The organism is Brevundimonas sp., assembly GCF_032017145.1.
Lineage (GTDB): Bacteria > Pseudomonadota > Alphaproteobacteria > Caulobacterales > Caulobacteraceae > Brevundimonas.
Window position 1 is genome coordinate 1 of sequence record NZ_DALZQC010000001.1, and the last position, 54377, is coordinate 54377.

General features: G+C 66.2%; 62 protein-coding genes and 4 tRNA genes (1 of these 66 running past the window's edge). 43 read left to right on the plus strand and 23 right to left on the minus strand.

Features of this window, described 5'->3' with window-relative positions:
- Positions 1–297 (minus strand): GNAT family N-acetyltransferase (locus RTU05_RS00005; RefSeq protein WP_312594629.1); only part of this gene is annotated, 297 nt, incomplete at its 3' end.
- Positions 297–1295 carry a porphobilinogen synthase gene (gene hemB, locus RTU05_RS00010; RefSeq protein WP_312594630.1) on the minus strand — a complete coding sequence of 333 codons (999 nt, stop codon included), beginning with the start codon at positions 1293–1295 and terminating at the stop codon, positions 297–299. The genes hemB and RTU05_RS00005, both read right to left, overlap by 1 nt.
- Before the next feature lie 147 nt (positions 1296–1442).
- Between hemB and RTU05_RS00015 the strand changes: the two genes are divergently transcribed.
- The 13 genes from RTU05_RS00015 (at position 1443) to RTU05_RS00075 (ending at position 11104) form a co-directional block, all read left to right on the plus strand.
- Positions 1443–2276 carry a hypothetical protein gene (locus RTU05_RS00015; protein WP_312594631.1) on the plus strand — a complete coding sequence of 278 codons (834 nt, stop codon included), beginning with the start codon at positions 1443–1445 and terminating at the stop codon, positions 2274–2276.
- A 131-nt stretch (positions 2277–2407) separates the two neighbouring features.
- Complete coding sequence (gene hemA / locus RTU05_RS00020) at positions 2408–3634, plus strand: 5-aminolevulinate synthase (protein ID WP_312594632.1); 1227 nt, start codon at positions 2408–2410, stop codon at positions 3632–3634.
- Positions 3631–3813, plus strand: a complete 183-nt coding sequence (locus RTU05_RS00025) for a DUF6898 family protein (protein WP_312594633.1) — start codon at positions 3631–3633, stop codon at positions 3811–3813. Before hemA ends, RTU05_RS00025 begins: the two co-directional genes overlap by 4 nt.
- A gap of 32 nt (positions 3814–3845) precedes the next feature.
- Entirely contained in the window at positions 3846–4391 is a 546-nt protein-coding gene (locus RTU05_RS00030) for a GNAT family protein (RefSeq protein WP_312594634.1), read from the plus strand.
- A 98-nt stretch (positions 4392–4489) separates the two neighbouring features.
- Positions 4490–5773, plus strand: a complete 1284-nt coding sequence (glyA, locus tag RTU05_RS00035; RefSeq protein ID WP_312594635.1) for a serine hydroxymethyltransferase — start codon at positions 4490–4492, stop codon at positions 5771–5773.
- Between the two features lie 7 nt (positions 5774–5780).
- Entirely contained in the window at positions 5781–6251 is a 471-nt protein-coding gene (gene nrdR / locus RTU05_RS00040) for a transcriptional regulator NrdR (RefSeq protein WP_248116548.1), read from the plus strand.
- Positions 6251–6871 carry a RibD family protein gene (locus RTU05_RS00045; protein ID WP_312594636.1) on the plus strand — a complete coding sequence of 207 codons (621 nt, stop codon included), beginning with the start codon at positions 6251–6253 and terminating at the stop codon, positions 6869–6871. Before nrdR ends, RTU05_RS00045 begins: the two co-directional genes overlap by 1 nt.
- A gap of 67 nt (positions 6872–6938) precedes the next feature.
- Positions 6939–7529: a riboflavin synthase gene (locus RTU05_RS00050; RefSeq protein ID WP_312594637.1), complete on the plus strand. Its 591-nt coding sequence runs from the start codon at positions 6939–6941 to the stop codon at positions 7527–7529.
- Positions 7526–8665: a 3,4-dihydroxy-2-butanone-4-phosphate synthase gene (gene ribB, locus RTU05_RS00055; RefSeq protein ID WP_312594639.1), complete on the plus strand. Its 1140-nt coding sequence runs from the start codon at positions 7526–7528 to the stop codon at positions 8663–8665. The genes RTU05_RS00050 and ribB overlap by 4 nt, the downstream gene beginning before the upstream one ends.
- Positions 8662–9123 (plus strand): 6,7-dimethyl-8-ribityllumazine synthase, encoded by a 462-nt coding sequence (gene ribH / locus RTU05_RS00060; RefSeq protein WP_312594641.1) that lies wholly within the window; start codon positions 8662–8664, stop codon positions 9121–9123. The genes ribB and ribH overlap by 4 nt, the downstream gene beginning before the upstream one ends.
- A complete protein-coding gene (gene nusB / locus RTU05_RS00065) occupies positions 9120–9644 on the plus strand; it encodes a transcription antitermination factor NusB (protein WP_292021298.1) in 525 nt (174 codons plus the stop codon). The genes ribH and nusB overlap by 4 nt, the downstream gene beginning before the upstream one ends.
- Positions 9644–10633, plus strand: a complete 990-nt coding sequence (gene thiL / locus RTU05_RS00070) for a thiamine-phosphate kinase (RefSeq protein WP_312594643.1) — start codon at positions 9644–9646, stop codon at positions 10631–10633. Before nusB ends, thiL begins: the two co-directional genes overlap by 1 nt.
- Before the next feature lie 42 nt (positions 10634–10675).
- Positions 10676–11104, plus strand: coding sequence for a hypothetical protein (locus RTU05_RS00075; protein ID WP_312594645.1), 429 nt, complete (start codon positions 10676–10678; stop codon positions 11102–11104).
- Here RTU05_RS00075 and RTU05_RS00080 read toward each other — a convergent pair.
- Complete coding sequence (locus RTU05_RS00080; protein ID WP_312594647.1) at positions 11101–11388, minus strand: hypothetical protein; 288 nt, start codon at positions 11386–11388, stop codon at positions 11101–11103. The genes RTU05_RS00075 and RTU05_RS00080 overlap by 4 nt on opposite strands.
- 261 nt (positions 11389–11649) lie before the next feature.
- Here RTU05_RS00080 and RTU05_RS00085 point away from each other — a divergent pair, with 261 nt between their 5' ends.
- Positions 11650–13797: a sodium-translocating pyrophosphatase gene (locus RTU05_RS00085; protein WP_312594649.1), complete on the plus strand. Its 2148-nt coding sequence runs from the start codon at positions 11650–11652 to the stop codon at positions 13795–13797.
- A 70-nt stretch (positions 13798–13867) separates the two neighbouring features.
- Here RTU05_RS00085 and RTU05_RS00090 read toward each other — a convergent pair whose 3' ends face one another.
- Positions 13868–14347, minus strand: coding sequence for an outer membrane protein assembly factor BamE (locus RTU05_RS00090; RefSeq protein WP_312594651.1), 480 nt, complete (start codon positions 14345–14347; stop codon positions 13868–13870).
- Between the two features lie 91 nt (positions 14348–14438).
- Between RTU05_RS00090 and RTU05_RS00095 the strand changes: the two genes are divergently transcribed.
- From RTU05_RS00095 to RTU05_RS00125, 7 genes are all read left to right on the plus strand, one after another.
- Positions 14439–14963, plus strand: coding sequence for a ubiquinol-cytochrome C chaperone family protein (locus RTU05_RS00095; RefSeq protein WP_312594653.1), 525 nt, complete (start codon positions 14439–14441; stop codon positions 14961–14963).
- Between the two features lie 11 nt (positions 14964–14974).
- Entirely contained in the window at positions 14975–15487 is a 513-nt protein-coding gene (locus RTU05_RS00100) for a DUF177 domain-containing protein (RefSeq protein ID WP_312594655.1), read from the plus strand.
- Between the two features lie 117 nt (positions 15488–15604).
- Positions 15605–16678: a phosphate acyltransferase PlsX gene (plsX, locus tag RTU05_RS00105; protein WP_312594657.1), complete on the plus strand. Its 1074-nt coding sequence runs from the start codon at positions 15605–15607 to the stop codon at positions 16676–16678.
- Positions 16675–17652, plus strand: coding sequence for a beta-ketoacyl-ACP synthase III (locus tag RTU05_RS00110; protein ID WP_312594658.1), 978 nt, complete (start codon positions 16675–16677; stop codon positions 17650–17652). Before plsX ends, RTU05_RS00110 begins: the two co-directional genes overlap by 4 nt.
- Before the next feature lie 77 nt (positions 17653–17729).
- Positions 17730–18038, plus strand: a complete 309-nt coding sequence (locus RTU05_RS00115; RefSeq protein ID WP_312594753.1) for an integration host factor subunit alpha — start codon at positions 17730–17732, stop codon at positions 18036–18038.
- 5 nt (positions 18039–18043) lie between these two features.
- Positions 18044–18445 (plus strand): MerR family transcriptional regulator, encoded by a 402-nt coding sequence (locus tag RTU05_RS00120; protein WP_312594660.1) that lies wholly within the window; start codon positions 18044–18046, stop codon positions 18443–18445.
- Between the two features lie 59 nt (positions 18446–18504).
- Positions 18505–18581: transfer RNA gene (locus RTU05_RS00125), tRNA-Pro, on the plus strand.
- Between the two features lie 66 nt (positions 18582–18647).
- On the opposite strand, the gene RTU05_RS00130 is transcribed toward RTU05_RS00125, so the two are convergent.
- Together RTU05_RS00130 and RTU05_RS00135 are read right to left on the minus strand one after the other, a co-directional pair.
- Entirely contained in the window at positions 18648–18842 is a 195-nt protein-coding gene (locus RTU05_RS00130) for a DUF2842 domain-containing protein (protein WP_248116517.1), read from the minus strand.
- Entirely contained in the window at positions 18842–19093 is a 252-nt protein-coding gene (locus RTU05_RS00135) for a transglycosylase (protein WP_248116515.1), read from the minus strand. The genes RTU05_RS00130 and RTU05_RS00135 overlap by 1 nt, the downstream gene beginning before the upstream one ends.
- Before the next feature lie 135 nt (positions 19094–19228).
- On the opposite strand from RTU05_RS00135, the gene RTU05_RS00140 reads away from it, so the two are divergent.
- Positions 19229–20329: a COX15/CtaA family protein gene (locus RTU05_RS00140; RefSeq protein WP_312594662.1), complete on the plus strand. Its 1101-nt coding sequence runs from the start codon at positions 19229–19231 to the stop codon at positions 20327–20329.
- On the opposite strand, the gene RTU05_RS00145 is transcribed toward RTU05_RS00140, so the two are convergent.
- Positions 20298–21695 (minus strand): alkaline phosphatase PhoX, encoded by a 1398-nt coding sequence (locus tag RTU05_RS00145; protein WP_312594664.1) that lies wholly within the window; start codon positions 21693–21695, stop codon positions 20298–20300. The genes RTU05_RS00140 and RTU05_RS00145 overlap by 32 nt on opposite strands.
- A 262-nt stretch (positions 21696–21957) precedes the next feature.
- Here RTU05_RS00145 and rplM point away from each other — a divergent pair, with 262 nt between their 5' ends.
- From rplM to msrB, 4 genes are all read left to right on the plus strand, one after another.
- Positions 21958–22434 (plus strand): 50S ribosomal protein L13, encoded by a 477-nt coding sequence (gene rplM, locus RTU05_RS00150; protein ID WP_054765955.1) that lies wholly within the window; start codon positions 21958–21960, stop codon positions 22432–22434.
- A gap of 2 nt (positions 22435–22436) precedes the next feature.
- Positions 22437–22931 carry a 30S ribosomal protein S9 gene (gene rpsI / locus RTU05_RS00155; protein ID WP_292021270.1) on the plus strand — a complete coding sequence of 165 codons (495 nt, stop codon included), beginning with the start codon at positions 22437–22439 and terminating at the stop codon, positions 22929–22931.
- Between the two features lie 101 nt (positions 22932–23032).
- A complete protein-coding gene (gene argC, locus RTU05_RS00160; RefSeq protein ID WP_312594666.1) occupies positions 23033–23968 on the plus strand; it encodes an N-acetyl-gamma-glutamyl-phosphate reductase in 936 nt (311 codons plus the stop codon).
- Between the two features lie 40 nt (positions 23969–24008).
- The gene (msrB, locus tag RTU05_RS00165) at positions 24009–24512 is read left to right on the plus strand and encodes a peptide-methionine (R)-S-oxide reductase MsrB (RefSeq protein WP_312594668.1); all 504 of its coding nucleotides are present in this window, start codon (positions 24009–24011) and stop codon (positions 24510–24512) included.
- Here the strand turns inward: msrB and RTU05_RS00170 are convergent.
- Together RTU05_RS00170 and phaC are read right to left on the minus strand one after the other, a co-directional pair.
- The gene (locus tag RTU05_RS00170) at positions 24509–24886 is read right to left on the minus strand and encodes a hypothetical protein (RefSeq protein ID WP_312594670.1); all 378 of its coding nucleotides are present in this window, start codon (positions 24884–24886) and stop codon (positions 24509–24511) included. The two genes, msrB and RTU05_RS00170, sit on opposite strands and share 4 nt — an antisense overlap.
- Complete coding sequence (phaC, locus tag RTU05_RS00175) at positions 24883–26826, minus strand: class I poly(R)-hydroxyalkanoic acid synthase (RefSeq protein WP_312594672.1); 1944 nt, start codon at positions 26824–26826, stop codon at positions 24883–24885. The genes RTU05_RS00170 and phaC overlap by 4 nt, the downstream gene beginning before the upstream one ends.
- A gap of 107 nt (positions 26827–26933) precedes the next feature.
- Here phaC and RTU05_RS00180 point away from each other — a divergent pair, with 107 nt between their 5' ends.
- From RTU05_RS00180 to RTU05_RS00220, 9 genes are all read left to right on the plus strand, one after another.
- Entirely contained in the window at positions 26934–27359 is a 426-nt protein-coding gene (locus RTU05_RS00180) for a hypothetical protein (protein ID WP_312594674.1), read from the plus strand.
- Between the two features lie 50 nt (positions 27360–27409).
- Positions 27410–29221: a single-stranded-DNA-specific exonuclease RecJ gene (gene recJ, locus RTU05_RS00185; RefSeq protein WP_312594676.1), complete on the plus strand. Its 1812-nt coding sequence runs from the start codon at positions 27410–27412 to the stop codon at positions 29219–29221.
- A 76-nt stretch (positions 29222–29297) separates the two neighbouring features.
- Positions 29298–29372 (plus strand) — tRNA-Glu (locus RTU05_RS00190).
- 249 nt (positions 29373–29621) lie between these two features.
- Positions 29622–30137 (plus strand): cold-shock protein, encoded by a 516-nt coding sequence (locus tag RTU05_RS00195; RefSeq protein ID WP_312594755.1) that lies wholly within the window; start codon positions 29622–29624, stop codon positions 30135–30137.
- A 23-nt stretch (positions 30138–30160) separates the two neighbouring features.
- Positions 30161–30640: a DUF192 domain-containing protein gene (locus tag RTU05_RS00200; protein ID WP_312594677.1), complete on the plus strand. Its 480-nt coding sequence runs from the start codon at positions 30161–30163 to the stop codon at positions 30638–30640.
- Positions 30641–30685: 45 nt separating this feature from the next.
- Positions 30686–30762, plus strand: a tRNA-Pro gene (locus RTU05_RS00205).
- A 76-nt stretch (positions 30763–30838) separates the two neighbouring features.
- Complete coding sequence (locus RTU05_RS00210; RefSeq protein WP_312594678.1) at positions 30839–31144, plus strand: ETC complex I subunit; 306 nt, start codon at positions 30839–30841, stop codon at positions 31142–31144.
- A gap of 19 nt (positions 31145–31163) precedes the next feature.
- Positions 31164–31240: transfer RNA gene (locus RTU05_RS00215), tRNA-Arg, on the plus strand.
- Positions 31241–31270: 30 nt separating this feature from the next.
- Complete coding sequence (locus tag RTU05_RS00220; protein WP_312594679.1) at positions 31271–32227, plus strand: rhodanese-related sulfurtransferase; 957 nt, start codon at positions 31271–31273, stop codon at positions 32225–32227.
- Here the strand turns inward: RTU05_RS00220 and RTU05_RS00225 are convergent.
- Genes RTU05_RS00225 through RTU05_RS00235 form a run of 3 tightly spaced genes read right to left on the minus strand, consistent with a single transcriptional unit; the run spans position 32224 to position 34195 of the window.
- Positions 32224–33027, minus strand: a complete 804-nt coding sequence (locus RTU05_RS00225; RefSeq protein ID WP_312594680.1) for a DUF1295 domain-containing protein — start codon at positions 33025–33027, stop codon at positions 32224–32226. The genes RTU05_RS00220 and RTU05_RS00225 overlap by 4 nt on opposite strands.
- Complete coding sequence (locus RTU05_RS00230) at positions 33027–33665, minus strand: ChrR family anti-sigma-E factor (protein WP_312594683.1); 639 nt, start codon at positions 33663–33665, stop codon at positions 33027–33029. The genes RTU05_RS00225 and RTU05_RS00230 overlap by 1 nt, the downstream gene beginning before the upstream one ends.
- Positions 33662–34195, minus strand: a complete 534-nt coding sequence (locus RTU05_RS00235) for a sigma-70 family RNA polymerase sigma factor (RefSeq protein WP_312594685.1) — start codon at positions 34193–34195, stop codon at positions 33662–33664. Before RTU05_RS00235 ends, RTU05_RS00230 begins: the two co-directional genes overlap by 4 nt.
- Before the next feature lie 240 nt (positions 34196–34435).
- On the opposite strand from RTU05_RS00235, the gene RTU05_RS00240 reads away from it, so the two are divergent.
- The 5 genes from RTU05_RS00240 to RTU05_RS00260 all read left to right on the plus strand — a co-directional run bounded on the left by RTU05_RS00240 (position 34436) and on the right by RTU05_RS00260 (position 42357).
- The gene (locus RTU05_RS00240) at positions 34436–35773 is read left to right on the plus strand and encodes an FAD-dependent oxidoreductase (RefSeq protein ID WP_312594687.1); all 1338 of its coding nucleotides are present in this window, start codon (positions 34436–34438) and stop codon (positions 35771–35773) included.
- Positions 35770–36570: a DUF1365 domain-containing protein gene (locus RTU05_RS00245; RefSeq protein ID WP_312594688.1), complete on the plus strand. Its 801-nt coding sequence runs from the start codon at positions 35770–35772 to the stop codon at positions 36568–36570. The genes RTU05_RS00240 and RTU05_RS00245 overlap by 4 nt, the downstream gene beginning before the upstream one ends.
- A 387-nt stretch (positions 36571–36957) precedes the next feature.
- Positions 36958–37539 carry a hypothetical protein gene (locus RTU05_RS00250; RefSeq protein WP_312594690.1) on the plus strand — a complete coding sequence of 194 codons (582 nt, stop codon included), beginning with the start codon at positions 36958–36960 and terminating at the stop codon, positions 37537–37539.
- A 13-nt stretch (positions 37540–37552) separates the two neighbouring features.
- Positions 37553–38986, plus strand: coding sequence for a DNA polymerase Y family protein (locus RTU05_RS00255; RefSeq protein WP_312594692.1), 1434 nt, complete (start codon positions 37553–37555; stop codon positions 38984–38986).
- Complete coding sequence (locus RTU05_RS00260) at positions 38983–42357, plus strand: error-prone DNA polymerase (protein ID WP_312594693.1); 3375 nt, start codon at positions 38983–38985, stop codon at positions 42355–42357. Before RTU05_RS00255 ends, RTU05_RS00260 begins: the two co-directional genes overlap by 4 nt.
- A gap of 15 nt (positions 42358–42372) precedes the next feature.
- Here RTU05_RS00260 and RTU05_RS00265 read toward each other — a convergent pair whose 3' ends face one another.
- The 9 genes from RTU05_RS00265 to RTU05_RS00305 form a co-directional block, all read right to left on the minus strand.
- Entirely contained in the window at positions 42373–43050 is a 678-nt protein-coding gene (locus RTU05_RS00265; RefSeq protein ID WP_312594694.1) for a sugar phosphate nucleotidyltransferase, read from the minus strand.
- Entirely contained in the window at positions 43047–44105 is a 1059-nt protein-coding gene (locus tag RTU05_RS00270) for a dehydrogenase (protein ID WP_312594696.1), read from the minus strand. Before RTU05_RS00270 ends, RTU05_RS00265 begins: the two co-directional genes overlap by 4 nt.
- Positions 44105–45112: a hypothetical protein gene (locus tag RTU05_RS00275; RefSeq protein ID WP_312594698.1), complete on the minus strand. Its 1008-nt coding sequence runs from the start codon at positions 45110–45112 to the stop codon at positions 44105–44107. Before RTU05_RS00275 ends, RTU05_RS00270 begins: the two co-directional genes overlap by 1 nt.
- Before the next feature lie 11 nt (positions 45113–45123).
- Positions 45124–45738, minus strand: coding sequence for an SIS domain-containing protein (locus RTU05_RS00280; RefSeq protein WP_312594699.1), 615 nt, complete (start codon positions 45736–45738; stop codon positions 45124–45126).
- Positions 45739–45744: 6 nt separating this feature from the next.
- Positions 45745–46302 (minus strand): HAD-IIIA family hydrolase, encoded by a 558-nt coding sequence (locus RTU05_RS00285; RefSeq protein ID WP_312594701.1) that lies wholly within the window; start codon positions 46300–46302, stop codon positions 45745–45747.
- Between the two features lie 2 nt (positions 46303–46304).
- The gene (locus RTU05_RS00290) at positions 46305–47060 is read right to left on the minus strand and encodes a transaldolase (protein WP_312594703.1); all 756 of its coding nucleotides are present in this window, start codon (positions 47058–47060) and stop codon (positions 46305–46307) included.
- Between the two features lie 119 nt (positions 47061–47179).
- Positions 47180–48142: a glycosyltransferase family 2 protein gene (locus RTU05_RS00295; protein ID WP_312594705.1), complete on the minus strand. Its 963-nt coding sequence runs from the start codon at positions 48140–48142 to the stop codon at positions 47180–47182.
- Positions 48139–49089, minus strand: a complete 951-nt coding sequence (locus RTU05_RS00300; protein ID WP_312594707.1) for a glycosyltransferase family A protein — start codon at positions 49087–49089, stop codon at positions 48139–48141. The genes RTU05_RS00295 and RTU05_RS00300 overlap by 4 nt, the downstream gene beginning before the upstream one ends.
- Positions 49086–49760 (minus strand): sugar transferase, encoded by a 675-nt coding sequence (locus tag RTU05_RS00305; protein ID WP_312594709.1) that lies wholly within the window; start codon positions 49758–49760, stop codon positions 49086–49088. Before RTU05_RS00305 ends, RTU05_RS00300 begins: the two co-directional genes overlap by 4 nt.
- A gap of 97 nt (positions 49761–49857) precedes the next feature.
- On the opposite strand from RTU05_RS00305, the gene RTU05_RS00310 reads away from it, so the two are divergent.
- Positions 49858–50658: a WecB/TagA/CpsF family glycosyltransferase gene (locus tag RTU05_RS00310; RefSeq protein WP_312594711.1), complete on the plus strand. Its 801-nt coding sequence runs from the start codon at positions 49858–49860 to the stop codon at positions 50656–50658.
- Positions 50651–51994: an O-antigen ligase family protein gene (locus RTU05_RS00315; protein WP_312594713.1), complete on the plus strand. Its 1344-nt coding sequence runs from the start codon at positions 50651–50653 to the stop codon at positions 51992–51994. Before RTU05_RS00310 ends, RTU05_RS00315 begins: the two co-directional genes overlap by 8 nt.
- Here the strand turns inward: RTU05_RS00315 and RTU05_RS00320 are convergent.
- Both RTU05_RS00320 and RTU05_RS00325 read right to left on the minus strand, forming a co-directional pair.
- Positions 51981–53240: a hypothetical protein gene (locus RTU05_RS00320; RefSeq protein ID WP_312594715.1), complete on the minus strand. Its 1260-nt coding sequence runs from the start codon at positions 53238–53240 to the stop codon at positions 51981–51983. The two genes, RTU05_RS00315 and RTU05_RS00320, sit on opposite strands and share 14 nt — an antisense overlap.
- Positions 53237–53938, minus strand: coding sequence for a polysaccharide biosynthesis/export family protein (locus RTU05_RS00325; protein WP_312594717.1), 702 nt, complete (start codon positions 53936–53938; stop codon positions 53237–53239). The genes RTU05_RS00320 and RTU05_RS00325 overlap by 4 nt, the downstream gene beginning before the upstream one ends.
- A gap of 174 nt (positions 53939–54112) precedes the next feature.
- Between RTU05_RS00325 and RTU05_RS00330 the strand changes: the two genes are divergently transcribed.
- On the plus strand, positions 54113–54377 hold the 5' portion of the coding sequence (locus tag RTU05_RS00330; protein WP_312594719.1) for a hypothetical protein. It continues 1847 nt past the right edge of the window; only the first 265 of its 2112 coding nucleotides appear in the window; its start codon is at positions 54113–54115; the stop codon falls past the right edge of the window.

Genomic DNA, 54377 nt, shown 5'->3' on the forward strand with positions numbered 1-54377 from the left:
CAGGGCGCGGGCCACGCCGCGTCCGCGCGCCTGGCGCGCGACCATGAAGCTGCCGTTGGCGACGTGGGCGCCGTTTCCCTGCTGGTTCGGGACGATCTTGGCGGCGCCCAGCACCCGACCGTCTTCGACCGCCACCAAGGTTCCGCCCGGCGCGCGCGGCGTCCACATGTCGCGCGCCTGCGCCTCGTCCATGTCCAATGGATAGGTATAGGTCTCGCCTGCGCGGGTGACGGCCTTGATGATCGGCCAAAGGCCCGGCCACTCGGCATCCGTGATCGGCCGGATCTCTACTCCCATCAGCCCAGCAGCCGCGCGGCCTGGGGTGCGAAATAGGTCAGGACGCCCGCGCAGCCCGCGCGCTTGAACCCGTGCAGCGTCTCGAGGATCGCGCGGTCCTGATCCAGCCAGCCATTGGCGATGGAGGCCTGCATCATCGCATACTCGCCCGACACTTGATAGGCGAAGGTGGGTACGCGGAAGGTCTCGGACACCCGGCGCACGATGTCCAGATAGGGCATCCCCGGCTTGACCATCACCGCATCGGCGCCTTCCGACAAGTCCATGGCCACCTCCTTCAGCGCCTCGTCGGAGTTGGCGTAGTCCATCTGATAGGTCTTCTTGTCGCCCTTCAGCATGGCGGACGACCCCACGGCGTCGCGGTAGGGACCATAGAAGGCCGAGGCGAACTTGGCCGCGTAGGACAGGATCAGCGTGTCCTGAAATCCATTGGCCTCCAGCGCCTCGCGTACCGCCTGGATGCGCCCGTCCATCATGTCGGAGGGCGCCACGACGTCGGCTCCGGCGTGGGCGTGGATGAAGGCCTGTTCGGCCAGACGGTCCAGCGAGGCGTCGTTGACGATCCGCTCGCCCTCCATCACCCCGTCGTGGCCGTGGTCGGTGTAGCAGTCCAGCGCCACGTCGGTCATGACGCCGATCTCGGGCGCCGCATCCTTGATCGCCCTGATGCAATCGGGGATCAGGCCGTCGGGGTCGGTCGCGCCGGTTCCCACCGCATCCTTGATGGCGCCGTCTACGTTCGGGAACAGGGCGATCATCGGAATGCCCAGGTCGCGGGCTTCGACGGCGACGGCGGCGGCGGCCTTTGGCGACAGGCGGAACACGCCGGGCATGGAGGCGACCGGAACACGATCATCGGCCCCGTCATGGACGATCAGCGGCCAGATCAGATCGGCCGGCGTCAGGGTGGTTTCGGCGACCAGGCGGCGCACCCATGGGCTGGCGCGCAGGCGACGCGGCCGGGCGAGCGGGAAGGGGGCGAGCTGATACGGAAGCATGGCGTGACCTTGCGAAATCTGGCGTGGGACTAGCGCCGCAGGGCGAACGGCGCAAATCGCGAGATGCGTCGGATCGTTTCGGTCGTGATCGCCGCTTGCGCGGATCGGTGAAATGCGGGCCTATCGCGACAATCAAGGGAGACGGCGATGATCTGGAAATTGGCGGCGGGCGCAACGGCCTTGGCTTTGGCGGCGGGCCTATCCGGCTGTATCATCATCGACTCGGACGGTGGGGAGCGCACGGTCGTCAGATCGGCTTCGGATTACGCCTTGAGGGCAGATCAGGCAGCGGCTGACGCCGAACCGGCAGGCTATGCCGATCTGTACGCCGAGACCGTCGCCGACCCCAGGCGTCCCGCCGAAGAGGTGGCGCGCGATGCGCTGCGTCATCCGGCCGAGATGCTGGCCTTCGCCCAGGTGGCGCCCGGCGACAAGGTCGCCGACATCCGACCAGGCGCCGGCTATTTCACCCGCCTCTTCTCCGACGTCGTCGGCCCGACCGGCCGCGTCTACGCCTTCGTGCCCGAGCGGACGATGGCGCGCGAAAACGCGGGCGCCGACGCCCTGGCCGCCGCCTATCCGAACGTGACGCGGGTCAACGGCCTGTTGGACTCCATGACCTTCGCCGAGCCGCTGGACATGATCTTCATGAGCCAGGAGTACCACGACTTCCACATCCCCGGTTTCAACACCGACGTCGCCCGGATGAACGCCGCCGCCTTCGCCGCGCTGAAGCCGGGCGGCCGCTACATCCTGATCGACCACCAGGCGGCGCCGGGGACCGGCATCTCGGCGGTCCAGACCCTGCACCGGATCGAGGGCGACTATCTGAAGCGCGAGGTCCAGGCGGCCGGCTTCGTCTATGAAGGCGAAAGCACAGCCGTCGCCAACCCGGCCGACGATCACAGCCTGAATGTCTTCGACGAGAAGATTCGGGGCAGGACCGACCAGTTCGTCTATCGCTTCCGCAAGCCGGGCTGATCCGTTCAGATTAGTGAGAACCGTTATCAATTAACGGTTTGGGTCGTTTTGTCCATGTCGCGGACATGGACAAGGCGGCGCGGGGAGAGCAGAAAACGCTCAGCCGTCGCCATAAGCGAAAGACCCCCGCGTTGTTCGATTACAAGGCCGCCTTCAGCCGCTCCGTGGAGCAGGTTCGCAGCGAAGGACGCTATCGCGTCTTCGCCGATCTCAAGCGCGTGCGCGGTCAGTTCCCGCTCGCCGTGCGTCGCCGTGAGGACGGGTCCGAACAGGACGTCGTTATCTGGTGCTCCAACGACTACCTCGGCATGGGCCAGCACGACGCGGTTCTGTCGGCCATGCACGAAGAGATCGACGCCGTGGGCGCCGGCGCCGGCGGCACCCGCAACATTTCCGGCACGACCCGATCGGCGGTCGACCTGGAGGCCGAGCTGGCCGACTGGCACCAGAAGGAGGCGGCGCTGCTGTTCACCTCGGGCTATGTGGGCAATGAGGCGACGCTGTCGACGCTTCAGAAGATCCTGCCGGGCCTGATCGTCTTTTCCGACTCGCTGAACCACGCCTCCATGATCGCCGGCATCCGTCATGGCGGGGGCGAGCGTCATGTGTTCACGCACAACGACTTGGCGCATCTGGAGAGCCTGCTGGCCGCCGCGCCCGCCGAGGCGCCCAAGCTGATCGCCTTCGAGAGCGTCTATTCAATGGACGGCGACATCGCCGACCTGGCCGGCACCCTCGCCCTGGCCCGGAAATACGGCGCGATGACCTATCTGGACGAGGTCCATGCCGTGGGCCTGTATGGCGCGACCGGCGCGGGCGTGGCCGAACGCGACGGCGTGCTGGACCAGATCGACATCATCGAATGCACCCTGGGCAAGGCCATCGGCGTGATGGGCGGCTATATCGCCGCCGACGCCGTGATCGTAGATGCGGTTCGCAGCTGGGCCTCGGGCTTCATCTTCACCACCAGCCTGCCGCCCGCCCTGACGGCGGGGGCGCTGGCCTCGGTGCGTCACCTGAAGAGCCACCCGGAACTGCGTGAAAAACATCAGGAACGCGCCGCGACGCTCAAGGCCCGCTTCGCCGCCGCCGGCATTCCTGTGATGGACAGCGAGAGCCACATCGTGCCCGTGCACGTCGGCGATCCGGTTCACTGCAAGATGATCTCGGACATGCTGCTGGACGAGTACGGCGTCTATGTTCAGCCGATCAACTATCCGACCGTGCCCAAGGGGACCGAGCGCCTGCGCTTCACGCCCTCGCCGAACCACACCGACGCGATGATGGACCATCTGGTCCAGGCGATGGACAAGCTGTTCGCCCACTGCAACGTGGCGCGCCGACCCGTCGCCGCATGACGATCGGCGACGACCTCGGCGATGTCATCGTCGAGTTCACGCGCAACGGCCCCTACGTCAAATGCTCGGCCATCCACGTCGCCACCGGCCGCGAGGTCAGCGCCATGGGCCCGGTGAACGAGCCGAAGTCCGTCGAACGGGTGGCGATCGCCAAGTTGCGACGCGCCTTGGCGAGGTAGACCGTGTCACGCTCGCTGCTTGGGATACGACGATGCTTGATACGCCCACCCTCGACACACCCCGTTTCGAAATGCGGAAGCTGGTTCGCCAGGACGCAACGGCGCTGTTTCCCACCCTATCCGACGACGCCCAGTGTCTCTACATGTCGCGCGGCGCGTTCGGCAGCGAGGCGGAACTGGCGGACTGGCTGACCGATCCGACATGGCCAGGCCGCAGCTGGATCGCCGTGGATCGAACCACAGGGGCCGTCGCCGGTCGATACGTCGCCTTTCCCGGTCGAGACGAGGGCGTGTTCGAAGTCGGCTATGTCACGGTCATCGACCATCAGGGTCGTGGGGCGGCCAAGGAGTGTATGACTGCCCTGATTTCCTATCTTTTCGAGCGTGAGGGCCGCCGACGGGTCTATGCGGAAATCGACGCCGAGAATGTCGCGTCCATCGCTCTGGCCGAAAGCCTCGGCCTAGTGCGGGAGGGCTGTCTGAGGGAGCACGAGACGACCCACAAGGGGCTGTGCGACATGGTGGTCTATGGCGCGCTTCGGCGCGAGTGGCGGGCGCCACAGACTTCGACAGTCTAGCGGGCGCAGGCCATTCATTGAACGCCGCGCCACAAGATGTTGTGGTCGCGCGCGGCTGGGGATAGATAGGCCAGCTTCTGATTTGCGGGGATTTCAGCGTGACGGCCTTCACTCACGACGCCTATTTCACCAAGACGCTCGCTGACGCCGACCCGGACGTCTTCAAGGGCATCCAGGGCGAACTGGGCCGCCAGCGCGAACAGATCGAATTGATCGCTTCCGAGAACATCGTCTCCCAGGCGGTGCTGGACGCGCAAGGCTCTGTCCTGACCAACAAATACGCGGAAGGCTATCCCGGTCGCCGTTATTACGGCGGCTGCGAGTTCGTCGACGTCACCGAGGATCTGGCGCGCGAGCGGGCGAAGAAACTGTTCGGCGCGGCCTTCGCCAATGTCCAGCCCCACTCGGGCGCCCAGGCCAACCAGGCGGTCTTCTTCACCCTGCTGCAACCCGGCGACACCTTCCTGGGCATGGATCTGGCCTGCGGCGGACACCTGACGCACGGTTCGCCGGCCAATCAGTCGGGCAAGTGGTTCCGCCCCGTCACCTACAAGGTGCGCGAGGACACCCACCTGATCGACTACGACCACGTGGCCGAAATGGCCGAGCGCGAGAAGCCCAAGCTGATCCTGGCCGGCGCCTCGGCCTATAGCCGTCATATCGACTTCAAACGCTTCCGCGAGATCGCCGACAGCGTGGGCGCCTATCTGATGGTGGACATGGCCCACTATGCCGGTTTGGTCGCGGGCGGCGCCTATCCCGACCCGATCCCGCACGCCCATGTCGTCACCACCACCACGCACAAGACCCTGCGCGGCCCGCGCGGCGGCATGATCCTGTCCAACGACGCGGACCTGGGCAAGAAGATCAATTCGGCCGTCTTCCCCGGCCTGCAAGGCGGCCCGCTGGAACACGTCATCGCCGGCAAGGCCGTGGCCTTCGGCGAGGCGCTGAAGCCGGAGTTCAAGCTCTATGCCCAACAGGTCGTCAAGAACGCCCAGGCCCTGTCCGGCGTGCTGATCGAGCGCGGCCTGGCCATTGTCTCGGGCGGCACCGACAGCCACCTGGCCCTGGTCGATCTGCGGCCCAAGGGCGTGACCGGCAAGGCGACCGAGCACGAACTCGAAAAAGCGCTGATGACCTGCAACAAGAACGGCGTGCCGTTCGACACCGCGCCCTTCACCGTCACCTCGGGCGTCCGCCTGGGCACCCCGGCCGGCACCACGCGCGGCTTCGGCGAGGACGAGTTCAAACAGATCGGTCACTGGATCGCCGACGTCGTCTCCTCGATGAACGGCGGCGACGAGGCCGATCCGGCTGTAGTTGCGGGCGTCGCGGCCCAGGTGCGAGAGTTGACGCACCGCTTCCCGATCTACGGGTAAATCGCTGATGAAGTGCCCTTTTTGCGGTCATCAGGATACGCAGGTCAAGGATAGCCGACCGTCGGACGACGGCTCGGCGATTCGCCGCCGCCGGTCCTGCCCCAACTGCAACGGGCGCTTCACCACCTTCGAACGGGTGCAGTTGCGCGAACTGGTCATTCTGAAGCGCAACGGCCGGCGCACGCCGTTCGAACGCGACAAGCTGGAACGGTCGCTGGGCGTGGCCCTGCGTAAACGCCCTGTCCAGGCCGATCAGGTCGAGCAGATGGTCAACCGGATCGTGCGCCAGTTGGAGAGCCTGGGCGAAACCGAAATCCCGTCCAGCACCGTCGGCGACTTCATCATGAAGGCGCTGAAGGGCGTGGATGAGGTCGCCTATGTCCGCTACGCCTCGGTCTACAAGGACTTCCGCCACACCGGCGACTTCGCCAAATTCCTGGGCGACGAGGGCCTGGACGAGCCGACCGGCAAGGTCTGATGCGGGTCACGCTGAAACTGGCGACCTCCTTGGACGGGCGGATCGCCACGGCCTCGGGCGAGAGCCAGTGGATCACCGGCGAGGCGGCGCGACTGGAGGGCCACAGACTGCGCGCGGCCCACGACGCCATTCTTGTCGGCGTCGAGACAGTGCTGCACGACGACCCCGAACTGACCGCCCGCCTGCCGGGCCGGAGCGTGGACCAACCGCTGCGGGTCGTGCTGGACAGCCGACTGCGGACGCCAGCGACAGCGAAGCTGGCCGGCGACAACACACTGATCCTGACCGCCGCCCAGCCCCAGGCCATTGGATCGACCACGGTGCGGCGGGTCGAAGCGGAAGACGGCCGTCCGGCCGTCCCCGCCGTTTTGAAGGCCCTGAAAGACGCGGGCGCGACCTCGGTTCTGATCGAGGGCGGCGGCCAGGTCGCGGCGTCCTTCCTGCGCGCCGGCGCCGTCGATGCGCTGGAATGGTTCCGAGCCGCCATACTGCTGGGGGGAGAGGGGCGGCCCTGCGTGGCCGCCCTGGCTCTTGCAAAGCTGTCAGACGCCCCCAAGTTCCGTCGCCTGGGCGTCGAGCCCGTCGGCGACGATCTGTGGGAACGCTACGTCCGTCTCTGACGTCGATTTCAGACGATTGAGACTATTCAGACTGTGTTTTTCAGGTCCGAAAGGGGCCAGCGTCCAAATGTTCACCGGCATCGTCACCGACATCGGCCGCGTTCGCGACGTCCTCGCGACGGATCGCGACCGGCGCTATGAGATCGAGACGGCCTGGGACACCGCCGGCATCGACCTGGGGGCCTCCATCAGCCATGCGGGCTGCTGCCTGACGGTGACGGAGAAGGGCGCCGGCTGGTTCGCCGTCGAAGTGTCGAACGAAACCCTGTCCAAGACGACGCTTGGCTCCTGGGCCGCCGGGGACAGCGTCAACCTTGAACGGGCGGCGAAACTGGGCGACGAGATGGGCGGCCATGTGGTTTCGGGCCACGTCGACGGCCTGGGGCGTGTCGTCTCCATCACGCCGGAGGGCGGATCGCACCGGATCGCGGTCGAGGCGCCGTCGCCCCTGCATCGCTATATCGCCGCCAAGGGGTCGATCACCGTCGATGGCGTATCCCTGACCGTGAACGCGGTCGAGGGGCAGGTCTTCTGGCTGAACATCATCCCCCACACCTGGACGGTGACGACCCTGGGGGGGCTGAAAGTCGGCGATCCAGTCAATCTAGAGATCGACATGCTGGCGCGTTACCTCGCGCGGTGGCAGGAGACGGCATGATGCAAGTCCCGGCCGCCAATGTGAACGACAGCCCGATCAGTCCGATCGAGGACATCCTGGAGGACGCCCGCAACGGCCGTCCTTACATACTGGTGGACGCCGAAGACCGCGAGAACGAAGGGGACATCATCATCCCCGCCCAGTTCGCCACGCCGGATCAGATCAACTTCATGATCCGCCAGGCGCGCGGACTAGTGTGCCTGGCCCTGACCGCCGAGCGGGCCCAGCAACTGCGCCTTCCGCCGATGGCCGCCGACAATCGCGAGAGCATGAAGACGGCCTTCACCGTCTCCATCGAGGCCAAGGAGGGCGTCACGACCGGCATCTCCGCCGCCGACCGCTCGCGCACCATCCATGTGGCGACCGATGCGTCCAAGGGCATGGACGACATCGTCTCACCCGGCCACATCTTCCCCCTGGTGGCGCGCGATGGCGGCGTTCTGGTCCGCGCCGGACACACCGAGGCGGCCGTGGACATCAGCCGCATGGCCGGCCTGACCCCCGCCGGTGTGATCTGCGAGATCATCAAGGACGACGGGGAAATGGCGCGGATGCCCGACCTGATCGCCTTCGCCCAACGTCATGGTCTCAAGATCGGCACCATCGCCGACCTGATCGCCTATCGTCGCCGCACCGAACGGTTCGTCGAGCGCATCATGGACACCCCGTTCGACAGCGTGCACGGCGGCCCGTTCCGCCTGATCCTCTACAGGAACACCATCGAGGACGCCGAGCATGTCGCCCTGGTCCACGGCCGGATCGACCCGTCCAAGCCGACCCTGGTGCGGATGCATCAGGTCGATTTCGCCTGCGACCTGCTAGGGCATGTGGAGGCGCGTCAGGACTATGTGCCCAGCGCCCTGCGCCAGATCACCGACCATGACGGCCCCGGCGTGGTCGTCTTCCTGCGCGACCCGTCGCTGACGTCTCTGGCCGAGCGGCTGGCGGGGGCGGACCGGCCGGCGGCGGTGGATCGGTCGCTGCGGGCTTACGGCGTCGGGGCACAGATCCTGCTGGACCTGGGCGTCAAGGACATGATCGTGATGAGTTCTACGCGACCCGAACCGACCGCGCTGGAAGGCTACGGCCTGCGAATCGTCGGCTGGCGCGACATGGATGGAGAGACAAAGGCGTGAGCGAAGCCCCCCGTATTCTGATCGTCGAGGCCCGGTTCTATGACGACCTGGCCGACGCCCTGCTGGAGGGCGCCCAGGAGACGCTGAAGGCGCGCGGCGCCGACTTCGACGTGGTCACCGTGCCCGGCGCGCTGGAAATCCCGCCCGCCATCGCCATGGCCGAGGAGGCCGGACGCTTCCCGACCGCGCCCCGCTATGACGGCTATGTCGCGCTCGGCACGGTCATCCGGGGCGAGACCTACCATTTCGAGATCGTGTCGGATCAGTCGGCGGCCGGGATCATGGCCCTGGGGGTCAAGGGTCTGGCCATCGGCAACGGCGTGTTGACGACCGAGGACGAGGACCAGGCCTGGTATCGGGCACGGCTTTCGGAAGGGGATAAGGGGGGCGGAGCGGCGAAAGCCTGTCTGGAACTGATTGCCTTGAAGAAGCGATTGCGCGTAGGCGTCGGCGCATGACCGAACCGAACAGCGTAAAAGCCGTCCTCGAACAACTCGCCGAAGCCGAAAGGCAGCGCGCCGAGCCCAATCTGACGTCCAAGCAGCGTCGCGCCCGCACCGTCTCGCGCCTCGCCGCCGTCCAGGCCCTGTATCAGATGGAGCTGGCGGGCGAGGGCGTGGAGACGGTGATCACCGAATTCTCCAACTTCCGCTTCGACGCCGACATAGAGGGCGAGGCCCTGGCCGAAGCCGACGAGGCCTATTTCGCCGACATCGTGCGCGGCGTGATTGAAAGCCAGCGCGACATCGACGCCGCCATCAAGGCGCGCCTGGCCTCCAACTGGAAGCTGGAGCGGATCGACGCCACCCTGCGCGCCCTGCTGCGGTCCGGCGCCTGGGAGCTGATGAAACACCCGGAGACGCCGCGCGAGGTCGTGATCGACGAATATGTCGAACTGGCCAAGGCCTTCTTCGACGACGCCGAGGCGCGTTTCGTCAACGCCGCGCTGGACGGCGTGGCCAAAGACACGCGCAAATAATGCCGGCGCTCGACGTCGCGGGCGAGTTCGAGACGATCGAGAGGCTGCTGCGGCCCCTGGCCCATCCCGAGTGGGCGAGGGGGCTGACGGACGATGTGGCGGTGCTGCCGTCGCGGCCCGGCCACGATCTGATCCTGACCAAGGACGCCATGGTCGAGGGGGTGCATTTCCTGCCCGACGATCCGATGGATACCGTGGCCAGGAAGCTGCTGCGGGTCAACCTGTCGGACCTGGCGGCCAAGGGCGCGGAGCCGTTCGGCTATCTGCTGTCCTGCTTCTGGTCCGAACGCTGCGGTTGGCCTGAGCGTGAGGCCTTCGCGGCGGGTCTGGCCGAGGATCAGACCCGGTTCGGCGTGGCCCTGCTGGGCGGCGACACGGTCAGGACGCCGGGACCGGCCAGCTTCTCCCTGACCGCGCTGGGCTGGGTGTCGGCGGGCGCGGCGGTGTCGCGGCGGGGCGCCCAGGTCGGGGATCTGGTCTTCGTCACCGGCGCCATCGGCGATGGTCTGCTGGGTCTGAGGGCGGCGCGGGGCGAACTGTCGCTGGACGAGGTGCGCCTCGCTGCTCTGATCGACCACTATCGGACCCCGACGCCGCGCCTTGACTTCGCGCCGGCGGTCCGAGAGTTCGCGACCGCATCGGTGGATGTGTCCGACGGTCTGGCGGCGGACCTGGACCACATCGCGCGCGCCAGCGGCGTCGGCGTCACCCTCAACCTGAACGTCCTGCCGCTGTCGGCCGCCGCCCAGGCGTGGTTCGATGACCGCGTCGATGCTCAACTGTCGTTGGAAGACCTGGCCAGCGGCGGCGACGACTATGAGATCGCCTTCACCGCCCATCCCCGCCATGAGGAAGCCCTGCGTCGCGAGGCTGAGAAGCGACTGGTTCGATTGACGCGAATAGGGGAGGTGACGTCCGGCGCCGGCCTGACCGCTATCCATGACGGCCGTCCGATCGAAATGGCGCGTCGCGGCTGGACCCATGGCTGAGGCGGCAAGGGAATCCTAACCCCCATCGGCTAACCAAAGGTCATGGATCGCAGAACCCTGATCGCCGCCGGGACCGTTGCCCTCACGGGCGGCCTGCCGCGCGTCGCCTCCGCTTCCAGCGACGCGCCCGCCGCGCCTGCGTCCTTGAGCATCGCCGGGCTGGGCCTGCCGGTCATCGACGGCGGCCGGCTGCGAAACTACGTCTTCGTCGCGCTTCGACTGGAACTGGGCGCGGGCAAGACCATGGAGCAGATCAAGCCCAAGGAAGCCTTCTTCCGCGACGCCCTGGTCCGCGCCGCCCATCGCACGCCCTTCACAGTCCCCGGCGACTGGACTCGCCTCGACGAACGCGCCCTGTCCGCCGCCCTGGTTTCCGCCTCGGCTGCGATTTCGGGGCGCGGTTCCATCCGGCGTGTGGAAGTCGTCAGCCAGACCCCGCGTCGCCGAACGGGCATGCAGACGCCGCGTTAGATGCCGCCGAGAATCTTGGCCTCCTCATCCAAGGTGTTTCCGCCGGCGACGACGTCTTCCGCTTCCTTGCGCTTCGCCGCGACAAGCGCCGCATGCTGCTCAGGCGTATAGCAAATGCGTTGCTGCAGCCTACGGCCGGTAGGGGCGCGCGTTTCACAGATTCGACGCGGCCTTTGAGGCGCTGCCTGCGTCGTAGTTGCGGGTTGGCCCGCAACTGGTGCGGACGCCACCGGCTGGTCTTGAGCCATCAGGGCTGCGGCGAGAAACGCGACATTCAAGATCATTTGCAAACCCTCGTTCTCATGGAGGGTCTCACGATCTGCGCGAAGTGGAAACGGTCTCAGGTTGTTCCGAAGAGTGTCGGTCTCACGGCCATCCGGCGCGATTGCATCGAACTCCCCTCCGTGACACCGTTGATATGCAAATCCCAAAGAACGCACTGACGCGTTCGCCGCGTGCGGGGGGACCGGAAGGCGGACAGAGGCGATAACGCCCGACCGCTGCCCACGGCCTGCGCGCCTGTTTGCAAGGGCATGGAAACGCCAATGACGAACTCACTCACGCTGGTCTTCGCGGCCGGCGTTCTGGCGGTGCTTTACGGCGCCGTTCAGACCGCCGTTCTGATGAAGGCGAGCACTGGCGACGACAAGATGCGAGAGATCGCAGCCGCCATTCAGGAAGGCGCCTCGGCCTATCTGAAACGGCAATATCTGACCATCGGCCTGGTCGGGGTCGTAATCCTGATCGCGGCCTATTTCCTGATCGGAGTCTATGCCGCCGTCGGCTTCCTGATCGGCGCCGTCCTGTCCGGGGCGGCCGGTTATGCAGGGATGCTGATATCCGTGCGCGCCAATGTCCGCACGGCCCAGGCTGCGTCCGAAGGTCTGGCCAAGGGGCTGGACCTGGCGTTCCGCTCGGGCGCCATCACCGGCATGTTCGTGGCGGGGGGCGCCCTGATCGGGGTGTCGGGCTATTATATCGTCCTGACCCAGCATCTGGGGTTGGCGTCGACCGGGCGCGAAGTGATCGACGGCCTGGTGGCGCTGGGCTTCGGCGCCTCGCTGATCTCGATTTTCGCGCGTCTGGGCGGCGGCATCTTCACCAAGGGCGCCGACGTGGGCGGCGACATGGTGGGCAAGGTCGAGGCGGGCATCCCGGAAGACGATCCCCGCAACGCCGCCACCATCGCCGACAATGTCGGTGACAATGTCGGCGACTGCGCCGGCATGGCCGCCGACCTGTTCGAGACCTATGCGGTGACGACGGTGGCGACCATGGTGCTGGCCGCCATCTTCTTCCGGGGCCAGCCCTATGTCGATGTGATGATGGTCCTGCCGCTGGCGATCTGCGCCGTCTGTGTGGTCACATCCATCGTCGGCAGCTTCTTCGTACGGCTGGGCAAGGGCCGCAATATCATGGGCGCGCTATATCAGGGTCTGATCGTGACAGGCGTCCTGTCCATCGGGGCGGTCTGGTGGGTCATCAACCAGATGGTGACAGGGCCTATCGTTACGGCCGGCGGGTTGGAGATACAGCCCATGGCCCTGTTCTGGTCCGGCATGGTCGGCCTGGCGGTGACGGCGGCGATCGTGGTGGCGACCGAATACTACACCGGGTCGGGCTTCCGGCCTGTGCGGTCGGTGGCCAACGCCTCGGTCTCCGGTCACGGCACCAATGTCATCCAAGGTCTGGCGGTGTCGCTGGAGGCCACGGCCCTGCCGGCCCTGACGATCATCGTCGGCATCGTTGTCAGCTTCCAACTGGCCGGTCTGTTCGGCATCGCCATTGCGACAACGACCATGCTGGGCGTTGCGGGGATGATCGTGGCGCTGGACGCCTTTGGTCCTGTCACAGACAACGCCGGCGGCATCGCGGAGATGGCGGGTCTTCCGGCCGAGGTGCGCCATTCGACCGATGCGCTGGATGCCGTGGGCAACACCACCAAGGCGGTGACCAAGGGCTACGCCATTGGCTCTGCGGGTCTAGGCGCCCTGGTGCTGTTCGCGGCCTATACGTCGGATCTGCAGTATTTTTCCGCCAATCCGACGGACTATCCGTTCTTCGCCGATATGGGGGCGGTCGCCTTCGACCTGACCAACCCTTACGTTGTTGTCGGTCTGCTGTTCGGAGGACTGCTGCCCTTCCTGTTCGGCGGCATGTCAATGATGGCGGTGGGGCGCGCGGCCGAATCGGTGGTCGCGGAAGTTCGGCGTCAGTTCCGCGAGAACCCCGGCATCATGACCTATCAGGTCAAGCCGGAATACGGTCGGGCGGTCGACATCCTGACCAAGGCCGCGATCCGCGAGATGATCGTGCCGTCGCTGCTGCCGGTGCTGTCGCCAATCGTCCTGTTCGTCGCGGTCTTGGGCATTTCGGACAGGGCCAATGCCTTCGCCGCCCTCGGCGCCATGCTGATGGGGGTGATCGTGACCGGCCTGTTCGTGGCCATTTCGATGACCTCGGGCGGCGGCGCCTGGGACAACGCCAAGAAGGTGATCGAGGAAGGCTTCACCGACAAGAACGGCGTCGTCCACGGCAAGGGATCGGAAGCGCACAAGGCGGCCGTGACCGGCGACACGGTCGGCGATCCCTACAAGGATACGTCCGGCCCGGCGGTGAACCCGATGATCAAGATCACCAACATCGTCGCCCTGCTTCTGCTGGCGGTGCTGGCCAGCGGATCGGTCGGCTAGGACCGTTCCGAAACGGCGACGCCCCGGAGATCACTCTCCGGGGCGTTCGCTTGTCTGGACGCGGGCGGCCTTAGTCGGGGCGGCGCTGGCCGGGCGTATCGTCTTCCGTGCGGGGCAATTGGCCGCGCCCGACGTTGCCGAGCAGTTGCTCCAGAACCGTCAGCGAACGGCCGCGCGTCGGCGTCTCGTTGCGATTCATGGCGACATCCTCGCCGTCTGCCAGGCCCAGGGTCCGCACCGCCGCCACCTGATCGCCGCCGGGCGCGAAGGTGATCTCGGTCACCGTGCGGCTGGAGACCTTGGGCAGGTTGTAGGTGTATTTCTCCGTCGTCTGGCTGATGTAGTACCAGACCTGGTTCGGTTCGAACGTCGAGGTGGTTGAGGGCGAGCCCAGCTTGGCCAGCACCGTTTCCTTGGTGTCCGTCCCGGCCACCACGTCCTGAGGCTTGGCGTCGATGGCCTGGAAGCCGTTGGAGCCGATGACCGGCGCGCAGGCGGCGCTGAAACCGGCCAGCGAAACGGCGGCGAGAAGCGGAACGAAACGGGACATGGTCGGGCGCCTGCGAGAGAACAAGGTCTTTGACCTAGACGGACCTGCGTCCTAGTTCAACGGCACGGCGGAAAAGGGGCCGTTGGAACCCATGCTGAAAAACCTGTTCAAACCCCGATCCGGGCCGCGCATCGGCGACGACCTGTACGCCAAGGCCGTGGCCCAGGCGCGAAATCCCGTCTTTTACACGCAGATGGGCGTCGCCGACCGCATCGACGCCCGATTCGAACTCTATACGCTGCATGTGCTGCTGCTGGTGCTGCGTTTGCGCGATGAAGACACGGTTCAAGGGCGCGACGCGGCCCAAGCCGTGTTCGACGTCTATGTCTCGGCGCTGGACAATGCGTTGCGCGAGGAGGGGGTTGGTGACGTCTCGGTGGGCAAGAAGATGCGCAAACTGGGCGAGGCGGTCTACGGCCGCATGAACGCCTATGAGGCTCCGCTGAGGGCGGGGGACGTCGCGACCCTTACCGAAGCGATGGCCCGCAATGTCTATAGCGAGCCGCAGGCTGAACACGCCGCCGCCCTGGCGAACTACGCCCTGGCCAGTCGATCGGCGCTGGGCCAGCAGAATTTCAAGGCCGTGCTGGCGACGCCGGCCTGGGCCGAGGTTTGAACGAGATGAGCATGACGCACCCCTTCAGCGACGTGGTTCGCATCAATCAGATCGGCGCCGGTCTGAGCCGTCGGCTGGAACCGGACGCCGAGACGCGCAAACGAATCGCCCGGTCTCTGGACCTGCAGGGACTTGAGAATTTCGTGGTCGATCTTGAGATCAAGCCCACGCCGTCCACCAGCGAATGGACGATGAAGGGCCGGGTCGTCGCCCACGCCGTCCAGACCTGCGGTCTGACTCTGGAGCCGCTGCCGGTCGATGTGGACCGACGCTTCTCGATCCAGCTGGCCGAGGCGGCGACCGAGGAAACCGACGAGATCGAGATTACGCTGGACGAGGAAGGCGCCGACCTGATCGAAGACGGCAAGATCGACCTGGGCCAGTACGCCGTCGAACAGCTGGTGCTGTCGCTTGATCCGTTTCCTCGCAAACCGGGCGCGGCGTTCGTGCAACCGGAAGAACCCAAGGAAATCTCGCCCTTCGCCGCCCTGAAGGCGTTGAAGGATCGCCAAGATCCGGCCTGAGGCGCGGCCGAGGTTGACGTAGGGGCCGGGTGGTTGCATCCCCCGGCGTCGGCGCTATCGTCCAGCGCCCAATCCGAAGCGTCGCGCGACAAGACGACGCGGCCACACGAGGTCCATTTGCCCACCCCAGTTACGATCTCGCTTGACGCCATGGGCGGCGATCACGGGCCATCCGTCGTCGTTCCCGGCATCCGCAGCTACCTCTCCGCCCACGACGGCGAGGGCGTGCGGTTCCTGCTGCATGGCGACGAGACCCAGATCCGGGCGCATCTGGCGCGTTGCAACCTACCGGCCGACATCATCGACATCCGCCACACCGAAAAGGTCGTGGCCATGGACGAGAAGCCGGCCCAGGCGATGCGGCGCGGCAAGGGCTCCAGCCTGTGGAACGCCATCGAGGCCGTGAAGACGGGCGAGGCGGGCGGCGTGGTCTCGGCCGGCAACACCGGCGCCCTGATGGCCATCGCCAAGCTGATCCTGCGGATGTCCGCGCCGGGCCTGGAACGGCCGGCCATCGTCGCCAGCTGGCCGACATTCAAGGGGCATACGGCTGTTCTCGATGTGGGCGCCAACATCGGCAGCGACGCGGAACAGCTGGTCGAGTTCGCCATCATGGGCGAGGCTTTCCAGGCGGCTGTGCGTGGCGTCGCCCGCCCGACCATCGGCCTGCTGAACGTCGGCTCCGAAGACATGAAGGGCAATGAACAGGTCAAGGAAGCGCACGCCATCCTGCGCGACGGTCCGTTCGACCTAAACTATCACGGCTTCGTCGAGGGCGACGACATCGCCAAGGGCACGGTGGATGTGGTTGTGACCGACGGCTTCACCGGCAACATCGCCCTGAAGACCGCCGAAGGCACCGCCCGCTACATTTCGGCCCTGCTGAAAGAAGCCCTGACCTCCAATCTGCAGTCGAAGCTGGGCGCCGCCATCGCCATGCCGGCCCTGAAGAAGATGCGTCAGAAGATCGACCCCAGCGCCATCAATGGCGGCCCCTTGCTGGGTCTGAACGGCATCGTGGTGAAAAGCCACGGCGGCGCGGACGCCAAGGGGTTCGGCAACGCCATCCGCATCGCTGTCGATCTGGCCCGCAGCGACTATATGAGCAAGGTGGGGGACAACCTGGGCAAGCTGGACGCCGTGTTCGATCACGCCAAGGCCGCCGCCCCCGTGGGAGAAACCGTCCAGTGAGTGTCACCCGCAGCGTCGTCACCGGCGTCGGCTCCTTCCTGCCGGAGCAGATCGTCACCAACGCCGACCTGGCCAAGATCGTCGACACCTCCGACGAATGGATCCAGGAACGCACCGGCATCAAGCAGCGCCACAAGGCGCGCGACGATCAGCCGACCAGCGACCTGGCCGTCGAGGCGGCCCGGAAGGCCCTGGCCGACGCGGGCAAGACGCCGTCCGACGTCGATCTGATCATTGTGGCCACCACCACGCCGGACATGACCTTCCCGGCCGTGGCCTCCATCGTTCAGAGCAAGCTGGGCGCCGGCGTGGGCGTGGCCTTCGATGTCCAGGCGGTCTGTTCGGGCTTCGTCTATGCGCTCAGCGTCGCCGACGGTTTCGTGGCGCGCGGCCTGTCGAAATGCGCCCTGGTGATCGGGGCCGAAGAAATGACCCGGCTGATGGACTGGACCGACCGGACCACCTGCGTCCTGTTCGGAGACGGCGCCGGCGCGGTCGTGCTGGAACCGCGCGAGGGGCAGGGGACGTCCGACGATCAGGGGATGCTGGGCTTCGCCCTGCGCGCCGATGGCTCCAAGACCGACCTTCTCTATGTCGATGGCGGGCCGGCGACGACCGGGACGGTCGGGCATCTGCGCATGGCCGGAAACCAGGTCTTCCGCCATGCCGTCGTCAATATCGCCGAGGGAATCACCGCCGCCTGCGCCGCGGCGAACATCCAGATTTCGGACGTCGATTGGTTCGTGCCTCACCAAGCCAATCAGCGCATCATCAAGGGCGTCGGCGATCGTTTAGGTCTGGACGAGAACAAGGTGATCTCCACCGTCGCCACGCACGCCAACACCTCTGCCGCCTCCATCCCGCTGGCGCTGGACGCCGCGATCCAGGACGGGCGCATCAAGAAGGGCGACATGGTGCTGCTGGAGGCCATGGGCGGCGGCCTGACCTGGGGCGCGTGCGCCCTGCGGCTCTAAAGTCGCCTGGCGGCATTGATTTTTCGGGGCCCTTGCGTCCCTATGACAACGACTTGATCGCGCGAGCGGGGGATATGATGGCCGGCCAACAGACTGTGACCCGCGCGGATCTGTGCGAGGCCGTCCACGACGAGGTCGGTCTGTCTCGTCAGGAATGCCCGGCCCTGGTCGAACGGACGCTGGAGCTGATCGTCGAATCGTTGGAACGCGGCGAGACGGTGAAACTGTCGGGCTTCGGCGTCTTCCAGGTTCGCGAAAAGCGCGCCCGAATGGGTCGCAACCCCAAGACGGGCGAACCGGCGGCCATCAATCCGCGTCGGGTCATCAGCTTCCGCGCCTCTCAGATCATGAAAAGCCGGGTTCACGACGCCGTCGTCGAGGCCTGATTCCGGTGGCCAAGAGCCCCGGCGCCTTTCGCAGCATTTCCGAAGCGGCCGAAGAGGTCGGGGCGCCGCAGCATGTGCTGCGGTTCTGGGAAACCAAGTTCGAGTTCGTAACGCCGGTCAAACGCGCCGGCGGGCGTCGGTTCTATCGACCGCAGGACGTCCTGGTTCTGAAGGCGGTCAAGCGGCTGCTGCACGACGACGGTCTGACCATTCGCGGCGTCCAGCGTCTGCACAAGGAGCAGGGGCTGAAGAAGCTGGTCGGCGCCGACGCCGCCGATCTGATCGAGGACGGACGAAGCGACCAGGCTCCGGCCCATGATTCGCGACCTGAAATCTCCGGTTTGCACCGACTTTTAGCCGATCTGGAGCAGGCGAAGGCCCGGCTGGACGCCATTCTCGCGCGGTAGGTGGATAAGTCGTTTTAGCGTTTGCGATCCACGAGTCCCCCGTCTATAGGGAGCGCCTTCGGAGCGTGGCGCAGCCTGGTAGCGCACTTGACTGGGGGTCAAGGGGTCGCAGGTTCGAATCCTGTCGCTCCGACCATTCTTGAAAAACAGAATGATGATGGTGGGGTCGTCCTTGCGGGCGGCCCCATCGCCGTATATGGCCTCAGCCGCGTTCGGCCCACTTCAGCAATGGGATCAACGGCAGGCCCCACGCCGTGCCGCCCACGCCGAAGAAGATGAAGTCGATCCAGGCCGAGGCCGGGAACAGGCCGCGCAGGGCGATCAGGCTCCAGACCCAGAAGACCAGAAAGGCCAGCACGCCGATCGCGGCGACGAATCGACGCGCGCGGGGCGGCATCAGCGCTTGTTCCTGAATAGGAAGAAGGCGACCAGGCAGACCCCAGATCCGACCAGGGCCCAGGGCACCCAGACCCAGCTGTCCATCGTCCCGATCGCAAACACCCTCACCGCCAGGAACCAGCCGCAGACCAGGCCGACCCCGGACACCAGCGACGTCCCGCCGAATCCGCGACGCCCGGTCAGCAGGTCCGCGATCCAGGCCAGAAGCAATCCACCTGCGATGGCGGCGGCGATATCGGCGTACTGCAACCCTGATCTCCTGCGGCGTCAGCGCCGTTAACTCAATCCGACTCGATCTTGCGTCGAGACCGGGGCATACCGCCACGGTCGCGATTTGGTCATGGTCGAGCGCGACAGCATATCCGGGTCAGCGTCGGGCGTCGAATGAACCGTTTCGGAAATCCAGATCGCAATCGCGCCGTGGCCGCGTGGCTGTTCGCCACGGCGGTCATCGTGTTCCTGATGGTCGTCATCGGCGGCATTACGCGCCTGACGGGTTCGGGCCTGTCGATCACCGAGTGGAAGCCCATCATGGGCGCCATCCCGCCTCTGAACGACGCCCAGTGGAACGAGGCGTTCGAGAAGTACAAACAGATTCCCCAATACGCCCAGATCAACGCCGGCATGAGCCTGGGCGAGTTCCAGGGCATCTTCTGGTGGGAATGGCTGCATCGACTGATCGGGCGGCTGGTCGGGGCGGTGTTCGCCCTGCCGCTGGCCTTCTTCCTGCTGTGCCGCGCCGCGCCGCCGCGCTCGGTCTTCCGTCGATGGGCCATGCCGGATCGGCTGATCTGGCGCTGTGTGGTTCTGCTGGCGCTGGGCGGGCTGCAGGGGCTGATCGGCTGGTGGATGGTGTCCAGCGGCCTGTCCGAGCGCGTGAGCGTCGCGCCCGAGCGGTTGGCGACACATTTGGGCCTGGCCTTCGTTCTGTTCGCCGCCCTGATCTGGACCGGGCTGGAGGCCTGGAACGGCGAGGATCACGGCCGCCCGCCCGCCGGTTGGGCGCGGGGCGCCGGTTTGCTGCTGGGGCTGGTCTTCCTGCAATGCCTGTTGGGCGCCTTGGTCGCGGGCGGCCATGCTGGGCTGGTCTATACGGACTGGCCGCTGATGAACGGCCAGGTCCTGCCGCCGGCCGACTGGAGTTTGGGGGCGGGGGCCCTGCTGCACGATCAGGCCCTGACCCAGTTCAATCACCGACTGGTCGCCTATGGGCTGCTGATCGCCGTCAGCGTCTATGCCTTCCAGGCCTGGCGCTGGCGCGTGGCCGAAGGCATGGGTTTCGGCGCCTTCGCCCTGGCCGGCGTAATCTGGGCCCAGGCCCTGCTGGGCGTCGTCACCCTGATCAACGCCGTGCCGGTGTGGCTGGGCGTGCTGCACCAGGGCGGGGCCGCCGTCGTCCTGGCCGTGGCGACGGCGAACCTGTGGCTGGTGCTGCGCGCCCAACCCCGCATCTTCATGTCCGGGCCGCGCGCCATGGGCCGGTGATGGCCAGGGTCATGCCGGGATACTGGATGTTGACGAACAGGGTCGATCCGTCCGGCGAGAAGACCGCGCCGGCGAACTCCGAGTTTCCCTGAAACACATTGCGGCCCAGGGTGTAGATCTTGCCGTCCGGCGTCACCCCCTTCAGGTGGTTCCTGATGTCGCTGGAATAGTTGTCCTCGCACACGATCAGATGGCTCCAGGGCGCGATGGTGATGTTGTCGCCCATGTTCAGGGTCTTCTCGTTCGTGCTTTCGACGAACAATTGAAGACGGCCCGGCCGACGCGCTTCGCCCGCACGGCCTTCCTCGGGCGAGGGGACGTAGCGCAGGATCTGCCCCCGCTGGATCGGCCCGCCCGAGGTGGCGGTCAGATAAAGCTCGCCGTCGCCCCACCAGACGCCTTCGCCCCGCGCGACCAGGGCGGCGCCGTCGGCGTGGCCGCGCTGGCGCAGGTCGCCCTTGGGGCTTTCGACCTCGGCCATGTCGATCCAGTCCACGTCCAGCCAGTCGCCGACCGACCACAGCCGATCCTGGTGGTTGGAGGTGTCCGCCCCCTGGCGCGCGCGCACGACCATGGCTTGCAACCGGCCGCCCTTGACCAGTTCGCCCGGCGTCTCGGGGATGAAACGATAGAACAGGCCGTCCTGCTTATCCTCGGTCAGATAGACGATGCCGGTGCGCGGATCGACGCAGACGGCCTCATGGTCGAACCGGCCCATGGCGGTCAGGGGAACGGGATCCACCAGCCCCCCGGCGCGCGACGGCACCTCGAAGACATAGCCGTGGGCCTTGGTGACGTCGGCGTCGGCGGGCGTCTCCTGCGTTTCCTCGCAGGTCAGCCACGATCCCCACGGCGTCGGCCCGCCACAGCAGTTGGTGCTGGTGCCGGCCAGGCTGAGGTGCTGGCGCTCGGTCCTGCCGGTCGCCAGGTCATAGATCACCGTGGTCGTGCCGCCGGGCAGGGGGCGACCGTCCTTATAGGTGTCATAGGCGCGTGTCGCATCCAGCAGGCCGATCCGCTGCTGATTATAGCCGCCCGGTCCCCAGTTGCGGTGCGCGGCGGACGATCCTTTCAGTTCGTGGTTGCGGACCAGGGCGACGCGCGTCCCGCCCAGCCCGAAACAGCCCATGCCGTCGAACTGACCGGGGACCAGCAGACCGTCCGCCATGGTCTCGCCGCCCTGCGACACGATGCGGTAAGAAAAGCCGTCCGGCAAATCCAGCAGGCCGTTGGGATCGCGCTTCAGCGGACCATAACCCTCGACCTCGTTCAGATAGGTCTCCTCGGCCGCCTGAACGCTGCGGGCCAGGCCCGAGAAGGCGAGGGCGGCGCTGGAGGCGATCAGGCCGCGACGATGAAGATGCATGGGATGCTCCGAGAGGCTTGGCGTCCCGGATGGCGGCAAAACGTCATGGTTTGATGACGAAATCTGTTATTTCGTAACGTTCATAGCTGTTCCTCAGTCAGGTATTTTGATACCTTATTGGCAATACCGTTTGAAATCAAATATTTATGGCGCTCAAGCGCCGCGCTTGCGCATTGACGCGACCGATCGTCTCCGGTATCAGCGCGCCTTCATTCGGTTCCTTCGGGGGCCGGACCCGATTTTCGTCTCCAGGAACCCCCTCATGCTGAAGAGCACCACGGCTTCGTTGAAGCCGGCCGAGGTCGAGAAGAAGTGGATTCACATCGACGCCGAAGGCGTCGTCGTGGGCCGTCTCGCGACCTTTATCGCCAACCGTCTGCGCGGCAAGCACCGCGGCGACTACACCCCGCACGTCGATTGCGGCGACTACGTCGTCGTCACCAACGTCGACAAGGTGGTGTTCACCGGCAAGAAGAACACCGACAAGATCTACTATCGCCACACGGGCCACCCCGGCGGCGTCAAGTCGACGACCCCGGAAAAGGTTCTGGGCGGTCGCTTCCCCGAGCGCGTCCTCGAGAAGGCCGTCGAGCGCATGCTGCCCAAGGAAAGCCCCCTGGCCCGCAAGCAGATGACGCACCTGCGCCTGTTCGCCGGCAGCCAGCACGACCACGAAGCCCAGCAACCGGAAACGATCGACTTCAAGTCGGCGTCGCCCAAGAACACCCGGAGCGTCTGAGCATGACCGACGTGACCAACACCGAAACCGCCACCGGCTTCGACGCCCTGAAGGGCCTGTCGGCGTCGGCCGAGAACGACGCGCCTGTCTATGTCCAGAAGCTGGACGCCCAGGGCCGCGCCTATTCGACCGGCAAGCGCAAGAACGCCATCGCCCGCGTGTGGGTGAAGCCCGGCGCCGGCAAGATCACCGTGAACGGCAAGGACGTGGCCGCCTATTTCGCCCGTCCGGTCCTGCAGATGATGGTGGCCCAGCCGCTGAACGTCGCCGACCGCGCCACCCAGTATGACGTGATCTGCACCGTCGAGGGTTCGGGCCTGTCGGGCCAGGCCGGCGCCATCCGCCACGGCCTGTCGCACGCCCTGACGCACTTCGAACCGGAACTGCGTAAGGTCCTGAAGCCGCACGGCTTCCTGACCCGCGACAGCCGCGTCGTCGAGCGCAAGAAGTACGGCCGCGCCAAGGCTCGCCGCAGCTTCCAGTTCTCGAAGCGCTGATCGCGTTTACGCGGTTTGGATTTTGGGCGCTTCGGGGACACCCGGAGCGCCCTTTTTCTTGCGCCTTTGCTCCTTAAGCGGAGAAGGGACGGGAGAGACAGATGACCCACACCATCTTCATCGACGGCGAAGCCGGCACCACGGGGCTTGAGATCCGCGAGCGGCTCGAAGCGCGCCCGGATCTGGAACTGGTCCTGCTGGGCGAGCGTCGTCGCGATGTGGAGGCGCGGCGCGAGGCGTTGAACGGTGCAGACGCCGTGATCCTGTGCCTGCCCGACGATGCGGCGAGGGAAGCCGTGACGATGGTCGAGAACCCGTCCGTGAAGGTGATCGACGCCTCGACCGCCTATCGGGTCGCGCCGGGCTGGGCCTACGGCTTTCCCGAAATGGATGCGGGGCAGCGCGCGCTGATCGCGCGGTCGCAGTTCGTGTCGAACCCCGGCTGCTATCCGACCGGTTTCATCGGCCTGATGCGGCCGCTGGTGAAGGCGGGTCTGGTTCCGGCCAACTATCCGGTCACGGTCAATGCGGTGTCGGGCTATTCCGGTGGCGGCAAGGCCATGATCGCCGAGTTCGAAGCGCCCGGCGCCGCGACCGCCTATCGCGCCTATGGCCTGACGCTGAAGCACAAACATGTGCCCGAGATGACCCGGCATGCGGGTCTGAGCCGCGACGTCCTGTTCACGCCCGCTGTCGGCGCCTATCGCCAGGGCATGCTGGTCGAGGTTCCGCTGCATCTGGCGGCCCTGCCGGAAACTCCCTCTGTCGAACGGCTGCACGGCGCCCTGGTCGAGGCCTATGACGGCCAGCGTTTCGTCGAGGTCGCGGACCTTGAGGAGACCGAGGCCATGGCCGGTATCGAGCCCGAGGGCCTGAACGGCACCAACCGCCTGCGGCTTCATGTATTCGGCGATCGCAATGGCGAACAGGCGCGGCTGGTCGCCCTGCTGGACAATCTGGGCAAAGGCGCCTCGGGCGCGGCGGTTCAGAACCTGAACATCATGCTGGGCCTGGACGAGGCGACGGGCCTGATCTGAGCACCTGAAACCATTCGGCGGCGTTCGTCGTATCAGGGACATGACCCAGTCCCTGATCCAGCATCGCCGGGGCCTTCTGATGGGCGCCGGCGCGCTCGCCCTTTCCGCCTGTTCGCCCGCGACGTCCGAAGCCGGGGAGGGGCAGTACGCCGCCTCGCCCTATCGTCGGGTGTCCGATGCGGATTGGCGACGACGCCTGGGCGAAGCCTCCTGGCGCGTCATGCGGCACGAGGGGACCGAACGTCCTTATTCCAGCCCCCTGAACGACCAGCACGCGCGCGGCGTCTTTGCGTGCAAGGGATGTGATCTGGCGCTGTTCCGGTCGGAGTGGAAGTTCGATTCCCACACCGGCTGGCCCAGTTTCTATGACGTGATCGGCACCAATATCGGCAAGAAGCGCGATCTGGCCATCGGCGTTCCGCGCACCGAATACCATTGTGCACGCTGCTTGGCGCACCAAGGACATGTCTTTCCCGATGGGCCACGCCCAACGGGTTTGCGCTACTGCAACAATGGTGTGGCGCTGAAGTTCACGGCGGCCTAGAGGCGACGCGCCCGCAACGCGGAGTCCACCGTCGCGCCGAAGATGACCGATGCGATGATGACCAGCAGGCCGTAGTCATGCCCGGCGAAGAAGACAGGCGCGCAGGCCATGGCGATGACCATCAGCGGAAACAGGCCCGACCAGACGGCCGTGCCGGGCGCGTCGGCGTGGATCATCGGCTGGACCGCCGGCCGCTTCATCATGTGCGCCACCCGCCCGTTCAGCAGCACGAAGGCGCCGGCGCAGATCACGGCTGACAGCAAGTATTTGAGCGTATTGCCCGGCTCACCGAAGACGCTGGCGGTCATGAGCAGAAGCGCCAGGGCGACGCCCGTGCTGAGGGCCAGAAGGGCGTTCGGTTCGATACGGTTCAAGACTTCACTTTCACATAGCTGCCGGGCGCCGGCTCGATGGGCTTTAGCGGGCCCTTCGTTGGATCACGAGCGGGGATCAGCTCGCCGGACCGTTCGCGCAGCCACGCCGCCCAATGGTCCCACCAACTGCCCGGATGCTCCGTCGCGCCCGCCTGCCATTCCGCCAGGGTCTCGGGCAGGGCGGGGTTGGTCCAATGCTGATATTTCCGCGCCGCCGGGGCATTGATGACGCCGGCGATATGGCCCGATCCGGCCAGGGTGAAGGTCACGTCCGGGCCGCCGAACAGCCGCGCCGAGCGATAGACCGAGTTCATCGGCGCTATATGGTCCTCGCGGCTGGCCTGGAAATACAGCGGGATTCTCACCTTCGACAGGTCGGCGATAAGGCCGCCGATCTCGAACTCGCCTGTTGCCAGGGCGTTGGCGCCGTACATCTGGCGTAGATAGGCCAGGTGCAGCGCCTTGGGCATCCGCGTCTGATCGGCGTTCCAGAACAGAAGGTCGAAGGCCGGCGGATCCTTGCCCAGCAGATAGTTGCTGACGAAAAAGGACCAGATCAGGTCGTTGGACCGCAGGGCGTTGAACGTCTCGGCCATCGCTGCGCCGGGCAGGACGCCGCCCGCCGCATCCATCTGACGCTCGATCTCGGCGATCCAGTGTTCGTCGGTGAACAGCAGCAGGTCGCCCGCCTCGGCGAAGTCGTGTTGCGCGGCGAAGAAGGTGGCGGCGGCGACCCGCGTGTCGCCCTTGGCTGCCATATGCGCCAGACCGGCGCCCAGCAGGGTGCCGCCGATGCAGTAGCCGACGGCGTTCAACCGATCCGTCCCAGCCTGTTCCAGCGTCTTCTCGACGGCGCGATAGACGCCCTTCTCCAGATAGTCGTCGAAGCCGAACTCGGCCTTGTCGCGATCCGGGTTGACCCAGGAGCAGACGAAGACGGTGAACCCCTGGGCCGACAGCCAGCGGATCAGCGAGTTCGCCGGCTGCAGGTCCATGATGTAGAATTTGTTGATCCATGGCGGGAAGATCAGCAGCGGAACCTCATGCTGCGTCTCGCCGGCCGGCGCGTACTGGATCAGTTCGAACAGTTCGTCACGCCAGACGACCTGGCCCGGCGCCGTCGCGACGTTTTCCCCCACGACGAACTTGCCGTAATCGGCCTGGCTGATGCGCAACGACCCTCCGCCGCGCTCCAGATCGGCGGCGAAGTTCTGCATGCCCTTGACCAGCGATTCGCCGCTGGTCTCGGCCAGGGCCTTCAGCGCCACCGGATTGGAGGCCAGGAAGTTCGACGGCGAAAAGGCGTCGGTCAGCAGGCGGGTGAAAAACTGGGCGCGGCGTTTCACCGCTGGATCGACGTCCTCGACCCCCGCGACCAGGCCGTTCATCCAGTCCGACGTGAGCAGATAGGACCGCCGCATCATGTCGAACATCGGGTTTTCCGACCAGGCGGGGTCCTTGAATCGCTTGTCGGCCGGGGCGGGATCGGGCGTCTCGCCCGCCGCCTGACGCGCCGTGCTGCTCCACAGGTCCATGTAGCGGCCGAACAGATCGGCCTGGGCCTGGAACAGCTTTTCTGGACGCGCGGCCAGGCTGGTCATCACCGACGTCATGGCCGGACCGACATTGAACGGGTCGGGCGTCAGCGTCGCCGGGCCGTCCGCGTTCCTGGCCGCCTGGTTCAGCGCAGCCTCGGCCAGGGCGCCCTGGGCCATCATCGCCGCCTTGGCCAGATTGAGCGACAGCGTCTCGATGAGCGCGGCCTGCTCGGCGCCGGAGAAGGCGGGTTGGGGTTCATCGGCCGAAGGCGGCGCCTCGGGCGGGGCCTTCGGCTGTTCCTTGGGCTGACGCGGCGGGCGCGGCTTGGCGGAGGTGGGGCGGCCGGCCTTGCGCGCAGGCTTGTCGGTCGTGTCTTTTGGGGGCGGGGGAGGCTTGGCCATGATCGTCCTTCGCGCTTCCTGCGCGCGGGCCGGTTCATCCGCCCTTCCGCGCGGGGCCATGATGGCATAAGACCGACCGGGAAATGAACGCGCCGCTCTCGAAAAAGATGATCCTGATCGCCGCAGTCGCGATCACAGGGGGTTTGGGCGCCTGCTCCAGCGGCCTGTCCGCCAAGACCGACGCCGCTTCGCCGCTGGCCCCGCGCGTCCAGGAACTGGTCGACGCCAACCGTCACTATCCGCGCTGGGAGGACTTCCCCGCCGCCCCGTCCGGCCTGCCGGAGGTGCGGCAGGTCGCGACGAACGCCCGGCGGCTTCAGGCCGACAACACCGCCCTGAACGGCGAGATCGCGCGGATCGACTGGACCCTGAACGATCCAGAGGCCCTGGCCGCCCAGATCACCGCCAAGGTCGCCGCCGCGCCCGTATCGCCCGACGCCGCGCGCACCCAGGCCGAGATCGAAGCCTTCGCCCAGAGCCTGCGCGACCGGGCCAAGGCGCCACCACCGCTCGACCGCCGCCCCGCGCGGTGAAGTCGATACGGGCGGTCGCCTCGACGGAAGAATCCGCCGATGATGCGCCGATGGCTGACGACAGCGCCGCAAAGACCCTGAACGCCTTCCTCGGTGTATCCCGATCCCTGTCCGGCCGCGCCTGGCGACAGAGGCCGGCCGAGGCTGCGGTCGTGCGCGCCCATATGCAGACCCTGGGGCTGGACGAGGTTCTGGCCCGCGCCTTGGCCTCGCGCAACGTGCGGGCCGATCAGGGTGCGGACTTTCTGACGCCGACTCTGCGCGCCCTGTTCCCCGATCCGTCCAGCTTCATGGACATGGACGCGGCGGCCGAGGCGATCCTGGACGCGCTCCAGGCCCAGGCCAGCATCCATGTCTTCGCCGATTACGACGTCGACGGCGCATCCAGCGCGGCCCTTCTGGTGCGCTGGTTCCGGGCCATGGGCCATGAGTTGCCCATCTATGTGCCCGACCGCCTGACCGAAGGTTACGGCCCCAGCGCCATGGCATTCGACAGTCTGAAGGCGTCGGGCGCGGATCTGGTGATCACGGTCGATTGCGGCGCGGCGGCGAACGAGGCGCTGGCGCATGCCGCCGCCATCGCCCTGAACGTCGTGGTGATCGACCACCATATGATGCGTAGCGAGCCGCCGACGGCTTTGGCGGTCGTCAACCCCAATCGACCGGGCTGCAACTCAGGCCAAGGCAATCTGGCGGCGGCCGGCGTGGTCTTCGTGCTTCTGGCCGCCCTGAACCGCGAGGCGCGCCGACGCGGCCTGTTCGTCGACAGGTCCGAGCCCGACATCCGCCAGTGGTTGGACCTGGCGGCCCTGGGCGCGATCTGCGACGTCACCGGCCTGACCGGCTTCAACCGCGCCCTGACGGGGCTGGGGCTGAAGGTGATGAGCGACTGGCGCAATCCGGGTCTGCGCGCCTTGCTGGCGGCGGCGGGCGCAGAGCCGGGACCGGCCAAGAGCAACCACGCCGGCTTCATCCTGGGGCCGCGAATCAATGCGGGCGGACGGATAGGCCGGTCGGACCTGGGGGCGCGCCTGCTGTCGACCGACGATCCCAGAGAGGCGGAGGCCCTGGCCATCGAACTGGACGCCCTGAACCTGTCTCGGCGCGACGTGGAGCGGGCGGTGACCGAGGCCGCCGTGCGTCGCGTCGAGGCGACCGGCGCCCACGCCGACGACAGCGCCGTGGTCGTTGTGGCCGGCGACGACTGGCACCCCGGCGTGGTCGGCATCGTCGCGGGTCGATTGCGCGAACGGTGGCGCAAGCCCGTCATCGTCATCGGCGTCGATCCCGTCACCGGCGTCGGCAAGGGGTCAGGCCGGTCGCAGCCCGGCATGAATCTGGGTCGCGCGATTCAGGCGGCATGGGAGAACGGCGTCCTGATCGCCGGCGGCGGCCACGCCATGGCGGCGGGCCTGACGATGGACAGCGCGCGTCTGGGGGAACTGACAGCCTTCTTGAACGACCGGCTGGCGCAGGAACGGGTGGAGGCGGTCGCTCAGGATGTGCTGGATATCGACGCCCTGATCGATCCATCGGCCGCGACCCGCGACTTGTTCGAATCGTTCGAACGCCTGGCCCCCTTCGGTCCCGCCAATCCCGAACCGACATTCGCCCTCAGCGGCGTTCAGGCGCGCGAGCCGGTCGCGATGAACGGCGGCCATGTGCGGTGCCGGCTGGTCGGCCAGGATGGCGCCTCCGTCCGGGCCATCGCCTGGCGGTGCGCCGATCTGCCGACCGGACAGGCGCTTCTGGCGGGGCAGGGAGGCTTGAGCGTCGTGGGTCGGCTGAAGGCCGACGACTGGAATGGCCGCAAGGGCGTGCAGTTCGAGATCGAGGACGTGTCCGATCCCCGGATGATCTGAACGCGCCCAAAAAACTGAAAATCCACGCTTGCACCGTTTCGAGGGCGCGGCTATATCGCCGGCTCTCCCGCGCAGCGGTCCCTTCGTCTATCGGTTAGGACGTCAGGTTTTCAACCTGAAAAGAGGGGTTCGACTCCCCTAGGGACTGCCACGCGGGGCAGGACGACCATCGAGCCGAACGGCTCTGGCGACCATCATCCTCACCGACCAATACGATCGATGTTCAAGATCGTGGAATAGCGACTGGCGTGGTCTTCGTTCGTCTTGATTGACCAGTAACGTTAATCTTCGCCCCTCACGTGCATTTTCCGCTTTTCAAAGTTTCGCGGAACGGTGTTAAACATAGGCCGAGTCCGCTAGAGGCGCGGACGGGGGTCTTAAGTTGTCTGACTACAGCGAGATGGAGACGGCGCAGACCGTTCGCGTCATCGGCCGGGTGAAATGGTTCGATGCGGTGAAGGGCTACGGCTTCATCGTTCCCAATGATCCTGCGCTGACTGAAATGCGCGACGTGCTGCTGCATATCAGCAGTCTTCGCGACCTCGGGCGCGACGCCGCCGACGAAGGCGCCCCGATCACCTGCGATTGCGTCAAACGGCCCAAGGGGTGGCAGACGGTGGCGATCCACGATCTGGGCTATGGAGATGCGGCCCCGCCTGTTCGTCGCGCCCCACCGCCAACCGCTCCGACCGAACTGTCGGACGACGAACTGGAGACCGCCCTAGTCAAATGGTTCAATCGCACCAAGGGTTACGGATTCGTCGTGCGTGATCGTGAGCCAGGCGATATCTTCGTCCATATCGAGACGCTGCGTCGCTGCGGTCTGGACGATCTGATCCCTGGCGACACGGTGCGGGTGCGATTCGCCAATGGGCCCAAGGGGCTGGTGGTCGCGGACATCAGAACGGGCGGCTGAGATCCGGCGCCCAGGAGGGGCGCATGATCGACGCAACCAGACGACTGATTCTGGCAGGAATGCTGATGCTGGCCGTAGCGGGCTGCGCGGCCAAGGCGCCGACCGGCCCGAATGGCGAGCCGCTGCAAAGTCTGGCCATCGTCACCACCTCGGGCGAACACCAGTTCTGGGTCGAGATCGCCGATGACGAACCGGAGCGTCAGCGCGGCCTGATGTTCCGCCCGCCGCTGGAGGCGGATCGCGGAATGCTGTTCCAATGGCCGGGCGAGGCGCCGCGCGAACAGAGTTTCTGGATGCGCAACACCCCCAGTTCGCTGGATATTCTCTATATCGATCCCAAGGGACGCATCGTCTCCATCGCCTCGCACGCGACGCCGTTTTCCGAGGCGCCGATCCGGTCGAACGGGGCGGCCAACGGCGTGCTGGAACTGCGCGCCGGCCGCGCCGCCGAGATCAACGCCCAGCCCGGCGACAAAGTTTTACATCCTTACTTCAAGCCTTGATTGCGGTTTGCCGCGCGAAGTGCCAATAGGGCGCTCCGTTCGGTCCGGGGTGTAGCGCAGCCTGGTAGCGCATCTGGTTTGGGACCAGAGGGTCGGAGGTTCGAATCCTCTCGCCCCGACCAACGGAAGGCCGCTGGATTCCGTATCCGGCGCGCGTTATGGCAGGGGCGAAAGCCCGCCGTCACTGAGGACCCGCCCATGCTCGCTCGCATCTACCGCCCGGCCAAGACCGCGATGCAGTCGGGCAAGGCCAAGAGCCGCGACTGGCGGCTGGAATTCGAACCCGCCTCGGCGCGCACCATCGATCCGCTGATGGGCTGGACCAGCTCCAGCGACATGAACGGTCAGGTCCGGCTGAATTTCGACTCGAAGGAAGAGGCCGTCGAGTACGCCGAGCGTCACGGCATCGCCTTCCGTCTGCATGAGCCGAACGATCCGCCGGTGATCATCAAGGCCTATGCCGACAACTTCGCCACCAACCGCAAGCAATCCTGGACGCACTGACGCCTGCGTCCGGCCAGAAGCGCCCTTAGCTCAACCGGATAGAGCACCCGCCTTCTAAGCGGGATGTTGCAGGTTCGAGTCCTGCAGGGCGCGCCATTCCTGGCGCGGCGCGTATTGGGTCCGCACATGACCGACACCCCCAGATCGCCCGACCGCTCCGTCCGTGTGGCGGCGCTTTATCGGTTCGCGCCGGTCGCCGACCCGATGACGGTTCGAGACAGGCTGCAGGCCGTGTGCGACGCCGGGCAGGTGAGGGGCACGCTGCTGGTCGCCCATGAGGGGTTGAACGGCACCATCGCCGGGCCAGTCGATGGCGTGGAGGCGGTGCTGGCCGCCATCCACGCCCTGCCGGGCTTCGATAGGCTGGAGTTGAAATACGCCTGGACTGACGCCTTGCCATTCCACCGTATGAAGGTGCGGGTGAAGGCCGAGATCGTCACCATGGGGCAGCCGAACCTGGATCCTGCGCGCGACGCGGGCGTCTACGTCTCCCCTGCGGACTGGAATGGCTTGATCGCCGATCCCGAGACCCTGGTGATCGATACACGCAACGCTTACGAGAGCGAGATCGGCGCGTTCGAAGGCGCGGTGCAACCCGATACCGACAGCTTTCGCGACTTCCCCGACTGGTTCCGCACCGAGGGCCGCGCCTTGTTGGCGCAGACCGGCGCGCGGCGGGTCGCCATGTATTGCACCGGCGGAATACGCTGCGAGAAATCCACCGCCTTCCTCAAGGCCGAAGGAATCGAAAACGTCCACCACCTGCAGGGCGGCATCCTGCGTTATCTTGAGACGACGAACGAACAAGACAGCCTATGGCGCGGAAAGTGTTTTGTTTTCGACGAGCGGGTCTCTGTCGGTCACGGCCTGAGCCAAGGGCCGCACACGCTGTGCCGCGGTTGCCGTCTGCCGGTGGACGAGGCCGGCCGTTCATCTCCACATTATATTGAGGGCGTCTGCTGCGCGCGCTGTCACGATGCGCGCGACGAGGACCAGCGCGCCCGCTACGCCGAACGCCATCGCCAGATCGAGATCGCCCAAAAGCGTGGGCAAACCCATATCGGCGCCGCGCCCAAGTCCTAACGGCGCGGCGGACGGGGGAAGAAGGCGCTGGGTGTCTTCGCGACATAGGCGGCGAAGGCGTCCGGCCGCGACCGCTTCATGTGCGCCTCCAGCAACGGCACACCCGACACCTTGGTCAGCAGCCAATACATGTAGGCGGGACCCGTCAGCGCCAGCCAACCCCAGGGCCAGTCGCCGCTCAGGCTGATGGCGAAGACGGGCCAGGCGCACCAGCCCAACCATTCGAAGAAGTAATTCGGGTGCCGCGACCAGGCCCACAGGCCCGCATCGCACACCTTGCCCTTGTTGGCCGGATCGCGCTTGAACGCCGCCAACTGTCGGTCAGCCACGCCCTCGCCGAACAGGGCGCCGACGAAGATCAACGCCGCCAAGCCGTCTTGAAGCGTCAGAGCCGGCGCCGGATTGCGTGCGGCGACCAGAACGCTGAGCGAAAGCAAAGCCGCGGCGCCGGCCTGCAACATCAGAAAACCAAACATCTTCGCCTGGAAGCCGCGCCCCCAGTCTTCGCGCAGCCGCGCGTAGCGTGCATCCTCGCCTTCGCCCGTCGCACGTTTGGCGATGTGTAACCCAAGGCGCATACCCCAGGCGCCGATCAGCAAGGCCGCCAGCCATTGGCGAGGGGAGGGAGCGGCCCCGTCGAGAGGAAACAGGGCCACGCTGACCCCGGCCGCCCCCAGACCCAACGACCAGAAGGCGTCCGCCCATCCGCCTTGTCCAGTCCGGCGCTGAACGCCCCAGGCGGCCGACATAACCACGACCATGAACAGGGCGGCCACGCCCCAGAGAAGGATCAGGCCCATCACAGGCGCACGAACGGCTGCAGCAACCGCCCCACCCAGCCGTCCAGCTTGATCTGTCCATCCAGGGCGACCACGCACAGACAGGCCTCATCGGATACGACGCGCGGCTGGTGCAGCACGTCATCGTTCGCCTCTTCCAGATCGCCGACGTCGAACCGCTGCGTTTCAGTGGCGTAGGCGCCGGAGATCACGCAGGTCAGTTCGACACCGCCATGGGTGTGTTTCGGAGTCTCGCGACCCGGTTCGATCTTTAAAAGAATGACGCGGCAGTCGCCGTCGCGCGGCGCATGAACATCCCGAACCCGCATGCCCGGCCCGATCCAACGCCAGGGGCCGAGCGCATAGCGGCGAAGCGGCTCCGGCAGTTCGGGCATGTCGTTCAACGGAGCAGGCGACCGGACCGCGCCCGCATCCGTCTCGATCCGCGCCAGGGCGTGCGCCAGCGCATCCTCTGACAAGTCGACGGGTGAGGCGTCGTCCAGGAATGCGCCGCCGACCGCCTGCAACTCTCGCACCCAGGCGTCATTGGCCGGACGCAGGGCCAGATGGGCGGCGACCACAACCGCCTCTGGTGCGCTCAAGGACCCGGATGCATAGGCCAGCAGCCGCTCTTCGGATGGATTGCGGCGCGCGGTCATCGCGACGCCTCCTCAGACGGAGCGAGTATCAGGCGAAGCTTGGTCATGGCGTTTCGAATGCGGGATTTCACGGTGCCCAGCGGCAGATCCAACTGGCGCGCGATTTCGGAATGGGAACTGTCGGCAAAGAAGGCGAGGCGCAGCACCTCGACGTGTTCGGGGCTCAGACGGGCCAGGGCGTCCCGCACCCGGTCGGCATCCTGTGACATGGACAACAGCTCGTCCGGGCGCAGAACGTCTTCACCCGCCAGTTCGATCTCCGGCGTCGGCAGCGGCCGGGCGTCGCGACGCAGGATGTCCAGGCGGCGATTGCGGGCGATGGTGAAGATCCAGGTCGCCGCCCGCGCCTTGCGGCCATCGAACAGATCGGCCTTGCGCCACACCGTCAGCATGGCGTCCTGGGCGAAATCCTCCGCCGCGCCCGGCGTGGCTCCGGACTTGATCAGCCAGGCCTTCAGTCGCGGCGCAAAATATTCGAACAGGCAAGCGAACGCCGCCCGGTCACGCCGCAGCGCGATCGCCTCGATCATCTGATCGTGAAGTCGGGGATCCAGGGGCGTGTCAGGCCGGGTCATTCGCCCAGCGCCAAAGGCGCCCGTCCGGGAAGCCGGAAGTTCGGACCGTGTCGGTGCGAAGGATTGGGGTTCGCCATGCATGAACCCTAATACGGCGGGCGGAAATGTCTGGATCAATCGCGATCCGATCATGACGCAGGCCCGTAAATCCTCCATGCGTCGTCGCCGCGTCCGCAGGCGCGCCCTGGAGCCTACATGTCCGTCTCGCCCGCAAGATCGTCTCCCGAACCCCTGAAGATCGCCGTTGTCGGTTCGGGCGTCGCGGCCCTGTCCTCCGCCTGGCTTCTATCGCAGAAACACCGGGTCACGCTCTATGAAAAGGCGGACCGTATGGGCGGACACACCAATACGGTGACGGCGGGCGTGCCGTCCGGCCAGGTCGCGGTGGATACCGGCTTCATCTGTTTCAACGACGCCACCTATCCCAATCTGATCGCGCTGTTCGCGCACCTAGGGATCCAGACCCGCGCCACCGACATGTCGTTCGCCGTGTCGCTGGACGATGGACGGTTCGAATACGCCGCCCCCGGCCTGTTCGCCCAGCGTCGCAATGCCCTGAGGCCGCGCTTCTGGTCTATGCTGACCGAAATCCTGCGCTTCTATCGCGAGGCGCCGCGCGATCTTTCGGGCCTGAACGATCCGTCCCTGACGCTAGGCGACTATCTGAAACGCGAAGGCTTCAGCGAGGCGTTCCGCGACGATCACCTTCTGCCGATGGCCGCCGCCATCTGGTCGTCGCCGGCCCATACGCTGATGGATTACCCGGCGGAATCCTTCATCCGCTTCTGCGGCAATCATGGTCTGCTGAAACTGGTGGGTCGCCCGCTGTGGCGCACTGTCGAGGGCGGCAGCCGCATCTATGTCGAACATCTGGCGCGCGCGCTTCAGGACATTCGGCTGGATCACGGCGTCGTATCGATCCGTCGCACTGACGACGGCGTGATCGTTCATGACAGCCACGGCGGCGTCGAACGCTTCGATCATGTCGTCATCGGCGCTCATGCGGACCAGGCCCTGGCCATGCTGGATCAGCCCACCTCGGCCGAGCAGTCGTTGCTGGGCGCCTTCCGCTACAGTCGCAATCTGACCGTGCTGCACACGGACGCCTCCCTGATGCCGCGTCGCCGCCGCGCCTGGGCCAGCTGGAACTATATCGGGGCGGACGCCGGCCTGTGCGTGACCTACTGGATGAACCGGCTGCAGGGGCTGGCGGGTGACGATCTGTTCGTCACCCTGAACCCGCCGCGTCCGCCGCGTCCCGACACCCTGCTGCGCAGCGAGATCTACGAACACCCGATCTTCGATCCGGCCGCCGTCGCGGCCCAGAAGCAGTTGTGGAGCCTGCAAGGACAGGGGGGCGTATGGTTCTGCGGAGCGCACTTTGGCGCGGGCTTCCACGAGGACGGCCTGCAATCCGGCCTCGCCGTCGCCGAACAGCTGGGCGGGGTGCGCCGACCCTGGACGGTCGAGAACGAGAGCGGCCGCATCCATCTAACCGCCAGCCCGACCCCATATTTCGAACGCGCGGCATGAGCGGGACATCGTCCCTCTATCGCGGCCGGGTCATGCACCGTCGGCTGCGACCCAAGGTTCATCAGTTGGACTACCGCGTCTTCTGGCTGCTCCTGGACCTGAGCGAGATCGACGCCGCAGCCGGGCGGTTGCGTCTTTTCTCCCGCAATCGTTTCAACCTGCTGTCCTTCCACGACCGCGACTATGGCGACGGCTCGGGCGATCTCAGGCCGCAGGTTGACGGCTGGCTGGCGCGCGCCGGAATCGAGATCGGTGCGGGGCCTGTCCGCCTGTTAACCATGCCCCGAGTGTTGGGCTATGTCTTCAACCCGATCAGCCTCTATTACTGCCATCATCCCGACGGGCGGCTGGCGGCCATGGTCTATGAGGTCACCAGCACATTCGGCGTGCGTCACGCCTATGTCATTCCCGTGCCCGCCGCCGACCAGGCCAAGGGCCTGATCCGCCAGGGCGCGGCCAAGGCGCTCTATGTGTCGCCCTTCATGGGCATGGATATGGACTATCGGTTTCGCGGCCACGCGCCGGGCGATCAACTGGACATGACCATCGACGGTCTGGACGCCCAAGGCGTCCTGATCACGGCCGCCATGCAGGGGCAACGCCAACCGTTGACCGACCGCGCCATCGCATCCGTCACGGCGTCAATCCCGCTGATGACCCTCAAGGTCATGGCCGCGATCCACTGGGAAGCGCTCAAGCTCTGGCTAAAGGGCGTCAGTTTGACCAAACAACCGCCGCCCGCGCAAATGCCAGCAACATACCAGACGACGGCTGAGGAAAGTCGGCTAGGCCGTTGAATGAGCGACGATTGAGCAAATGAGTGACATATATTTCGCATAATATATCTTAGGCGATACTTAGTGAGTGTAGAACCCCGTTCTTTGCCGCCCCCACATGCTCCCTTAAGCACAGGTCTCTGAAACCCAGCTCATTGCTCTGCTTGACTCTGGTTGGGGGTTTTGGGCTTTTAAGAACAAATGAGGAACATTTGTTCGCGAACTGACGCCTTGGCGGCTTTGAAGGCTCGGCTGGAAAGCCTTGAGCGCTTTGGTGATCGTCGGGTCGCCCGCGGCGCGCGCGGGATATGTGACACCCCTCTTGCGCCTTTGATCCCTGGGGTCGTGCATGACCTCTATGCCGCGACGCCTGCTGACGCCGTGGCTCTCAACGCGTTCGGATTGGGAATGGCCCAGACCATCAGGGAGGATCGGCCGATCCTGTGGGGCGTGCACGACATGATGGCGCAAGAGACGGGGCGCCCTTACGGACGGGGCCTTCATGAAATGGGACTGTCGCCGCGCGACATTCTGGTGGTGCGGACTCGCGACCTGCAGACCCTGTTGGCCGTGGGCGAAGAGGCTTTGCGCTGTCTCGCCGTGGGCGCGGTCGTGCTGAGCGCCTGGGGCGAAGCCAAGGCTTTCAGCATGACGGCCAGCCGACGCCTGGCTCTGGCGGCTGAAACCGGAGGGGGAACCCTGTTCCTGGCGCGCGCCGCCGCTGCGCCCTGCCCCAGCGCCGCCGAGAGCCGATGGTCCGTGGCCTCATCGGCCTCGGTCCCCCTGGAAGGCGGAGCGCCGGGCCGTCCGTCTTTTTCCGTGACCCTGCTGCGGCGGCGGGGCGGCGGGCAGACAGGAACAAGCATATTGGAGTGGGATCGTGAGCAGAGATCATTTCAGCCGCCCCCGCCGTTATCTGGCGGTTTGGTTCCCTTGGCTGGCCAGCGACCGACTGCGGCGACAGGAGGCGAAAGACGATACGCCGCCTGACCAGGCTACGCCCTTGGTTCTGACGGAAAAGGTCAAGGGCGCGCTGAGGCTGGCCGCTGTCGATCCATCGGCCGCACGGGCGGGCCTGACGCCTGGATTGAGCCTGGCCGACGCCCGCGCACGCACGCCCGATCTGCGCGTCGTCCCTCATTCGGCGGATGTCGATGCCGCCTTTCTGGAACAGGTTCTTGAGGATTTCGACCGCTTCACCCCCATGATTGCGCTTGATCCTGCGAATGGCCTGATCCTGGACGCAACCGGCTGCGCGCATCTGTTCGGCGACGAGAGGGGTCTGCTGCACGCAGTCCAGGCTCGCGGCGAGCACTTCGGGCTTCAGACCCGGTGCGCCCTGGCCGCAACACCGCAGGCCGCCCGCGCACTTGTTCGCTTCGGTCCCGGCGGCCTGTTCGAGCCTGGGCAGGATCGTCAGGTTGTCCGCCGTTTGCCGGTCGTCGCGCTGGAACTGCCCGACAAGGACGAGGTGGCTTTGCGTCGCTTGGGTTTGAAGCGGCTGGGCGATCTGGACGACCGGGCGAGAGCGCCCTTGGCCGCGCGATTTGGCGTCGGGTTCCCGACCCGATTGGCACGCATCCTGGGTGAAGAGGACATTCGCATCGTCCCGCATCGCCCCCCCGCCCCCGTGGTTGTCGACCGGGTTTTCTTCGAACCGATCACGACGCTGGAGGATATCGACCGCATCCTCTCCGACCTGCTGATCGAGACCATGACCCGGCTGGATCAGATCAGCCTAGGCGGCCGCGCCTTCGAGGCGGGTTTCTATCGTGTGGATGGCGCGGTGCGGCGCATCGTCGTGCGCACGGGGCGCCCGACACGGGATGCAAAGGCGATCCTGAGACTGTTTCAGGAACGGATCGCGGCCTTGTCCAATCCGCTGGATCCCGGATTCGGATTCGATCAGACGCGGATGACGGTGCTGTGGACGCAGGTCCTGACGCCGACCCAGCAGGGACTGGAGCATGACGCGCCGGGCGAAGAGTCCCTCAGCCTGCTGGTGGATCAACTCACTGCCCGGCTAGGCCCCGGGGCGGTGATCCGGTTCGAGCCGTTCGCGTCCCATATTCCAGAACGCGCCTCGCGGGTTTCAGCCTCGGCCCGGTCCGGCGAAGGCGCCTGGCCTGACCTGGACCCGGACGATCCGCCCTTGCGCCCCTTGCAGCTGTTCGATCCGCCTCAGCCGGTCGAGACCCTGGCCGAAGTGCCTGACGGTCATCCGTTGAAGTTCCGCTGGCGCCGCGTTCTGCACCAGGTCACACGCGCCGAAGGACCCGAACGGATCGCTGGCGAATGGTGGCGCGCGCCGGGACAGCGCACCCGCGACTACTATCGTGTGGAAGACACGGACGGCCGCCGTTTCTGGCTGTTTCGTCAAGGCGAGTATGGCGTCGACGAACAACAGCGGTGGTTCATCCATGGCCTGTTCGCATGATCGAACCTGATCTTTCTGGCGATTACGCCGAACTGGCGACGACCACCAACTTCTCGTTTCTTCACGGGGCCTCATCCCCCAAACAGATGGTGGCGACGGCGCTCCTTCGGGGTCATGCCGGCATGGGCATGGCTGATCGCAACACCGTCGCCGGCGTGGTTCGCGCCTGGAGCGCTCTGAAGGCCTTGCGAGAACATGGTCTTCTTCCGCCCGACTTTCGACGAGAAGGCTCGGGGCCGGGAGAAGTCACCGTAGATGAAGACCACACCATCGATCCGGCCCTATCCGACGAGGTCAGGCGGCGCGCCCAGACCTTCAAACTGATCTTGGGCGCGCGTCTGGTTTTCAGCGACGGCGCGCCCGACATCCTGGCCTATCCCGAAACCCGCGCCGGATGGGGGCGGCTGACGCGGTTGCTGACGCTGGGCAATCGGCGCGCCACGAAAGGCCAGTGCGAAATCGGTCTTCACGATCTGCTGGCCGCTCCCGAAGACATGCTTCTTATCGTCATGCCGCCTGATCGGCTGGCGGGGTTTGAGGCCATCTTGTCTCGGATCGCCCAGGGCGCGCCCGGCGCGGTCTGGCTGGGCGCCGTCATGCTCAGAAAGGGAGACGACCGCCGCCGCCTCGCGCGATTGCAAACCCTGGCTCGAAACACGGGAGTTCCCCTGCTGGCGGTCAACGACGTGCTGTATCACGCGCCGGAGCAGCGCGACCTTCAGGATGTCCTGACCTGTATCCGCGAAAACACCACCCTGGAGGTCGCCGGCCACCGGCTGTTGTCCAATGCGGAACGCCATCTCAAACCCGCCTCCGAGATGAAACGGCTGTTCAGGGATCATCCCGCCGCAGTGTCGGAGACGACCGATTTTCTGGCGCGCGTGATGTTCGATCTGAAAGCGGATCTCAAATACGAGTATCCGCATGAGCCCATACCGCCGGACAAGACGCCTGACGAGTGGTTGAGCCATCTGACCTGGCGCAATGCTGGAATGCGTTATCCCGACGGCATTCCCGAAAGCGTGCGCGCGACACTGGAAACGGAACTCGCCTTCATCAAGGCGGCCGAATACGCCCCCTATTTTCTGACCATTCACCGCATCGTCCAGAAGGCGGAGAACCTGGGCATCCTGTGTCAGGGGCGGGGGTCGGCGGCCAATTCCGCCGTCTGTTATGTGCTGGGCATCACCAGCGTGAACCCCGCGCAGCATGATCTTCTGTTCGAACGCTTCCTGTCATCCAGTCGCGGCGAACCGCCCGACATCGACGTGGATTTCGAACACGAGCGGCGCGAAGAGATCATCCAGTATCTTTATCAGGATTATGGGCGACATCGCGCGGGCATCGCCGCCACAGTCATCCATTTCCGCCCCCGCAGCGCCATCCGTGAAGTCGGGAAGGTTCTGGGGCTCAGCGAGGATGTGACCGCACGTCTCGCCGCCAGTCACTGGGGCAGTTGGGGCGCGGACATCACCCAGGCTCATGTCGAGCAGGCCGGCATGGACCCCGCCAATCCGATGATTTCGAAGGCGGTGAAGATGGCCTCGCGCCTGTTGAACTTCCCCCGCCACCTCAGCCAGCATGTCGGCGGGTTTGTCCTGACCCGGGGTCGGCTGGACGAGATCGTGCCCATCCACAATGGGGCCATGCCGGACCGTACCTTCATCGAATGGGACAAGGACGACATCGACGACCTGGGTCTCATGAAGGTGGATGTCCTGGCGCTCGGCATGCTGACCTGCGTCAGAAAGGCCTTCGATCTGATCCAGGCGAACCACGCCAAGACCTATGCCTTGCACACCATCGAAGACGATCAAGAAGACGTCTTCGCCATGCTGCAGAAGGGGCATTCCATCGGCGTGTTCCAGGTCGAAAGCCGCGCCCAGATCAATATGCTGCCACGCCTGAAACCGAAAAAATTCTACGACCTCGCCATCCAGGTGGCGATCGTCCGACCTGGCCCGATACAGGGCGACATGGTCCATCCCTATCTGCGGCGGCGCGCAGGGTTGGAAGAACCGGACTACCCCCGCCCTAGCCTCGAACATCCGCAGGACGAGCTGGAGTCCATCGTCAAGAAGACCCTGGGCGTGCCGCTCTTCCAGGAGCAGGCGATGAAGATCGCCATGGTCGCGGCCCGGTTCTCGCCCGAACAGGCCAACGGTCTTCGCAAGGCCATGGGCACGTTCAAGGGCGAAGGCGATCTGGAGCGGTTCGAGGGCCTGATGGTAACGAATATGATCGCGCGCGGTTACGACGCGGACTTCGCACGCCGATGCTTCAATCAGATCAAGGGGTTCGGTTCCTACGGATTTCCCGAAAGCCACGCCGTGTCCTTCGCCCGCCTGGTCTATGTCTCGGCCTATCTCAAATGTCGCTATCCGGCCGCCTTCGCCTGCGCCCTGCTCAACAGCCAGCCGATGGGCTTCTACGCGCCGGCTCAGATCGTGCGCGAAGCCCATGAGATAGGAGGCGTGGAAATCCGGCCGATCGACGTGGCGTTCAGCGACTGGGACAATGCCCTGGAGCCGACCTCGGGCGAGCCGGCCTTGCGCTTGGGGCTGCGTCAGATCGACGGGTTCAGAGAGGATTGGGCGACAGCCTTGGTTCAGGCCAGGATCGGGTTGGCTTTCCGCGACGTGGAGAACCTTGCGCGACGCGCCGCATTGCCGACTGCGGCGATGCGCAAGCTTGCGGACGCGGACGCTTTTCGCTCCTTGAATCTGGGGCGGCGAGAGGGGCTATGGGCCGTCCGCCGGCTTCCAGACGACGCCCCCCTGCCCCTGTTCGCCGCGGCCGATGCGCGAGAACTGGGCGACGAACCCGATTGTCGCCTGCCGCAGATGTCGTTGGGAGAGCATGTGGCGGCCGACTACCAGACCACGCGCCTGTCGCTGAAGGCGCACCCCATGCACATCCTGCGCCCGACCTTCGACGCCGAAGGCGTTCTGACGTGCCAGGCAGCGGAAGCCCTTAGAGGCGGAACCCGGGTTCAGGTGGCCGGCGTGGTTCTGGTGCGTCAAAGACCAGGCAAGGGCAATGCGATCTTCGTGACGCTGGAAGACGAGACCGGGATCACCAATGTCGTCCTATGGGCGCGTATGTTCGAACAGTTCCGGCGCGAGGTGATGTCCGCGCGTCTGATGCTGGTCGAGGGCGTCATAGAAAAAAGTCCGGAGGACGTGGTCCATGTCGTGGCCCACAAGGTCTTCGACCGATCCGCCGAGTTGGAAACCCTGTCCCAGGATCGGCGGACCAATATTCAACTGGCCCGCGCCGATGTCGTGGCTCACCCTCAGCAGCCTCGCCAACCCACACATCGCCACCCGCGAAACGTCCGCATCCTGCCGGGGTCGCGCGATTTCCACTGACCCGGCCCCGCTCTGTTAACGTGCAGGGAACAGAGCGTTCGCCGCCTTCAGGCTGTGCGGCAGTCCGATGTCGATGAAGGCGCCGATCCTGGTTTCCGCCCCGAGCAGGCCGTCGGCGCACAAGGCGGGCAGAATGTCTTTCTCCAGCGAGGCGCGGCCGTGAACATCGGTAAAGACATCTCGCCGCAGACGATAGACGCCGCCGTTGATGACGCCGGACGGCAGGTCGGCGCGCGGGCGGATGGCCACGACGCGGCCGTCGCGAATGTCGAGGGTTTCGTAGCGATCCGCCGGCGCGACCTCGCGTGCGGCGACCAGGCCGGACAATCCGTCGGAAAGCCTGAGGCTGGACCAATCGAAATCGAACCAGGTGTCGCCGTTGACCAGTAGAAACTCGTCGCGCAGCAGCGACGCGGCGTTCACTACGGCGCCGGCTGTATCCAGCGGCTCCGGCTCTATCGACAGTCTTAGTGGAACACCCTGCCATACGCCGGCATAGGCCTCCACCGCCTGATGCCGATAGCCGGCCAACAGAACCAGATCGTCGAACCCCTCGCGCACGGCCTTGTCCAGCAGGTGTTCGATGAAGGGGCGTCCGGCCACCGGCAACAGGGGCTTGGGCGTGTCGCGCGTCAGGTCGCCAAGACGCGACCCCCGACCGCCGACCAGAAAGACGGCCTGCCCTGCGCTCATTTCGGCACGCTCCAGGCCTCGGCGCCGTCCAGGGTGAACTTGACGGCGCTGGCCGCCCCTCCCGCCTCGTTCAGGGCTGCGGTCAGCCGATAGCGGTTTTCGGGATCGGTGCAGAACATCAGGAACCCGCCGCCGCCCGCGCCCGACACCTTGCCTCCCCATGCGCCCTCGCGCAGCGCCAGGTCGAACAACTGATCGACCTTGGGCGTGGCGATCCCCGACGCCGTCATCTTCTTGGCCTCCCACGAGCGCATCAGCACCCGGGCCACGCGGCGCATATCGCCTTCCAGCACCGCCTCCTTCATCGCGATCGCGTCCTGTTTCAGGCGATGCATGCCGTGCAGAACGCCGGCGTCCAGGTCGGTCAGTCCCCTCACCTGCTCGTTGATGATGGTTTCGGACCGCCGCGACTGGCCGGTGAAACAGACGACCAGCGAGGATTCCAGTTCGTTCAGATAGGCGCGCCGGACGCGCAACGGGTTCACCACCACCCGTTCCTCGGCCAGAAACTCGATGTAGTTCACGCCGCCGAAGGCCGCCGCATACTGATCCTGCCGCCCGCCGGACAGACCCAACTCGACCCGCTCGATCCGATAGGCCAGCCGCGCCACATCATAGGGGCCGAGCGGCAGATCCAGCGCCACCCGGAACGCCTCGACCAAGGCCACGACCAGGGCGGATGACGACCCAAGGCCCGAGCCGGCCGGCGCGTCCGAGGTGGTGGAGACCGTCAAGGGCGGCGTCGCCCCGCCCAGCCAACGTTGGGCGACATGGCGATAGACCGCGCGATGCAGCGCCAGATCACCCCCGTCGGCCGGCGGCATGACCGGGTCCATCACCTCCTCGACGCCGATGTCGCGCGCGCGGAAGGCCAGTCCCCCCTCAGGGTTCTGCTCGATGTGCGCGAAGGCGAAACGGTCGATCGTGGCGTTCAGAACCGCGCCGCCGAACTGATCGCAATAGGGCGACAGATCGGTGCCGCCGCCGGCCAGGCCGAGCCGCAGCGGCGCACGCGCCCGCACGCCCCAGTTCGGCGTCTGCCCGGCGCGCACCATCACAGGGGCGTCTCCGCCATCTGGCGCGAGCCGGTTCGGTCGATTCCATAGCGCAGGCGCGGCATGTTCTGGTGGGCCATATAGGTCTCAAGCTCGGCGCCGTCGCCCGGCTGGAACAGCATCAGGAAGCCGCCGCCGCCTGCGCCAATCACCTTGCCGCCGGTCACGCCCATGTCGCGCTTCACATGGTCGTACAGGTCGTCGACTGTGGACCAGCTGATCTTGCCCGACAACTTCTTCTTCTGGGTCCAGTGCTCGTCCAGCATCCGACCCCAGCCGTCCATATCCCCCGCAATCCAGGCGTCGCGGATGCGGTAACCCAAGTCCTTGATGAACCCCAGACTGTCGCTGACCGTTTCGCGGCGCGGGGTCGCGTCAGACAGCATGGCCGTGTGCTGGTCGGCCAGAACCACGGCGGCGTCGCGGCGCAGGCCGGTGTAATAGATGTGGGTGTGTTCGATGAAGGCCGCCTCGACCTCGGCGTCCAGATCGACCCGCTTGACCGCCACCCGCCCGTCCGGCGCGATGTCCAGCGCGGTCAGTCCGCCAAAGGCCGCCATATACTGGTCCTGCTTGCCGATGCCCTTGTTCAGGACGCGGATTTCCAGATCGCAGGCTTCCTCGGCCAGGGCCTCAGGCGACGGCCGCTGACCTTTCATGCCGTGCAGGGCGTTCAGAAAGCCGACCAGAAAGCTGGACGACGACCCCAGTCCCGTGCCGCCTGCGATGTCGGCCAGGGACGCGGTTTCCAGACGGTCGTCGAACCCGTGCGACATCAGGGCGGCGCGCACCAGTTCATGCTGCACCTCGGTCGCGCGCGGCGACACCTCGGGCTGGGGGCCATACACCACCACCCGGTCGTCGAAGGCCGGACGATGGGCGACGACGCGGATGTATTTGTCCAGCGCCATGGCGAAGATGAAACCGCCGTCGTTGCGGTAATAGCTTTCCAGATCGGTGCCGCCCCCGCCTAGGGTGACGCGCAGCGGGGTGCGTGTAGTGATCATCGGGGGGCGGCTCAAACGGCCGGAGCGGCGACGGGTGCGATCTGCTCCCAGTGGCCCTTGTGCAGCGCCAAGGCCGGATGGGACACCAGCAGGTGCCAGACCACGGCGGCCAGCCCCTCCACCAGCGGCGTGATCAGTTGCGGGTCGACTGTCGGCACGATGACGCAGGCGTCGGCGGCCTGGGCCGTATAGCCGCCGTTGCGCCCGACGATGCCGGTGACCATGGCGCCGCGCGTCTTGGCCAGTTGAATGGCGCGCACGATGTTGGCGCTGACGGGCGGTTCGATGCTGCCGCCGCCGACCGAGAAGATCAGCAGGCCGTCTTCCGGCTTCAGGCGGCTGGTCTCCAGCCACGTCGACAGGGTGCCTTCCCAGCCCTCGTCATTGATGCGGGCGGTCAGTTCCGAGACGTTGTCGGTCGGGCAATAGGCCTCGAAGCCGCAGATCTTGCGGAAATCATTGGTGGCGTGGCTCGCGTGACCCGCGCTGCCGCCGACGCCGATCAGGAACAGGCGCCCGCCGCGCTCGCGCACCTCGGCCAGGCGCTCGGCCATGGCTTCAACGGCGTTGCGGTCGATGGCGGCCATGGCCTTTTCGGCGGCGGCGAAGAAATGGTCGGCGAACATGGCTGTTTAGTCCTGAAGGGCGGGCGCCGGATCGGCCGGCGTGGTTTGAAGAATCCAGGCGGCGGCCTGGCGAAGATCGGCGGCGACCACATCGGCCCCGGCCTGGCTGTTGTAGGGTCGCGCCAGCAGAACGGTCCGCGACCCGGCGGCGCGGCCGCAGGCGATGTCTCGGTCCATGTCGCCCACCATCCAGCTTTCGGCCAGATCGATGTTCCAGCGCGCCGCCAGGTCCAACAGCATTCCGGCCTTGGGCTTGCGGCAATCGCACAGGTCGGCGTTGTCGTGCAGACAGGCCCGCACCTCGTCCACCGGTACGGATCGGACGAGGGCGGCGTGGATGGCGTCCAGCGCCTCGGCGCTCATCTTGCCGCGTCGCACGTCGGGCTGATTGGTGACGACGAAGGTCAGATAGCCCGCCTGGCCCAGGGCCCGGACGGTCTCGGCCGCCCCGTCCGCAATCCGCAACTCATCCACGGTGCGCGGCGACGCAGGCTTGCCGTCGCGCCACACCACGTCGTTCAGAACGCCGTCGCGGTCCAGGAATATGGCGGGACGACCGGGCACGATTACAGACTGAACCCGGCGGCCACCGCATCGGCGCGGAACATGGCCACGGTGTCCAGCGACAACTCGCCCAGATCCTTGCCCGCCATGTCCAGCTTCTTGAGGATGTCGGGCGTGGCGGTGATGATGTGGCAACCGCATTCGGCCGCCTGGAAGACGTTCAGGACTTCGCGGGTTGAGGCCCACAACACCTCGGCCAGCGGCTTGCGCGCGGCCATGGCCACGGCGGCCCGCATGACGGGAACCGGATCGACGCCGGTGTCGGCGATCCGCCCTGCGAAGACCGACAGTATGGCGGGCGTGTCGTCGGCCAGAATTTCGATCGCCTCGGCCACCTGCTCCAGCGTCAGCATGGCGGTGATGTTCAGCTTCACCCCATCGGCGGCCAGAGCCTTGGCCATCGGCAGGCTGGACTGGCCCTTGGTGTTGGTGATCGGGATCTTCACATAGACATTGTCGCCCCAGCCGGCGATCAGACGGGCTTGTCGCTCCATCTCTTCGAAGTCGTCGGAGAAGACTTCGAACGACAGCGGCATGTCCGGGATCAGGGCGATCAATTGACCGGCGAACTCGGCGTAATCCTTGACGCCCGCCTTGAACATCAGGGTCGGATTGGTCGTGAACCCCGTCACCATGCCCTGCGCATGAAGCCGCGAGAAATCGGCCAGACTCGCCCCATCTCCGAACAATTTCAGACCCTCAATGGACGGCATCGGCGCCGCCTTCGAGACGATGGGTCGATCGACCTGGGTCAGCATGGGGAATCCTTCGGAAAACGGTTCGGCCCTGCATCTTCCAAGATGTGTGCCGTGGGCCGACTATATCGGCCGCCAAACCACGCCCCCTTAATCGAAAAGGTTAAGGCTCGCCATGGTTGTCAGACGTTTGTATCGTCGATGAAACCGACCGGCCGGCGCCATGTCAGCTTGCCCAACCCATGCTGCGTCAGCAGTCGCCACCTGAGGCGAGAAGTCGAGCGGTGCTCTCCCGTCAGCCAGGACAGGGAGCCGCCGACGGCCGTCTGCATTAACCCTTTGACGAACAATTCCGCCCGCGCCAGCGCCGGATGTCGCGCCCCATCGATATAGATCGAGACATAGTGTTGCGTTTCGCGACGCGTGCGGATCAGCCGATAGGGGATGGCCGTCCGATTTCGAAACACCATTTCGGTGACACGCGCGCGCGCCGCCCAGACAATTCGCCGCCCCTGACGATACAGCCGCACGAACAGTTCGGCATCCTCTCCCCCCGCATCGCCGAACGCCTCGCGCATGGCGGCCTGACCCTCAGGAAAACACCGTTTCATATCGAAGATGGAGTTGCCGGTGCCCAGGCCATAGCGCGGTCGGCCGGAAGGTCCGGTCAGTTCGATCTCCGCCAGGTCGGCCAGACCCAGGTCGCGCACGAACTGGCGGCCTTCGGGGTCATAGGCAGGCGACGCGCCGTCTTCGAACACGGCGAAACGCGGCCCCACGGCGATGTCGGCGTTTGCGGCCTTCAGCGCGCCGACCAAGGCGTCGGTCCAGTCGGGATCAGCCGTCTCGTCGTCGTCGATAACCGCCAACCAGCGCCCGCGCGCCTCCCTGAACCCGCGATTTCGCAGGGCGGCCATGTTTCGGGTCAGGTCCGAAATGTAGCGGATCGGCCAGGGCGAGTTGGGCGCCAACGACTCGACCACCTTCTCCCCTGCCCCGCCCGGATGGTTGTCCACCACGACGATCTCCAGCGCCAGGCCCAGGCTGTTCGTCTGGGCCAGACAGGACCGCAGCGTCGCCTCCAGCCCCTCGGGCCGATCATAGGTCAGTATGGCCAGCGTCAGGTCGGGTGCCGCCTCGCTCACGCCGATGTCTCCGCGATGAAGCCGATAGGGGCGCGCCAGGTCAGCTTGCCCAGGCCCTTGGCCATGCCGATCCGGTGATCGTAGCGCTGCTTGCGATCCAGAAACTCGCCCGTGGCGACGTAGAGGCCGGCGTGCACCGTCGTCTGCGCCAGGCCGAGCAGGGCCACCTTGGCCGTGGTCAAGAGCTTGTTATCGCTCGTGTCGATCCGGCACACGGCATAGTGCTGCGAGCCGCGCTTCATGCGCGTGATCATATAGTCCGGCCGCGCGCGGCTGGTCTCGATGAACTCCCGCACCACGGCGTCGGGACACCAGACGAAGCGCCGCCCCGCCATCGCAAGGCGAAAGAGCAGCTGGGTGTCTTCGCCATTGGCGTCGCCGAACGCCACGCTGAACGGCTCTGGCCCCTCTAGGCAGGTTGCGACCCGGAAGGCCGCATTGCCGCTGCCCAGCCCCTTGCCGCGCTTGCGCAACCGACCGAACATATGGATCTGCTCGTCCGCCGGCATTTGGAAATCGAGCGTGTAGCGCCAACCGTCAGGGTCCCAATCCGGCGCGCGTCCGCCCTCGAACTCAGGCAGTTTGGGGCCGAAGGCCGCATCCGCCCCGGTGTGGTCCAAACAGGCCGTCAGGGCTGCCAGCCAGCCGGTTTGAGGCTCTTCGTCGTCGTCGATGAAGGCGATGTAGCGGCCTTGCGCGGCGGCGATGCCCTTGTTCCTGACGATGGAGATGTTGCGTCGCGGATCGGCCAGATAGGTCATGGCCACGCCCGTTTCGACCGCCAGCCGCTCGACCAACCCCCGCGCCAGCTGATCGGGGTGATTGTCGACCACGATGATCTCGAACCCGCCCCAGTCCCCGCCTTGTGACGCGCAGCCCCGCAACGTCCGCTCCAGCAGATGCACCCGATCATAGCTCAGGATGACGACGCTGATGTCCACGCTCATGCGCCGGTCCCCCGCAGCACCACCCCGGCCGTGCGGATCAGGATCCAGATATCCAGACCCAGCGACCAGGTCTCGATATAGCGGATATCCAGCCGCACCCATTCGTCGAAGTCGTTGATCCGATGGCGCCCCTCGACCTGCCACAGACAGGTGATGCCGGGCTTGACCGCCATCTTGCTCATCTGAAACGGGGTGAAACGCGCGTATTCGTGCACGCGAGGCGGACGCGGCCCGACCAGGCTCAGGTCGCCCTTCAGCACGCTCCACAGCTGCGGGAACTCGTCCAGGCTATAGCGCCGCAGCACGCGTCCCAGCGGCGTGACGCGCGGGTCATTCTCCATCTTGAAGGCTGGCCCCCGCATCTCGTTCTGGGACTGCAGCGCCTCTTCCTGGCGATCAGCGTCGATCCCCATGGTTCGGAACTTATAGCCTCGAAAACGGCGGCCGCCCTGCCCGACCCAGTCCACGCCATACAACGCCCGACCAGGCGAGGTGGCCCTGACCAGAAGGGCGATGGCCAGCAGCAAGGGTGACAGGACCACCAGCAGGAAGGCTGAAATTCCGATGTCCATCAGCCGTTTCAACGCCAATCCCAGGCGCACGTCACGGCCGCCTGCCAGACGCGGCAAAGCGGGTTTTTCGTTCGACAATGGCAAGGCGGCGTCGCTCATGCCGCCCCTATATCAAGAACCACGCCATGTCGCGCGTCGCCGCTATCGCGGCAAGCGAATTGCAGTTTGCCGCGATGCAACGCAGAACGGTCGCATCATGAACAGCCTGTCGCCCAACAGCCGTCTTCCGCCGCAGCCCGAACTGCGCTTCGCCGGCCTGCGGTTTCATCGCATGACGACGGAGCAGACGGTCGCGGCGTTGGCGGCGCGTCCGGCCGACCTGCCCTTCGACCTCCTGATCACGCCGAACGCCGAACATGCCTGGCTGCGCCGCAAGGATCAGGCGTTCGACCGTATCAGTGCCCGCGCCTGGCTCAGCACCAACGACAGCCGGGTGTTGCGCAAGGCCGCCGCCATCGGCGGCGTGGACCTGGGGTTCGCGCCTGGCTCACATGTGGTCGAACGACTCTTCAAGGACTTAGTCTCCCCGGACGACCGCCTCACCATCATCGGCGGCGATGCCTCGGTCATCGCCGATCTAGTGCGTCAGTTCGGCTTGAAGCACGTCGCTCACCACAATCCTCCGATGGGTTTCATCCACGACGCCGAGGCGGTTCAGACGGCGGTCGACTTCGTCGTCGCCCACCCCGCCCGCTTCGTCTTCATCGCCATGGGGCCGCCCCAGTCGGAAAAGCTGTGTCTGCGCATCATGGAGGACGGGCGGTCGACGGGCCTTGGCCTTTGCATCGGCAGTTCGATCACCACCCTGATCGGCCGCACCCCGCCCGCGCCCCAGTGGATGGAGGATCGCGGACTGGTCTGGCTTTATCGCCTGGCGCGAGAACCGGGCCGTCTGTGGCGCCGCTATCTGGTGCGCGGCCTGTACGGGCTGGGTCTCGGCCTGATCGATTCCCTCGCCTTCCGCCTGCGGCTCAAGTCCCCCACCCTAAGTGACTGACGCCGCCCGCATTCAGGATTGGCAGGGCCGTTTGGATCAGGACGCGCGCCGACGCGGCGTGCAGGCCGACCGCCTGATCGCCCTGTGGGCCGGCGCAGCCCTGATTCTGATGCTGCTCTATATCTGTATAGGCCCCAATCCCTATCAGCACGAGATCGTCGTCGATCCGCTGACCGGCGGGGCTGAGGCGTCGCCGGTGAACCGGCTCGTCTGGCTCGGGCTGTTCGGCCTTTCGGCGCCGCTGCTGTGGTTCCGTCGTCAGGCCCTGCCGGCCATGATGTTGAAGCTGCTGCCGCTTCTGGTCCTGTTCGCCTGGTTCGCCCTGACGACCCGCTGGGCTCTGGACCCCGCCGTCTCCACGCGCCGGCTGATCCTCTATGCGATCAATCTGTTGATCTGCGTGGGCGTAGCAGTGGGTCTGGGCGACAGCCGACGACTGCATCTGGCGATGGCGACGGGGTGTGCGGTGCTGGTGGGCGTCGACATCCTGTCCTGGGTCGCGGCGCCGGGCGTGTCGATGACGCCGCTGGGCCTGGCCGCCATCCATTCCCACAAGAACACCCTGGGCGCCGTCATGCTGCTGGCCGGTTTCGTCTGCGGAACCTACGCCTGGTCTCGGACCGACTGGCGGGCTCGCGCCTTCTGGTGGGTCGTCACCGTCCTGGCCCTGGTGCTGCTGGTCGCCAGCCTGTCCAAGACCAGCATGGGCCTGTTCGCCGCCCTGGCCTGCGCCACGCCGGTCATTGTTTCCCTGATGGCTCAGCGTCGCATGGTGAGATGGGGGTTGATCACCCTCGCCGCCCTTGCGGTGGCGGGCGTCGCCTTCAGCTGGCTGGCCTACTGCCTCGTCGTCGGCGCCGATCTCTGGGCGCCGTTCGCCGGCGTCACCTTCACCCAGCGCACCGAAGTCTGGGCCTTCGTCTGGGACGAGTTCGTCAAGCGGCCGATTCTGGGTTGGGGCTTCGGCTCATTCTGGGACATCAACCCGACCGTCCAACCCAGCCTGCAGACCGACGCCTGGTTCGCCCAGCCCGACGCCTATACCAACGAAGCCCACAACGGGTTCCTAGACCTGGCGGTCACGACCGGATTGATCGGTCTGACGGGGGCGGTGATCGTTCTGATGCGCTGGATTCTCGGCGGACTGATCCTGATCCGCGACGCCGTGGGCGGGAATCGCGGACGGCTGGGCGCCGCCATCCTGCTGGGCGTCTTTCCGTTGATGGTGTTCGGACACAACTTCATGGAAAGCAGCTATTTCACCGCCAACTCCATCTTCGGCACGGTGTTGCTGCTGCTGGGGGTGGAGATCGAGCGGCGCTTCATCCGCGCCTGAGACGCCGGATTAACACGACCAGGACCGCCAGCATGGCCGCCGCCTCCAGCGCCTGTCCCGCCGCCGTGCCCAAGATCGCGCCGGCCGGTCCCAGCCGGCCGATGCCCCACAGCACCCCGACCGCCGCGACGGCCGAGGCCGAGGCGTTGGCTATGGCCAGGGCCTTGAACGCCTTCAGGATCTGCAGGCCCGTGCTGACCACCACCTGGACGAAGCCGAACGCCACGCTGAGCCCCCACAGCGGCAGCATCCAGCGGGCCTCGGCGTATTTGCCGTCGAACGCCAGACCGGTGATCGTCGGCCAGGCCGCCCACACCAACCCCGCCCAGGCCAGGGCGAAGGCCGCGCCGGCCATGCCCGACATCGTCAGCAGCCGAACATAGCCGCGCCAGTCGCCGGCCTCACGCCGGGCCACCAGATCGCTTCTGGCCGCCATGCTCCAGGACGAGGCCAGCAAGGGCACGGGCCGCAGGAACGTCTGGCTGAACGACAGGGCCGCCAGCGTTCCCGGCCCGTAGGCGGCGCCGACGGCGAAGACATAGAACCGGGCCAGCACTTCGGTGCTCGACACCCCCAGGAACAGCCAACCGGATTGCCGGCCATAGGCGACATAGCCGGCAAAGGCGCCGATCAGCCCCGCCCATAAGCCTCTACTGGCGCGCACCAATCCGATCAGACCCACGAACGCATAGGCTGCGCCCATCAGGGCCAGCACATGTTCGGCCTGCAAGGGCCGAAACACGGTCGCGCCCAACGCCAGAAACGCAGCTGCGCCCGCCAGCACGGCCCCGGTCTGAACCGTCGCCGCGCCCGGTTCGCCTCGGCTGAACAGGGTCAGCCGCACATACTGCTGCAACAGATAGGCAGGCACGAACAGCACCGCCGCCCACACCCCGAACGGCCCATCGCCGGTCATCAGCCCGACCGCCAGGGCGACGCCGGCCGCGACCACCAACCAGAAGCAAACCGTAGCCCCCAGCATCAGCCGCTCGGTCGCAAACCGCGCGGCGTCCACGCCCCGGCCGTTGGGCAGGACCTGCAGATGGGCCACGCTGACCGCGTTCTGCACGCTGGCCAGAACATAGGCGACCGAGAACCACAGCACGCAGGCGCCGAACTGTTCGGGCGTCATCACCCGGCCCAGGACCAAGACGACGCCCAGATTCAGAAGCGAGAACAGCCCCTGTTCGACGATGGCCTTCAGATAGGGCGACGCGCGGCCGATCCGCCCCGCCAGCCTCCTCATCGGAAGCGGTTCAGGTCGTAGCTGAAGCCGAAGTTGAAGGGCAGGATGCCGTTCAGATACTGCCGGACGAACAGATTGACCTCTGCGATGGCGCTGCGCGGCACGAAGATCAGATCGCCGGGATGCAGCAGGAAGTCCTGGCGCGGGTCGGTGTTCAGCAGGGCCTTGGCGTCCACGATCCGCGACGCCAACCGACCGTCCGCCACGCGCCGCAGCACCACGACCTTGCCCGTCCCCGCCGTCTCGGCGAATCCGCCGGCCGCGAAGATGGCCTGGGCCGTGTTCATCTCGCCGCGAATCTGCACCACGCCCGGCGTCTTGACCTCGCCCCCCACATAGATCTGCGAGGCGCCATAGGTCGACACGCTGATCTGGACCTGCGGATTGCGCAGCACGCCGGCATAGGCTTCCGTCAGCCTCTGGCTGGCGTCGCGCACGGTCAGGCCGCCGACCGGAACCGGCCCGATGACGGGAAACACGCCCTGCCCGTCCGGCCCCAGCACCACGTCGGCGTTCAGCCCGTCCTCGACCAGAAAGCCCAGCCGCAGGGCGTCGCCCGCCGCCAGCCGGTATTGATAGTCGTCCTGGCCCCAGGGCGCGAAATCATAGGGCTGGGCCTGCCCCCGCACGCCGCCGCCCGAAGCGCAGGCGGCCGAAAACAGCACCAGGGCGATCGCGATCGTGCGCCAGACAGCCATCGGGGTTCCTTGTCGCGGACCGACTCGCACGCCGCCGCCTGCGCCATCTTTCTGTTTTTCACCGACAATGCCAAGGCCGGACTGGCGTTGCGGCTCCGACTCAGGGCTTTATGAGACAGGCTGACCGGCAGCCTCGCCTCCCGTCGGCGGGATCGTCCTGCTCAGAGCCGCGTATTGACCGACCAGACGCTGAAACTCGAAGACGACCAACGCCCCAGAAACGCCGGGGCGGCGATCACGATTCGCGAGCTGGCGACGCCGGTCTTCTATCACTGGCGCAAGGCGCTGATCGCCTTTCTGATCCCGGTCCTGCTGGCCCTGGCCGCCGCGACCCTGGCCCAGCCGATCTACACCGCCCAGTCGCGCCTGCTGATCCTGCTGGGCGACGACTATGTGTTTCGCCGTTCCGTGGGCGAGGACGCCACCGGCAATCCGCAGA

Excerpts from the sequence above, each read along its gene's own strand:
- hemB (WP_312594630.1), bottom strand. The coding sequence starts at position 1,295 with ATGCTTCCGTATCAGCTCGCCCCCTTCCCGCTCGCCCGGCCGCGTCGC.
- RTU05_RS00015 (WP_312594631.1), top strand. The coding sequence starts at position 1,443 with ATGATCTGGAAATTGGCGGCGGGCGCAACGGCCTTGGCTTTGGCGGCG.
- RTU05_RS00025 (WP_312594633.1), top strand. The coding sequence starts at position 3,631 with ATGACGATCGGCGACGACCTCGGCGATGTCATCGTCGAGTTCACGCGC.
- RTU05_RS00030 (WP_312594634.1), top strand. The coding sequence starts at position 3,846 with ATGCTTGATACGCCCACCCTCGACACACCCCGTTTCGAAATGCGGAAG.
- nrdR (WP_248116548.1), top strand. The coding sequence starts at position 5,781 with ATGAAGTGCCCTTTTTGCGGTCATCAGGATACGCAGGTCAAGGATAGC.
- RTU05_RS00045 (WP_312594636.1), top strand. The coding sequence starts at position 6,251 with ATGCGGGTCACGCTGAAACTGGCGACCTCCTTGGACGGGCGGATCGCC.
- RTU05_RS00050 (WP_312594637.1), top strand. The coding sequence starts at position 6,939 with ATGTTCACCGGCATCGTCACCGACATCGGCCGCGTTCGCGACGTCCTC.
- ribB (WP_312594639.1), top strand. The coding sequence starts at position 7,526 with ATGATGCAAGTCCCGGCCGCCAATGTGAACGACAGCCCGATCAGTCCG.
- nusB (WP_292021298.1), top strand. The coding sequence starts at position 9,120 with ATGACCGAACCGAACAGCGTAAAAGCCGTCCTCGAACAACTCGCCGAA.
- thiL (WP_312594643.1), top strand. The coding sequence starts at position 9,644 with ATGCCGGCGCTCGACGTCGCGGGCGAGTTCGAGACGATCGAGAGGCTG.
- RTU05_RS00075 (WP_312594645.1), top strand. The coding sequence starts at position 10,676 with ATGGATCGCAGAACCCTGATCGCCGCCGGGACCGTTGCCCTCACGGGC.
- RTU05_RS00080 (WP_312594647.1), bottom strand. The coding sequence starts at position 11,388 with ATGATCTTGAATGTCGCGTTTCTCGCCGCAGCCCTGATGGCTCAAGAC.
- RTU05_RS00085 (WP_312594649.1), top strand. The coding sequence starts at position 11,650 with ATGACGAACTCACTCACGCTGGTCTTCGCGGCCGGCGTTCTGGCGGTG.
- RTU05_RS00090 (WP_312594651.1), bottom strand. The coding sequence starts at position 14,347 with ATGTCCCGTTTCGTTCCGCTTCTCGCCGCCGTTTCGCTGGCCGGTTTC.
- RTU05_RS00095 (WP_312594653.1), top strand. The coding sequence starts at position 14,439 with ATGCTGAAAAACCTGTTCAAACCCCGATCCGGGCCGCGCATCGGCGAC.
- RTU05_RS00100 (WP_312594655.1), top strand. The coding sequence starts at position 14,975 with ATGACGCACCCCTTCAGCGACGTGGTTCGCATCAATCAGATCGGCGCC.
- RTU05_RS00115 (WP_312594753.1), top strand. The coding sequence starts at position 17,730 with ATGGCCGGCCAACAGACTGTGACCCGCGCGGATCTGTGCGAGGCCGTC.
- RTU05_RS00130 (WP_248116517.1), bottom strand. The coding sequence starts at position 18,842 with ATGCCGCCCCGCGCGCGTCGATTCGTCGCCGCGATCGGCGTGCTGGCC.
- RTU05_RS00140 (WP_312594662.1), top strand. The coding sequence starts at position 19,229 with ATGAACCGTTTCGGAAATCCAGATCGCAATCGCGCCGTGGCCGCGTGG.
- RTU05_RS00145 (WP_312594664.1), bottom strand. The coding sequence starts at position 21,695 with ATGCATCTTCATCGTCGCGGCCTGATCGCCTCCAGCGCCGCCCTCGCC.
- rplM (WP_054765955.1), top strand. The coding sequence starts at position 21,958 with ATGCTGAAGAGCACCACGGCTTCGTTGAAGCCGGCCGAGGTCGAGAAG.
- rpsI (WP_292021270.1), top strand. The coding sequence starts at position 22,437 with ATGACCGACGTGACCAACACCGAAACCGCCACCGGCTTCGACGCCCTG.
- argC (WP_312594666.1), top strand. The coding sequence starts at position 23,033 with ATGACCCACACCATCTTCATCGACGGCGAAGCCGGCACCACGGGGCTT.
- msrB (WP_312594668.1), top strand. The coding sequence starts at position 24,009 with ATGACCCAGTCCCTGATCCAGCATCGCCGGGGCCTTCTGATGGGCGCC.
- phaC (WP_312594672.1), bottom strand. The coding sequence starts at position 26,826 with ATGGCCAAGCCTCCCCCGCCCCCAAAAGACACGACCGACAAGCCTGCG.
- RTU05_RS00180 (WP_312594674.1), top strand. The coding sequence starts at position 26,934 with ATGATCCTGATCGCCGCAGTCGCGATCACAGGGGGTTTGGGCGCCTGC.
- recJ (WP_312594676.1), top strand. The coding sequence starts at position 27,410 with ATGGCTGACGACAGCGCCGCAAAGACCCTGAACGCCTTCCTCGGTGTA.
- RTU05_RS00195 (WP_312594755.1), top strand. The coding sequence starts at position 29,622 with ATGGAGACGGCGCAGACCGTTCGCGTCATCGGCCGGGTGAAATGGTTC.
- RTU05_RS00200 (WP_312594677.1), top strand. The coding sequence starts at position 30,161 with ATGATCGACGCAACCAGACGACTGATTCTGGCAGGAATGCTGATGCTG.
- RTU05_RS00210 (WP_312594678.1), top strand. The coding sequence starts at position 30,839 with ATGCTCGCTCGCATCTACCGCCCGGCCAAGACCGCGATGCAGTCGGGC.
- RTU05_RS00220 (WP_312594679.1), top strand. The coding sequence starts at position 31,271 with ATGACCGACACCCCCAGATCGCCCGACCGCTCCGTCCGTGTGGCGGCG.
- RTU05_RS00225 (WP_312594680.1), bottom strand. The coding sequence starts at position 33,027 with ATGGGCCTGATCCTTCTCTGGGGCGTGGCCGCCCTGTTCATGGTCGTG.
- RTU05_RS00230 (WP_312594683.1), bottom strand. The coding sequence starts at position 33,665 with ATGACCGCGCGCCGCAATCCATCCGAAGAGCGGCTGCTGGCCTATGCA.
- RTU05_RS00235 (WP_312594685.1), bottom strand. The coding sequence starts at position 34,195 with ATGATCGAGGCGATCGCGCTGCGGCGTGACCGGGCGGCGTTCGCTTGC.
- RTU05_RS00240 (WP_312594687.1), top strand. The coding sequence starts at position 34,436 with ATGTCCGTCTCGCCCGCAAGATCGTCTCCCGAACCCCTGAAGATCGCC.
- RTU05_RS00245 (WP_312594688.1), top strand. The coding sequence starts at position 35,770 with ATGAGCGGGACATCGTCCCTCTATCGCGGCCGGGTCATGCACCGTCGG.
- RTU05_RS00250 (WP_312594690.1), top strand. The coding sequence starts at position 36,958 with ATGGCCCAGACCATCAGGGAGGATCGGCCGATCCTGTGGGGCGTGCAC.
- RTU05_RS00260 (WP_312594693.1), top strand. The coding sequence starts at position 38,983 with ATGATCGAACCTGATCTTTCTGGCGATTACGCCGAACTGGCGACGACC.
- RTU05_RS00265 (WP_312594694.1), bottom strand. The coding sequence starts at position 43,050 with ATGAGCGCAGGGCAGGCCGTCTTTCTGGTCGGCGGTCGGGGGTCGCGT.
- RTU05_RS00270 (WP_312594696.1), bottom strand. The coding sequence starts at position 44,105 with ATGGTGCGCGCCGGGCAGACGCCGAACTGGGGCGTGCGGGCGCGTGCG.
- RTU05_RS00275 (WP_312594698.1), bottom strand. The coding sequence starts at position 45,112 with ATGATCACTACACGCACCCCGCTGCGCGTCACCCTAGGCGGGGGCGGC.
- RTU05_RS00280 (WP_312594699.1), bottom strand. The coding sequence starts at position 45,738 with ATGTTCGCCGACCATTTCTTCGCCGCCGCCGAAAAGGCCATGGCCGCC.
- RTU05_RS00290 (WP_312594703.1), bottom strand. The coding sequence starts at position 47,060 with ATGCTGACCCAGGTCGATCGACCCATCGTCTCGAAGGCGGCGCCGATG.
- RTU05_RS00300 (WP_312594707.1), bottom strand. The coding sequence starts at position 49,089 with ATGAGCGTGGACATCAGCGTCGTCATCCTGAGCTATGATCGGGTGCAT.
- RTU05_RS00305 (WP_312594709.1), bottom strand. The coding sequence starts at position 49,760 with ATGAGCGACGCCGCCTTGCCATTGTCGAACGAAAAACCCGCTTTGCCG.
- RTU05_RS00310 (WP_312594711.1), top strand. The coding sequence starts at position 49,858 with ATGAACAGCCTGTCGCCCAACAGCCGTCTTCCGCCGCAGCCCGAACTG.
- RTU05_RS00320 (WP_312594715.1), bottom strand. The coding sequence starts at position 53,240 with ATGAGGAGGCTGGCGGGGCGGATCGGCCGCGCGTCGCCCTATCTGAAG.
- RTU05_RS00325 (WP_312594717.1), bottom strand. The coding sequence starts at position 53,938 with ATGGCTGTCTGGCGCACGATCGCGATCGCCCTGGTGCTGTTTTCGGCC.